This window comes from Qaidamihabitans albus (assembly GCF_016464705.1).
Lineage (GTDB): Bacteria > Actinomycetota > Actinomycetes > Mycobacteriales > Pseudonocardiaceae > Qaidamihabitans > Qaidamihabitans albus.
The window spans coordinates 1-54,307 of record NZ_JAEHOB010000009.1 but is presented as its reverse complement, the minus strand read 5'-3'; the positions used below and the strand labels follow the sequence as shown (position 1 = coordinate 54,307).

Annotated in this window: 62 protein-coding genes and 1 pseudogene (1 of these 63 cut by a window edge); 36 read left to right on the top strand and 27 right to left on the bottom strand. The window is 70.7% G+C overall.

What is annotated here, in order from left to right; translation table 11 throughout:
• From fdh to JAP66_RS18365, 10 genes are all read left to right on the top strand, one after another.
• Positions 1-285, top strand: the 3' portion of a protein-coding gene (gene fdh, locus JAP66_RS18410; RefSeq protein ID WP_199433025.1) for a formate dehydrogenase. The gene continues 3,006 nt to the left of window position 1, outside the view; the window shows 285 of its 3,291 coding nt (coding positions 3,007-3,291); its start codon lies beyond the left edge, outside the window; its stop codon occupies positions 283-285.
• 1 nt (position 286) lies between these two features.
• Positions 287-1,225: a 4Fe-4S dicluster domain-containing protein gene (locus JAP66_RS18405; RefSeq protein WP_199433024.1), complete on the top strand. Its 939-nt coding sequence runs from the start codon at positions 287-289 to the stop codon at positions 1,223-1,225.
• A 2-nt stretch (positions 1,226-1,227) separates the two neighbouring features.
• Positions 1,228-2,244 carry an NrfD/PsrC family molybdoenzyme membrane anchor subunit gene (gene nrfD / locus JAP66_RS18400; protein ID WP_199433023.1) on the top strand — a complete coding sequence of 339 codons (1,017 nt, stop codon included), beginning with the start codon at positions 1,228-1,230 and terminating at the stop codon, positions 2,242-2,244.
• Positions 2,241-2,627 (top strand): phage holin family protein, encoded by a 387-nt coding sequence (locus JAP66_RS18395; RefSeq protein ID WP_199433022.1) that lies wholly within the window; start codon positions 2,241-2,243, stop codon positions 2,625-2,627. The genes nrfD and JAP66_RS18395 overlap by 4 nt, the downstream gene beginning before the upstream one ends.
• Positions 2,628-2,698: 71 nt before the next feature.
• Positions 2,699-3,352, top strand: coding sequence for a cytochrome c oxidase subunit II (locus JAP66_RS18390; protein ID WP_199433021.1), 654 nt, complete (start codon positions 2,699-2,701; stop codon positions 3,350-3,352).
• Entirely contained in the window at positions 3,349-4,980 is a 1,632-nt protein-coding gene (locus JAP66_RS18385) for a cytochrome c oxidase subunit I (RefSeq protein ID WP_199433020.1), read from the top strand. The genes JAP66_RS18390 and JAP66_RS18385 overlap by 4 nt, the downstream gene beginning before the upstream one ends.
• Entirely contained in the window at positions 4,977-5,468 is a 492-nt protein-coding gene (locus tag JAP66_RS18380; protein ID WP_199433019.1) for a hypothetical protein, read from the top strand. Before JAP66_RS18385 ends, JAP66_RS18380 begins: the two co-directional genes overlap by 4 nt.
• On the top strand, positions 5,465-5,932 hold the full coding sequence (locus JAP66_RS18375) for a cytochrome c oxidase assembly protein (protein ID WP_199433018.1): 468 nt from the start codon (positions 5,465-5,467) through the stop codon (positions 5,930-5,932). The genes JAP66_RS18380 and JAP66_RS18375 overlap by 4 nt, the downstream gene beginning before the upstream one ends.
• Positions 5,920-7,452, top strand: coding sequence for a cytochrome bc1 complex cytochrome b subunit (gene qcrB, locus JAP66_RS18370; protein ID WP_199433017.1), 1,533 nt, complete (start codon positions 5,920-5,922; stop codon positions 7,450-7,452). The genes JAP66_RS18375 and qcrB overlap by 13 nt, the downstream gene beginning before the upstream one ends.
• Positions 7,436-7,906 (top strand): NUDIX hydrolase, encoded by a 471-nt coding sequence (locus JAP66_RS18365; RefSeq protein WP_199433016.1) that lies wholly within the window; start codon positions 7,436-7,438, stop codon positions 7,904-7,906. Before qcrB ends, JAP66_RS18365 begins: the two co-directional genes overlap by 17 nt.
• Here the strand turns inward: JAP66_RS18365 and JAP66_RS18360 are convergent.
• Positions 7,854-9,170, bottom strand: coding sequence for an MFS transporter (locus tag JAP66_RS18360; protein ID WP_307849613.1), 1,317 nt, complete (start codon positions 9,168-9,170; stop codon positions 7,854-7,856). The genes JAP66_RS18365 and JAP66_RS18360 overlap by 53 nt on opposite strands.
• Positions 9,171-9,225: 55 nt before the next feature.
• On the opposite strand from JAP66_RS18360, the gene JAP66_RS18355 reads away from it, so the two are divergent.
• Positions 9,226-9,693, top strand: coding sequence for a hypothetical protein (locus JAP66_RS18355; RefSeq protein WP_199433014.1), 468 nt, complete (start codon positions 9,226-9,228; stop codon positions 9,691-9,693).
• 100 nt (positions 9,694-9,793) lie between these two features.
• Here JAP66_RS18355 and JAP66_RS18350 read toward each other — a convergent pair whose 3' ends face one another.
• The 4 genes from JAP66_RS18350 to JAP66_RS18335 form a co-directional block, all read right to left on the bottom strand.
• A complete protein-coding gene (locus JAP66_RS18350; RefSeq protein ID WP_199433013.1) occupies positions 9,794-10,351 on the bottom strand; it encodes a hemerythrin domain-containing protein in 558 nt (185 codons plus the stop codon).
• A gap of 92 nt (positions 10,352-10,443) precedes the next feature.
• Positions 10,444-11,211, bottom strand: a complete 768-nt coding sequence (locus JAP66_RS18345; protein ID WP_199433012.1) for an IclR family transcriptional regulator — start codon at positions 11,209-11,211, stop codon at positions 10,444-10,446.
• Between the two features lie 165 nt (positions 11,212-11,376).
• Complete coding sequence (locus tag JAP66_RS18340) at positions 11,377-12,255, bottom strand: alpha/beta fold hydrolase (RefSeq protein WP_199433011.1); 879 nt, start codon at positions 12,253-12,255, stop codon at positions 11,377-11,379.
• 45 nt (positions 12,256-12,300) lie between these two features.
• On the bottom strand, positions 12,301-12,936 hold the full coding sequence (locus JAP66_RS18335; RefSeq protein ID WP_199433010.1) for an NAD(P)-dependent oxidoreductase: 636 nt from the start codon (positions 12,934-12,936) through the stop codon (positions 12,301-12,303).
• 79 nt (positions 12,937-13,015) lie between these two features.
• Here JAP66_RS18335 and JAP66_RS18330 point away from each other — a divergent pair, with 79 nt between their 5' ends.
• From JAP66_RS18330 to JAP66_RS18315, 4 genes are all read left to right on the top strand, one after another.
• Positions 13,016-13,612 (top strand): TetR/AcrR family transcriptional regulator, encoded by a 597-nt coding sequence (locus JAP66_RS18330; protein WP_199433009.1) that lies wholly within the window; start codon positions 13,016-13,018, stop codon positions 13,610-13,612.
• A 394-nt stretch (positions 13,613-14,006) separates the two neighbouring features.
• Positions 14,007-15,077, top strand: a complete 1,071-nt coding sequence (locus tag JAP66_RS18325; protein WP_307849626.1) for a quaternary amine ABC transporter ATP-binding protein — start codon at positions 14,007-14,009, stop codon at positions 15,075-15,077.
• Positions 15,070-15,924: an ABC transporter permease gene (locus JAP66_RS18320; protein WP_199433007.1), complete on the top strand. Its 855-nt coding sequence runs from the start codon at positions 15,070-15,072 to the stop codon at positions 15,922-15,924. The genes JAP66_RS18325 and JAP66_RS18320 overlap by 8 nt, the downstream gene beginning before the upstream one ends.
• A 71-nt stretch (positions 15,925-15,995) precedes the next feature.
• A complete protein-coding gene (locus JAP66_RS18315; RefSeq protein ID WP_199433006.1) occupies positions 15,996-16,937 on the top strand; it encodes a glycine betaine ABC transporter substrate-binding protein in 942 nt (313 codons plus the stop codon).
• A gap of 64 nt (positions 16,938-17,001) precedes the next feature.
• On the opposite strand, the gene JAP66_RS18310 is transcribed toward JAP66_RS18315, so the two are convergent.
• Positions 17,002-17,706, bottom strand: coding sequence for an IclR family transcriptional regulator (locus JAP66_RS18310; RefSeq protein WP_199433005.1), 705 nt, complete (start codon positions 17,704-17,706; stop codon positions 17,002-17,004).
• 62 nt (positions 17,707-17,768) lie between these two features.
• On the opposite strand from JAP66_RS18310, the gene JAP66_RS18305 reads away from it, so the two are divergent.
• Genes JAP66_RS18305 through JAP66_RS18285 form a run of 5 tightly spaced genes read left to right on the top strand, consistent with a single transcriptional unit; the run spans position 17,769 to position 21,996 of the window.
• The gene (locus tag JAP66_RS18305; RefSeq protein ID WP_199433004.1) at positions 17,769-18,527 is read left to right on the top strand and encodes an alpha/beta fold hydrolase; all 759 of its coding nucleotides are present in this window, start codon (positions 17,769-17,771) and stop codon (positions 18,525-18,527) included.
• The gene (locus JAP66_RS18300; RefSeq protein WP_199433003.1) at positions 18,527-19,783 is read left to right on the top strand and encodes a cytochrome P450; all 1,257 of its coding nucleotides are present in this window, start codon (positions 18,527-18,529) and stop codon (positions 19,781-19,783) included. Before JAP66_RS18305 ends, JAP66_RS18300 begins: the two co-directional genes overlap by 1 nt.
• 59 nt (positions 19,784-19,842) lie before the next feature.
• The gene (locus JAP66_RS32960; RefSeq protein ID WP_199433002.1) at positions 19,843-21,333 is read left to right on the top strand and encodes a helix-turn-helix domain-containing protein; all 1,491 of its coding nucleotides are present in this window, start codon (positions 19,843-19,845) and stop codon (positions 21,331-21,333) included.
• Between the two features lie 13 nt (positions 21,334-21,346).
• Positions 21,347-21,571, top strand: coding sequence for a hypothetical protein (locus tag JAP66_RS18290; RefSeq protein WP_199433001.1), 225 nt, complete (start codon positions 21,347-21,349; stop codon positions 21,569-21,571).
• A gap of 11 nt (positions 21,572-21,582) precedes the next feature.
• Entirely contained in the window at positions 21,583-21,996 is a 414-nt protein-coding gene (locus JAP66_RS18285) for a hypothetical protein (protein ID WP_235999127.1), read from the top strand.
• 20 nt (positions 21,997-22,016) lie between these two features.
• On the opposite strand, the gene JAP66_RS18280 is transcribed toward JAP66_RS18285, so the two are convergent.
• From JAP66_RS18280 to JAP66_RS18265, 4 genes are all read right to left on the bottom strand, one after another.
• Entirely contained in the window at positions 22,017-22,385 is a 369-nt protein-coding gene (locus tag JAP66_RS18280; protein WP_199432999.1) for an STAS domain-containing protein, read from the bottom strand.
• Positions 22,386-22,669: 284 nt separating this feature from the next.
• Positions 22,670-23,083: a DUF6292 family protein gene (locus tag JAP66_RS18275; RefSeq protein WP_199432998.1), complete on the bottom strand. Its 414-nt coding sequence runs from the start codon at positions 23,081-23,083 to the stop codon at positions 22,670-22,672.
• 51 nt (positions 23,084-23,134) lie between these two features.
• Positions 23,135-23,686 (bottom strand): GNAT family N-acetyltransferase, encoded by a 552-nt coding sequence (locus JAP66_RS18270; RefSeq protein ID WP_199432997.1) that lies wholly within the window; start codon positions 23,684-23,686, stop codon positions 23,135-23,137.
• A 38-nt stretch (positions 23,687-23,724) separates the two neighbouring features.
• Positions 23,725-24,693, bottom strand: a complete 969-nt coding sequence (locus JAP66_RS18265; protein ID WP_199432996.1) for a LysR family transcriptional regulator — start codon at positions 24,691-24,693, stop codon at positions 23,725-23,727.
• Positions 24,694-24,823: 130 nt separating this feature from the next.
• Between JAP66_RS18265 and JAP66_RS18260 the strand changes: the two genes are divergently transcribed.
• The 3 genes from JAP66_RS18260 to JAP66_RS18250 are packed head-to-tail and all read left to right on the top strand — an operon-like array spanning position 24,824 to position 27,878.
• A complete protein-coding gene (locus JAP66_RS18260; RefSeq protein WP_199432995.1) occupies positions 24,824-26,209 on the top strand; it encodes a CitMHS family transporter in 1,386 nt (461 codons plus the stop codon).
• Entirely contained in the window at positions 26,206-27,552 is a 1,347-nt protein-coding gene (locus JAP66_RS18255) for an acyclic terpene utilization AtuA family protein (RefSeq protein WP_199432994.1), read from the top strand. Before JAP66_RS18260 ends, JAP66_RS18255 begins: the two co-directional genes overlap by 4 nt.
• On the top strand, positions 27,549-27,878 hold the full coding sequence (locus JAP66_RS18250) for an AtuA-related protein (RefSeq protein ID WP_199432993.1): 330 nt from the start codon (positions 27,549-27,551) through the stop codon (positions 27,876-27,878). Before JAP66_RS18255 ends, JAP66_RS18250 begins: the two co-directional genes overlap by 4 nt.
• Before the next feature lie 18 nt (positions 27,879-27,896).
• Here the strand turns inward: JAP66_RS18250 and JAP66_RS18245 are convergent, their stop codons facing one another.
• The 5 genes from JAP66_RS18245 to JAP66_RS18225 form a co-directional block, all read right to left on the bottom strand.
• Positions 27,897-28,628 carry a class I SAM-dependent methyltransferase gene (locus JAP66_RS18245; protein WP_307849612.1) on the bottom strand — a complete coding sequence of 244 codons (732 nt, stop codon included), beginning with the start codon at positions 28,626-28,628 and terminating at the stop codon, positions 27,897-27,899.
• 243 nt (positions 28,629-28,871) lie between these two features.
• On the bottom strand, positions 28,872-30,563 hold the full coding sequence (locus JAP66_RS18240; RefSeq protein ID WP_199432991.1) for a ribonuclease J: 1,692 nt from the start codon (positions 30,561-30,563) through the stop codon (positions 28,872-28,874).
• 213 nt (positions 30,564-30,776) lie between these two features.
• On the bottom strand, positions 30,777-30,956 hold the full coding sequence (locus JAP66_RS18235; RefSeq protein WP_199432990.1) for a hypothetical protein: 180 nt from the start codon (positions 30,954-30,956) through the stop codon (positions 30,777-30,779).
• 54 nt (positions 30,957-31,010) lie between these two features.
• Positions 31,011-31,232 (bottom strand): DUF3072 domain-containing protein, encoded by a 222-nt coding sequence (locus tag JAP66_RS18230; protein WP_199432989.1) that lies wholly within the window; start codon positions 31,230-31,232, stop codon positions 31,011-31,013.
• 115 nt (positions 31,233-31,347) lie between these two features.
• Positions 31,348-32,949: an ATP-binding cassette domain-containing protein gene (locus tag JAP66_RS18225; RefSeq protein WP_199432988.1), complete on the bottom strand. Its 1,602-nt coding sequence runs from the start codon at positions 32,947-32,949 to the stop codon at positions 31,348-31,350.
• 118 nt (positions 32,950-33,067) lie between these two features.
• Here JAP66_RS18225 and JAP66_RS18220 point away from each other — a divergent pair, with 118 nt between their 5' ends.
• On the top strand, positions 33,068-33,817 hold the full coding sequence (locus tag JAP66_RS18220; RefSeq protein WP_307849611.1) for a TetR/AcrR family transcriptional regulator: 750 nt from the start codon (positions 33,068-33,070) through the stop codon (positions 33,815-33,817).
• Here the strand turns inward: JAP66_RS18220 and JAP66_RS18215 are convergent, their stop codons facing one another.
• Complete coding sequence (locus JAP66_RS18215; protein WP_199432986.1) at positions 33,818-34,213, bottom strand: PPOX class F420-dependent oxidoreductase; 396 nt, start codon at positions 34,211-34,213, stop codon at positions 33,818-33,820. It lies immediately after the preceding gene.
• Between the two features lie 47 nt (positions 34,214-34,260).
• On the opposite strand from JAP66_RS18215, the gene JAP66_RS18210 reads away from it, so the two are divergent.
• Positions 34,261-34,563: a Dabb family protein gene (locus JAP66_RS18210; RefSeq protein ID WP_199432985.1), complete on the top strand. Its 303-nt coding sequence runs from the start codon at positions 34,261-34,263 to the stop codon at positions 34,561-34,563.
• A 91-nt stretch (positions 34,564-34,654) separates the two neighbouring features.
• Here JAP66_RS18210 and JAP66_RS18205 read toward each other — a convergent pair whose 3' ends face one another.
• From JAP66_RS18205 to JAP66_RS18185, 5 genes are all read right to left on the bottom strand, one after another.
• On the bottom strand, positions 34,655-35,401 hold the full coding sequence (locus JAP66_RS18205) for a LytR/AlgR family response regulator transcription factor (protein ID WP_199432984.1): 747 nt from the start codon (positions 35,399-35,401) through the stop codon (positions 34,655-34,657).
• A 5-nt stretch (positions 35,402-35,406) separates the two neighbouring features.
• The gene (locus JAP66_RS18200; RefSeq protein ID WP_199432983.1) at positions 35,407-36,684 is read right to left on the bottom strand and encodes a sensor histidine kinase; all 1,278 of its coding nucleotides are present in this window, start codon (positions 36,682-36,684) and stop codon (positions 35,407-35,409) included.
• Positions 36,681-38,387: a sodium/solute symporter gene (locus tag JAP66_RS18195; RefSeq protein WP_199432982.1), complete on the bottom strand. Its 1,707-nt coding sequence runs from the start codon at positions 38,385-38,387 to the stop codon at positions 36,681-36,683. Before JAP66_RS18195 ends, JAP66_RS18200 begins: the two co-directional genes overlap by 4 nt.
• Entirely contained in the window at positions 38,384-38,698 is a 315-nt protein-coding gene (locus JAP66_RS18190) for a hypothetical protein (RefSeq protein WP_199432981.1), read from the bottom strand. The genes JAP66_RS18195 and JAP66_RS18190 overlap by 4 nt, the downstream gene beginning before the upstream one ends.
• Positions 38,699-38,818: 120 nt before the next feature.
• A complete protein-coding gene (locus JAP66_RS18185; protein WP_235999126.1) occupies positions 38,819-39,238 on the bottom strand; it encodes a hypothetical protein in 420 nt (139 codons plus the stop codon).
• 246 nt (positions 39,239-39,484) lie between these two features.
• Between JAP66_RS18185 and JAP66_RS32955 the strand changes: the two genes are divergently transcribed.
• From JAP66_RS32955 to JAP66_RS18165, 4 genes are all read left to right on the top strand, one after another.
• Positions 39,485-39,796, top strand: a complete 312-nt coding sequence (locus tag JAP66_RS32955) for a DUF4212 domain-containing protein (protein WP_199432980.1) — start codon at positions 39,485-39,487, stop codon at positions 39,794-39,796.
• Complete coding sequence (locus JAP66_RS18175) at positions 39,793-41,496, top strand: sodium:solute symporter family protein (protein ID WP_199432979.1); 1,704 nt, start codon at positions 39,793-39,795, stop codon at positions 41,494-41,496. The genes JAP66_RS32955 and JAP66_RS18175 overlap by 4 nt, the downstream gene beginning before the upstream one ends.
• Positions 41,497-41,622: 126 nt before the next feature.
• Positions 41,623-42,009 (top strand): hypothetical protein, encoded by a 387-nt coding sequence (locus tag JAP66_RS18170; RefSeq protein ID WP_199432978.1) that lies wholly within the window; start codon positions 41,623-41,625, stop codon positions 42,007-42,009.
• 148 nt (positions 42,010-42,157) lie between these two features.
• Positions 42,158-43,015, top strand: a complete 858-nt coding sequence (locus JAP66_RS18165) for a hypothetical protein (RefSeq protein ID WP_199432977.1) — start codon at positions 42,158-42,160, stop codon at positions 43,013-43,015.
• A 98-nt stretch (positions 43,016-43,113) separates the two neighbouring features.
• Here the strand turns inward: JAP66_RS18165 and JAP66_RS33220 are convergent.
• A pseudogene (locus JAP66_RS33220) lies at positions 43,114-43,353 on the bottom strand (putative immunity protein); the annotation flags it as partial.
• Positions 43,350-44,024 carry a TetR/AcrR family transcriptional regulator gene (locus tag JAP66_RS18160; protein WP_235999125.1) on the bottom strand — a complete coding sequence of 225 codons (675 nt, stop codon included), beginning with the start codon at positions 44,022-44,024 and terminating at the stop codon, positions 43,350-43,352. The gene JAP66_RS18160 and the pseudogene JAP66_RS33220, both read right to left, overlap by 4 nt.
• A gap of 78 nt (positions 44,025-44,102) precedes the next feature.
• Between JAP66_RS18160 and JAP66_RS18155 the strand changes: the two genes are divergently transcribed.
• Complete coding sequence (locus JAP66_RS18155) at positions 44,103-44,795, top strand: hypothetical protein (RefSeq protein ID WP_199432974.1); 693 nt, start codon at positions 44,103-44,105, stop codon at positions 44,793-44,795.
• Between the two features lie 70 nt (positions 44,796-44,865).
• Positions 44,866-45,705, top strand: a complete 840-nt coding sequence (locus JAP66_RS18150) for an alpha/beta fold hydrolase (protein WP_199432972.1) — start codon at positions 44,866-44,868, stop codon at positions 45,703-45,705.
• On the opposite strand, the gene JAP66_RS18145 is transcribed toward JAP66_RS18150, so the two are convergent.
• Complete coding sequence (locus JAP66_RS18145) at positions 45,702-47,186, bottom strand: L-lactate permease (protein WP_199432971.1); 1,485 nt, start codon at positions 47,184-47,186, stop codon at positions 45,702-45,704. The two genes, JAP66_RS18150 and JAP66_RS18145, sit on opposite strands and share 4 nt — an antisense overlap.
• Positions 47,187-47,552: 366 nt before the next feature.
• On the opposite strand from JAP66_RS18145, the gene JAP66_RS18140 reads away from it, so the two are divergent.
• Positions 47,553-48,599, top strand: a complete 1,047-nt coding sequence (locus tag JAP66_RS18140; RefSeq protein WP_199432970.1) for a LacI family DNA-binding transcriptional regulator — start codon at positions 47,553-47,555, stop codon at positions 48,597-48,599.
• 207 nt (positions 48,600-48,806) lie between these two features.
• The gene (locus JAP66_RS32720; protein WP_268963260.1) at positions 48,807-48,935 is read left to right on the top strand and encodes a hypothetical protein; all 129 of its coding nucleotides are present in this window, start codon (positions 48,807-48,809) and stop codon (positions 48,933-48,935) included.
• A gap of 30 nt (positions 48,936-48,965) precedes the next feature.
• Here JAP66_RS32720 and JAP66_RS18135 read toward each other — a convergent pair whose 3' ends face one another.
• Positions 48,966-49,931 (bottom strand): M56 family metallopeptidase, encoded by a 966-nt coding sequence (locus tag JAP66_RS18135; RefSeq protein WP_199432969.1) that lies wholly within the window; start codon positions 49,929-49,931, stop codon positions 48,966-48,968.
• The gene (locus tag JAP66_RS18130) at positions 49,928-50,296 is read right to left on the bottom strand and encodes a BlaI/MecI/CopY family transcriptional regulator (protein ID WP_199432968.1); all 369 of its coding nucleotides are present in this window, start codon (positions 50,294-50,296) and stop codon (positions 49,928-49,930) included. The genes JAP66_RS18135 and JAP66_RS18130 overlap by 4 nt, the downstream gene beginning before the upstream one ends.
• A 122-nt stretch (positions 50,297-50,418) precedes the next feature.
• On the opposite strand from JAP66_RS18130, the gene JAP66_RS18125 reads away from it, so the two are divergent.
• Positions 50,419-50,733, top strand: coding sequence for a hypothetical protein (locus JAP66_RS18125; protein WP_199432967.1), 315 nt, complete (start codon positions 50,419-50,421; stop codon positions 50,731-50,733).
• On the opposite strand, the gene JAP66_RS18120 is transcribed toward JAP66_RS18125, so the two are convergent.
• The gene (locus tag JAP66_RS18120; RefSeq protein WP_199432966.1) at positions 50,730-51,326 is read right to left on the bottom strand and encodes a gamma carbonic anhydrase family protein; all 597 of its coding nucleotides are present in this window, start codon (positions 51,324-51,326) and stop codon (positions 50,730-50,732) included. The genes JAP66_RS18125 and JAP66_RS18120 overlap by 4 nt on opposite strands.
• A 503-nt stretch (positions 51,327-51,829) precedes the next feature.
• On the opposite strand from JAP66_RS18120, the gene JAP66_RS18115 reads away from it, so the two are divergent.
• Together JAP66_RS18115 and JAP66_RS18110 are read left to right on the top strand one after the other, a co-directional pair.
• Positions 51,830-53,461: a multicopper oxidase family protein gene (locus JAP66_RS18115; protein WP_199432965.1), complete on the top strand. Its 1,632-nt coding sequence runs from the start codon at positions 51,830-51,832 to the stop codon at positions 53,459-53,461.
• A gap of 86 nt (positions 53,462-53,547) precedes the next feature.
• Positions 53,548-54,306, top strand: coding sequence for a DsbA family protein (locus JAP66_RS18110; RefSeq protein ID WP_199432964.1), 759 nt, complete (start codon positions 53,548-53,550; stop codon positions 54,304-54,306).
• Position 54,307: the final 1 nt, after the last annotated feature.

The window sequence follows — 54,307 nt, the reverse complement described above, 5'->3', positions numbered from 1 at the left end:
AGGGTGCTGGTGACCGACCGGATGACACCGCTGACCGTGCAGGGCAGGCGGCTGCACCAGGTCGGCCTGCCGTACCACTGGGGCCCGAACGGCCTCAGCACCGGCGACGCGGCGAACGAGCTCGCGTCGCTGGCGCTGGACCCGAACACGCACATCCAGGAGGTCAAGGCGCTGACCTGCGACATCAGGCCGGGTCGCCGGCCGCGCGGCCCCGACCGCGTCGAGTTCGTCCGCGACTACCAGCGCAGGGCAGGCATCACCGAAGATACTGGGACCGAGGTGTGAGATGACGACGACGCACGTTCCCGCCACCGATCCGGCGGGGGAGAGCGGCTACGCCGACCACCCACCGAGGATGGGCTTCTTCACCGACACCTCGGTGTGTATCGGCTGCAAGGCCTGCGAGGTCGCCTGCAAGGAATGGAACGCCGTGCCCGCCGACGGGCTCGACCTGACGGGCATGTCCTACGACAACACCGTCGGCCTCGGCGCGGACTCCTGGCGGCACGTCGCGTTCATCGAGCAGCGCAAGCCGATGGCGCAGCAGGACCCGGGGCTGCACCACGACCAGGACGTGCTCGCGATGGCCGAGCACGGTTCGGCGACCCAGCCGCCCGCGGCGGGCATGACGCCGACCACGCCCGGCTCCGGGGACGACTTCCGCTGGCTGATGGCCTCCGACGTGTGCAAGCACTGCACGCACGCGGCCTGCCTCGACGTGTGCCCGACCGGCTCGCTGTTCCGCACCGAGTTCGGCACGGTCGTGGTGCAGGAGGACATCTGCAACGGGTGTGGCTACTGCATTCCGGCCTGCCCGTACGGGGTGATCGACCAGCGCAAGGACGACGGCAGGGCGTGGAAGTGCACCCTGTGCTACGACCGGCTCGGCGACGGCATGGAACCCGCGTGCGCCAAGGCCTGCCCCACCGACTCCATCCAGTTCGGACCGCTCGACGAGCTGCGTGAACGTGCCCAGCAGCGGGTCGAGCAGCTGCACGAGGCAGGGGTGACCGACGCGCGGCTCTACGGCGACGATCCGGGCGACGGCGTCGGCGGCGACGGGGCGTTCTTCCTGCTGTTCGACGAGCCGGAGGTCTACGGCTTCCCGCCCGATCCGGTGGTCACCACCAGGGATCTGCCCCGGATGTGGCGGCACGTCGCGACCGCCGCCGCCACCCTCGCGGCGGGCGCCGCCGCCGCGTTCCTCGGTGGGAAGGGAAGGTGAGTATGTCCGGAAAGGACGCGAACGAGGGGGACCCCGCCTCCCGGCCGGCCCGGGAGGCCATGACCGGCGTCGCCACCGGACGCAAGCGCAAGCGCGGCGAACAGCCGGTGGTGCCGGACACCGAGTTCACCTCCTACTACGGCAAGCCGGTGATCAACGGTCCGGTCTGGAAGTCGCCGGACGTCCCGGGATACCTCTTCCTCGGCGGGCTCGCCGGCGCGTCGTCGCTGCTGGCCGCGGGCTCGCAGCTCACCGGACGGTCGCGGGTTGCCGTGGTGGCCAAGACCGGCGCCTTCGGCGCGGTGACCCTCGCGCTCGTGGCGCTCGTGCACGACCTGGGACGGCCGGCCCGCTTTCTCAACATGCTGCGCGTGTTCAAACCGAGCTCGCCGATGAACATCGGTTCCTGGCTGCTCGCCGGATACGGCCCGCTCGCCGGCGCGGCGGCCGCGTCGGCGGTGACCGGGAAGCTGCCGCGGACCGGTGCGGCCGCCACCGCGGGAGCGGCGCTGACCGGCCCGGCCGTCGCCGCCTACACCGCAGCGCTTGTCAGCGACACCGCCGTGCCGGCCTGGCACGACGGGCACCGCGAGCTGCCCTACGTGTTCGTCGGCTCAGGCGCGGTCGCCGCGGGCGGGCTCGGGCTGCTCGCTGCGCCGGAGCGGGAGGCAGGCCCTGCCCGCAACCTCGCGGCCTTCGGCACGGTGCTGGAGCTCGCCGCGTTCCAGCGCATGGAGCGCCGCATCGGCATGGTCGCCGAGCCCTACCGCAGTGGAAGAGCCGGCGCGATGGTGCGTGCCGGTGAGGCGCTGGCCGTGGCGGGCGTCGCCGGCGCGGTGGCCGGCAGGCGCAGCCGAATCGCCCGCCTGGTATCCGGGGCGGGGCTGATCGCCGCCTCGGCACTGTCCAAGTGGGGCATCTTCGAGGCCGGAAAGGTCTCCGCCGACGATCCGAAGTACACCGTCGTGCCGCAGCGGGAACGCCTGCGGAAACGTGAACGCGAGGGAGGCGCGGCATGACGGACAAGTCCGCCCGCGAAGCGGTGAACGACCTCTCCGAGCAGGTCAGCAGGCTCGTCCGCGACGAGCTGCGGCTGGCGCTCGACGAGACGCGGACGAAGGCCAGGCGTGCGGGGATGAGCGGGGGCCTGCTGGCGGCGGCCGGCATCCTCGCGCTGTACGGAGGCGCCGCGCTGGTCGCCGGCCTGGTGCTCGCGCTCGCCCGGCGGCTGCCCCCGTGGCTCGCGGCGCTGGTCGCCGGAGGCGGGCTCACCGTGGTGGCGGCCGTTCTCGGGGCCTGCGGAGCGCTCGGACTGCGGAACATCACGCCGGTGCCCGAAGAGGCGCTGGCGCAGGCCGAGGAGACCGCGGAGACCGTCCGCCGCTCCACGCGACCGGAGTGACACCGAGTTTGCGCTCGGTACCCAGCGGGTACCGCGAGCCTGGCCGTGGCGACGGGTGAGTGGAGGGCGACGTGGTTTTCCTCGAGGTCTTCGAGCGGATCTTCACGTTCGAGATCGTGGTGGCCGCCGCGGTCTTCGTGATCATCCTGGGCGTGCTGGTCGTGGCGCTGCTGCTGAGCCGGAAACCGTCCGGGGACAAGCGGAAACGAGACAGCCACCCGCTGATCGAAGGCATCTACGCCCTGTTGCTGGCCGGTGTCGCCGGGGTGATCGTGTACGTCACCGCGTCCGCTCACCAGGACGTCCAGGAAGGACCCAACGGCTACCAGGTCGCCAACCAGGCCGGCGCCATACCGGTCGATGTCACGGCGTTCCAGTGGTGCTGGCGGTTCGACTACGCCGACACGGCCAAGTCGGTCACCGGTACGTGCCGGGAGAAGGACGCGGGCCTGCCCACCCTCGTGGTGCCCACCGGCAAGCCGGTGGAGCTGCGGTTGACCTCGAGTGACGTGATCCATTCGCTGTGGATCCCGGACAAAGCCGTCAAGCTGGACGCCTTTCCACATCAGACCAACACCGTCACCATCACCTTCGACGAGGAGGGCAGGTGGCTCGGCCGGTGCGCCGAGTTCTGCGGCCCGTACCACCCGTCGATGCACTTCTACGTCAAGGCGGTCTCGCCACAGGAATACGAGCAGTGGCAGCAGCAGGGAACCCCGGCATGACGACCGATCTGACGGTCGCCGAGGAGCTCCCGGAGCCGAGGGAGCGCCTGTTGCGCTCGTGGTTGGGCACGACCGACCACAAACGGATCGCCTTGCTCACCGCGGGTGTCGCGCTCGTACTGCTGTTCGTGATGGGTGCGCTCGCCCTGACCATGCGCGCACAGCTGGCGCAGCCCGAGCAGAACATCGTGGACAACGAGACCTACAACCAGCTGTTCACGATCCATGGCTCCGGGATGATCTACCTGGTCGTCACACCACTGGCGCTGGCACTGGGGCTCTACCTGGTGCCGTTGCAGGTGGGCGCACCGGCGGTGGCCGCGCCGAGGACGACGATGCTGGGCTTCTGGCTCTACGTCTTCGGTGCGCTCGCGGTGCTCTCGGGCTTCCTCACCTCGGGTGGCGCCGCCAAGGAGGGCTGGACCGCCTACACGCCGCTGTCGACGGCCCGCTTCTCGCCGGGTGCGGGCACGGATCTGTGGCTGCTCGGCACGTTCACGTCGACCGTAGGCATGATCCTGATCGGCGGCACCGTGCTGTGGACGGCGCTGCTGAAGCGGGCGCCGGGCATGACGATGTTGCGGATGCCGGTGCTGAGCTGGTCGGTCGTGGCGACGAACCTCATGGTGATCGCGGCGTTCCCGTCGCTGCTGGCCGCACTGGGGCTGATCGCGCTGGGCCGGATGACGCCGGACCTGTTCGACAGCAACCTCTACAACATCGGATACCAGCACCTCTTCTGGTTCTACGGTCATCCGGTCGTCTATGTGATGTTCTTCCCGTTCGTGGGCGCGGTCGCGGAGGTGCTCGCGACCTTCGCGCAGCGGCGGTTCTTCGGCTACAAGGCCACGGTGCTGTCGCTGCTGGCGTTCGCCGCCCTGTCCATGAGCGTGTGGGGACACCACATGTTCACCACCGGGCAGGCGGCCGACGACTACTACTCGCTGACGTCGATCCTGCTGATCGTGCCCGCGGGGATCGAGTACTTCGCCTTCCTGGGGACGATCCTCGGGGCCCGGCTGCGCTTCCGCCTGCCGATGCTGTTCGCGCTCACCTTCGTGGTGCAGTTCCTGGTCGGCGGGCTGACCGGGATCATGGTCGCCAGTCCCGTGCTGGACTACCAGATGCACGACAGCTACTTCGTGGTCGCGCACTTTCACTACACGCTTTTCGCCGGCAGCCTGTTCGGCCTGTTCGCCGGATTCTACTTCTGGTTCCCGAAGGCCACGGGAATCATGCTCCGCAACCGGCTCGGGCACGCGCACTTCTGGCTGTTGCTGGTGGGAACGAACGTGACCTTCCTGCCGATGTTCTGGCTCGGCCTCGGCGGCATGCCGCGGCGGGTCGCGACCTACCTGCCCACCGACGGCTTCGGCACGTTCAACCTCATCGCCTCGATCGGTGCGGGCATCATCGGACTGGGCATGCTGGCGTTCGCGGCGAACCTCGTGCTCTCGTTCGTGCGGCGCCGGGAGCGCCGGGCGCCGGACAACCCCTGGGAGGCGCACACCCTGGAGTGGGCGACGTCCTCCCCGCCGCCACCGCTGAACTTCGACGAGCGGCACCCGATCCCGCCGATACACAGCTTCACGCCCCTGCTCGACCTGCGGAGGGAGCGGTCGTCGTGAAGCCCGCGTACGTGATGCTCGGCTGGGCGGGACTCAACGCCGTGCTCATGCTGGTCATGCTGGTCTACGGGGAGAATGTCCTGTTCATCGGCATGTACGCGCTCGCGGCGACGACCACGGCGCTGGCCGCCTGCATCGTGTGGCTCGCCCACCGGGCGCGCCGTACGGGGCTGCCGATCCGGATGCCGGTGAACAGCCTGTCGGCGGGGTTCCTCGGTGTCGCGGCAATCCTGGCCGGGGCGAGCGTCGTCTTCGGACAGTGGCTCACCGGTATCGCGGTCTACTTCCTGCTCGCCGCGGTCCTGCACGTGCGCAGGGAACGCCTGCCGGTGCAGGCGCGGCCCGGGCCGACCGCCGTGCCCACCGACCCGGCGGTGCACGAGCAGCGGGGTGCCCTGCCCGCGGCAACGAAGGCCGCCACGGCCGCGGGTTTCGTCGCCAGGGCGGTGGGTTCCCTGCGGCGGTCTCGGAAAGGTGGCCGCCGATGACCGGCGAGATCGTGCGGATGGCGGCGATGGGTCTGCTGACGTCGGTGGTCGCGCCCGCGATCGTGCTACTCGGGGCGGGCCGGGTCCCGTGGCACCGGGTGCCCGCGCCGCCGCTGGTCGTGCTCCCTGCCTTCGTCGTGCTGCACGGGGCGATCACCGTCGCCCACGTCGGGCACCATCTTCCCCCGTCGGGGGACGGTGCCCTGTACGCCGTCCTGCTGGCGGGGGCGGTCGTGTTCTGGCTGCCGGTCATCGGGCCCGGCCACCACACCCCCGACCCCGTCCGCAGCGTGTACCTGTTCCTCGCCGGCCCGTCCCTCGATCTCGCGGCGGTCTACGCGATCATCGCAGGCCACTCGGCCGGGGGGATCGCGATGATCGTCGCGATGCTGCCGGTCGGGCTGGCCGCCATCGGCGTGACGTGGCGATGGATCACGCGGGAGGAGCACGCATGGTCGGCGTAGCGAAGGTGGGGAAGGCCGGGAAGGCTGCGGACGCCCGGTTCGACGTGGCCAAGGGCCTGCGGCCGAGGGCCAACAAGGTCTTCCCGGAGCACTTCTCGTTCCTCTTCGGCGAGATCGCCCTCTACAGCCTGCTCGTGCTGGTGCTGTCCGGCGTCTACCTCGCGCTGTTCTTCGACCCGTCGATGGCCGAGGTCACCTACCGCGGCGGATACGTGAACATGCAGCAGATCGAGATGTCGCGGGCCTACGAGACCGCGCTGAACCTCTCGTTCGAGGTGCGCGGCGGCCTGCTCGTGCGGCAGATCCACCACTGGGCCGCACTCGTCTTCGTGGCCGCGATCCTCACCCACATGCTGCGGATCTTCTTCACCGGGGCGTTCCGGAAGCCCCGCGAGCTGAACTGGGTGATCGGGATCTTCCTGCTGATCCTGGCGCTCATCGAGGGATTCATCGGCTACTCCATGCCGGACGACCTGCTCTCCGGCGCGGGCGTGCGGATCATGTCCGGGATGATCCTGTCGATCCCGGTGGTCGGCACGTGGCTGCACTGGATGGTGTTCGGTGGCGAGTTCCCCGGTGACATCATCATCTCCCGGTTCTTCACGATGCACGTGTTCGTGATCCCCGGGATCATCCTCGCGCTCGTGGCGGTGCACCTGGCGGCCGTGTGGTACCAGGAGCACACCCAGTACGCGGGACGGCGCAGGAGCGAGAGCAACGTGGTCGGCACGCGCACGGTGCCCGCGTTCGCGATGAAGAGCACCGGCCTGGCCACCGGCGTCACCGCGGTGCTGATCCTCATGGGCGGGCTCCTGCAGATCAACCCGGTGTTCAACTACGGCCCGTTCAACGCCGCGCAGAGCTCGATCAACTCTCAGCCGGACTGGTACCTGCTGTTCGTCGAGGGAGCGATCCGGTTGTTCCCGTCCTGGGAGATCGTCCTGTTCGGGCAGTACCGGATCCCGGACGCTTTCTGGCCCGCCGTGGTACTGCCGGTGGCGCTGTTCGGATTCCTGATCCTCTATCCGTTCATCGAGCGACGTCTCACGAAGGACTGGTCCCGGCACAACCTGCTGCAACGGCCACGCGACGTGCCCGCGCGCACCAGCCTCGGAACGATGCTGCTGACCTTCTACGTCCTTCTCGTGCTGGCCGGTGTCGACGACGTGGCGGCGTTCATCTTCGAGATCCCGGTCGAGACCCTGGTATGGATCCTGCGGATCGGCGTCCTCGTGCTGCCGCCGCTGGCCTACCTGGTTACCTACCGCGTCTGCCTGCGCCTGCAGCGGGCCGATCGGGACGTGCTGCTCCGGGGCGTGCGCACCGGTGTCCTCGAGGAGCGGCCCGGCGGGTACTACGTCGAGGCAAGGCAGGAACTGCACGCCGAAGACGACCCGGGTACGCGTCCGCGATACGCGGGTGCCCGGCTGCCGTCGCTGCCGCGCGAGCTGACGGAGGAGCCCGCGGACGAGCGTGGCGTGCCGTCCGGGCACAATCAGCGCCGTGGCAGCGAAACGTAGCGCCGGCATCCTGCTGTACCGCGTGCTCCATGGCGCGGCACCCGAGGTACTCCTCGGACACATGGGTGGCCCGTTCTGGGCGCGCCGGGACGCGGGCGCATGGTCGGTGCCGAAGGGTGAGTACACGGCGGACGAGGAGCCGGGCGCGGCGGCCCGGCGCGAGTTCACCGAGGAGCTCGGCGTGCCGGTACCGCAGGGAGAGCTGACCCCGCTCGGCGAGGTCCGGCAGTCCGGGGGCAAGGTGGTGACGGTGTGGGCGCTGGCGGGCGACCTCGACCCCGGCTCGATCGTGCCCGGCACGTTCGAGCTGGAGTGGCCGAGGGGATCCGGCCGGCTTCAGGAGTTCCCCGAGCTGGACCGGGTCGAGTGGTTCGAACTGGAGCGCGCCCGGGAGAAGATCGTCAAGGGCCAGCGCGTTTTCCTCGACCGGCTCGCGGCGTGGCTGCGCGGATGAGTGCGGCCGAGTACAGCGCGACGCCGATCATCAGCACGGCCGTGCCGAAGGCCAGCCAGCCGTAGGAGGAGACGGCGACGACCACCCCGGCCAGCGAGCCGCCGATGGCGGCGCTGCCGTTCATCACCAGGTCGGACACGCCCTGCGCGGACGTCCGGTCCGCCGTGGGCACCGACTCCGACAGCAGCGTGGAGCCCGCCACCAGCCCGCATGACCAGCCGAGGCCCAGCAGGAACAGCCCGATGCCGAGAAGGACCGCGTCGTGGCCAGGGGCTGATCCGCTCACCAGCGCGGCGAGTGCGCAGAGCAGCGCGCCGCCGACCACGACGGGCACCCGCCCGGCGCGGTCCGCCAGCCAGCCGGTCAGCGGCGAGAGGCCGTACATGCCGAGGATGTGGACGCTGACCACGAGCCCGATCAGGGAGAGCGCCACGCCGTCGTGGTGCATGTGCACGGGCGTCATGACCATCACCGAGACCATCGCGACGTGCGCCGCGACGATCGCGACCAGCCCTACCAGGGCGCGTGGACGGGCTGCGATCACCGTGAGGGTGGCCCACAGCCCGGCCGGACGTGGGCGCGCGCCGCCCGCCGTGGCCCGCTCCGGGTCGGCCAGCCACAGCGGATCCGGCCGCAGCAGCGCGAACAGCACGGCGGCCGCACAGCTGAAGCCCACCAGCGACACGAAGTAGGGCCCGGTCAGCGGAGGGAGGCCGACGGCGCCGGCCAGCCTGCCCGCGGGCTCGGCGAGGTTGGGCCCCAGCACCGCACCCACGGTGGTGGCCCACACCACGGTCGCGAGGGCGCGCGCCGTCCGGCGTGGCTCGGCGAGGTCGGTCGCGCCGTAGCGGGCCTGCAGCCCGGCCGCGGTCGCCGCGCCGAACAGCGACAGGCCGGCGAACAGCAGCGGCAGCGCCCGCAGCGCCGTGGCGGCGACCACCACAGCGGCACCGAGTGCGCCGATCAGCAGCCCCGTGGTCAGGCCGGCCCGCCTGCCGTGGCGCCGGGTGAGGCGAGCGAGAGGAACGGCGGCCGCCGCGGCGCCGAGCACGCCGCAGGTCTGGGCGAGGCCGGCGACCCCCTCGGTGCCCGCGACCTCGGCGGCGAGCAGGCCGCCCACCGAGAGCCCGATCGCGACGCCGAGACCGCCGAGCACCTGGGCGGCGGACAGCACCGCCACTGTGCGGCGCTGGACGGCGGCGCGGTAGCGGTCCGCCGAAGGATGGTCGGCGTCGGTGCGGGGAGTGCCGGAAGCGTGGCTCACCCGAGCAGTCTCACCCACGGGGGGCGAATTTTCCGAGCCTTTTCCGGCACAGTGCATGAGCCATGAGGGCGCCGGGTATGCGCGTGCCGTGCAGCCACCCGATTTCGAGTTCGGCATCCCGGTCCTGCTGGGCGCGGGACCGGTGCGGATCGTCGGCGGCCGGACGCCCCGGATCCTGTCCGGCGGGGAGCGGCCCGTGCGTATCCTCGCCACCTACCCGGTGCGCGCTGGGGTGGGGCTCTACAGCCTCGCCACGCCGGTGGAGCTGTCGTGTGCGGAGTGTGCGCGTTCCCACGAGGTGACGATCGTGGCCGTCCGCGACGACCGGCCGGTGTGTCCCGGCTGCTACGCCGATCTCGACGATCGCGCTGGCCGGAAGCCGTACCACCATCGCTGGTACCCGCGTGTGGACCGGGCGTCCGCGCCGGCCGGGCTGCGGCTGGCCAGGCACCGGGTGGTGGAGCTGGCCGCCCGGGCGCCGGCCGCCCTGCCCTCTCCGCGTGGCGACGCACCACCGTCGTGAGCCGGGGTCTTTCGGCCCCGCCGTGGCCGGCGCCCGGCCACGGCCAACGGTGCGGGCAGCCGACTCAGGATCCCGGCCGCCGGCACCGAAATGATGGGCTTCAGCGGCCGAGTGCGCCGCGAATCGCGTCCCGCGCCCGGTCCATGATCGCTGCCGGTGGGCCGAGCAGCATGTTGGCCTCCCTGCTCTCCACGCCGGGGTGCGGACGCGTCGGCGCGATCGCCTCGGCCGCGCGAGCGGAGGCCGCCATGTCCAGCAGGCGATGCTCGTCGCAGTTGCTCGCCAGCAGCGGGAACTCCTCGCGCTCCTCGTGGTCGGCATGGGCGAGCACGTCCTCGCGCAGCTGGCCGAGCAGCGTGTCGAAGCCTTCCGCCTCCGGCCCCATCTCCTGCAGCGTGGACAGCAGCTCCTTGGCGCTGTTCTCCTCCTTGAGGCGGGCCTCGACCACGGTCCTGCCTGCCGTCAGCTCCTGGACCTGCGGGTGCACGATCTCCTCCTCGGCGGTCTCGTGCACCGACAGCAGCTGCACCAGGCGGTGGAAGGTCTCGCGGCGGGCATCACCGGTCTCGCGGGTCAGCCGCTCGAACAGCTCGCGGATCTCGTCGTGCTGGCGCCGGAGCAGGGTGATGACGTCCTCGCGGTCGCGCTCGTCCGACACGGGAACCTCCTCTTCGTGGTGGGCTCGCTGGCACGGTCCCTCGAAAAGGAGATACCCGCCGATCGGACGGCCAACCCTCGGCCACCGCGGGCTCAGCTGAGCCGGCCGCCGAGCCTGCGGGAGAGCTCGGCGGCACCGTCGCGGACCAGCTGCTCCCAGCGGGGCCACGCGTCGTCGGAATGGCGTGAGGTCGGGATGGAGATGCTCATCCCCGCCACCCAGTGGCCCATCGCGTCGACCACCGGCGCGGCGACACAGCCGGCGTCCGGATTCGACTCCGAGCGTTCGTGCGCGACGCCGGTGCGCCGGACCTCCGCCAGCTGGTCGCGCAGCGCGCTGCGCGAGGTGACGCTGTGCTCGGTGAGCGGAGCGAGCTTGCGGCCGCGCAGCCGGTTGGTGAGCTCGGCGTCGGGCAACCCGGCGAGGAGCACCTTGCCCACCGCGGTGCAGTGCGCGGGCAGCCTGCTGCCGACCTCGGAGATGAGCCGGACCGAGTGGGTGGAGTCGATCTTGGAGATGTAGACGACGTCGAGTTCGTCGAGCGTCCCGACGTGGACGGTCTCCTGGCACTGGGCGGCGACCTGGCGGGCGACCTTGTCCGCCTCGGTGGCGAACTCGAGTCGCTGTTGGTAGCGGGAGCCGAGTTCGAGCAGCCGCGGCCCGAGCCGGTAGGTCGTCTCCTCGCCGGTCCGGCGATCGAGATAGTGGCGTTCGACGAGGGTGGTCAGCAGTTCGTGCGTCGTCGAGCGGGGAAGCCCCAGGCGTTCGATGATCTCCGCCGCGGTGAGTGCGGCCTGTGGGCCGAGGAAGAGCTCCAGGACGTCCGCGGCCCGCTGGACCGCGGGCACCAGCCGCGCCATGCCCGTCTCCTCTCGCCGCCGTCGTTGTCGATCGCCGTCCAAGATACCCGACCTGGGTCCGATACTTCGGACACGCTAGCCGTATAATGACCTATACGGCGGCGATCTGGCCGCCCCAATGTGGCGTCGGTTGCGTTGAACGCGACGGCTGCCACATTGGGGAGATCAGCTCGGGAGCAGGACCTCCAGCCCGCGCGCCACCGCGGCGGGGTCCTCCAGTTGCGGGTAGTGGCCGAGCTCGGGCAGGGCGACGACGGCGGCGTCGGGGCGCAGCTCGCGCAGCCCGTCGAGCACGTCGGCCGTGGCGACCGGGTCGCGCAGGCCCCACAGGAAGCCGACCTGGCCGGGCCAGTCCCGGACGGCGCCGTGCCAGCGCGGGGCATACCGGACCCGCTCACGGAGGTACGCGGTGAGCCGGTGCAACCTGCGGTGCCCATTGTGGACGGTCAGCAGTTCCCAGTGCCGGTCGGCCTCCGCCGTGGTGAGCGGGTGTCCGGTGGAGAACACCGCGCCGAGCTGCCGGTGGAACATGCGCCGGTTGCTCAGCGCCGACACCAGCGGGCCGGCCGGTGAGCGCAGCAGCTTCTGGACGGGACGCAGCCGTGCCCGGTCGAGCAGCACGCTGCCGTTGGACAGGATCACCCGTTGGAGTGGAAAGCTCAGTGCCTGCTCGGTGTCGCGGGCCATCAGCTCGGTGGCCACCGAGGTCCCCATGTCGTGCCCGAACACGATGACGGGTCCGGTGGTGAGCGCGCCGACCACATGCTCCGCGATCTTCGCCTGTTCGATCAGGCTGTAGCGGTGGCGGCGCGGCTTGGCGGACAGGCCGAAGCCGAGGAAGTCCAGTGTCAGCAGTGGACGGTCGCCGAGCAGCGGAAGCAGGGCATGCCAGTCGTAGGAGCTGGTGGGGTAGCCGTGCAGGAGTAGCAGGGTGGGGCCGCTGCCCTCGTTGTGCCGGGTGAACACGTTGCCCCACGGCGTCGTCAGCTCGACGCCCCCGGCATGCCACGCGCGCAGCGCGTCGTCCCGCAGCCCGGTCTCCATGGTCGACGGATGCTAGTCGGTGCCGGGTGCGGCCCGCGCGGGTGCTCACGCACGGGCGACGGAGACCGCCACGCCGGCCAGTGACTCGTCCCCGGCTGCGCGGAGGAGGAAGTCGGCCAGATCGGCGCGGGATATCCGGAACGAACCCCGGACGTTGGCGTCGATCCGGCTGCGGACAGCGCCGGTACGCGGGCCGTCGGTGAGCTGTGGCGGCCGGACGATGGTCCAGCGCAGCCCGCTCTCGCGGAGAAGTTCCTCCATCCGCGCCATGTCGGCGAAGGGATGGCGCAGCAGCCGCTTCAGCAGGGGCTTCACGACGGCCCGCGGCACGATGCCGTCACCCGCCGTGTGGAACCCGCTCGCGCTGACCACGAGCAGCCGCCCGCCGCCGGTCGCCGTCATCGCCGCGATCGTGGAGCGCGCTCCGTCCGTGCACACCGTCGTGGGCCCGCGGTCCCGGCTGCCGAGCGCGGAGATCACCGCATCCCTGTCCTTCACCAGCGGCTCGATCGCCGCGACATCGGCGAGGTCGGCGGCCACGACGTCGAGCCCGTCGTGCGGTGAAACGTCCAGCCGGGCGGGATCGCGCACCACGGCGGTCACCTGATGGCCCGACTCGAGTGCCTGGCGCACCACCTGCGTGCCCGTCCCGCCGCTGGCCCCCAGAACCGTGAGTCGCATCGTGCCCTCCTTGGTAAGTGTTTGCTCACCACTATAGTGAGTGAGCACTTACCCACGTCAAGGGAGCAGAGGAGCAGCGATGGGCACGCGCGAGGACATCGTCGCCGCCGCCGCGAAGATCATGCGTGCCGAGGGCTACGCGCACGCGACCACCAAGCAGATCGCCCGCGCGGCGGGCTACTCGGAGGCCGCGCTGTACAAGCACTTCGAGGACAAGACCGAGATCTTCCTCAACGTCCTCGACGAGCGGCTGCCGGAGCTGGGCAGGTTGCTCGACGAGCTGCCGGGGCGGGCGGGCCGGCGAACCGTGCGTGCGAACCTGGTGGAGGTGGCGCGCACCGCGATCGCCTTCTACTCCGAGGGTTTCCCCATCTCCGCGTCGGTCTTCTCCTCCCGGCGGCTACTCACCGCGCACCGCGACCGCCTGCGCGAACTCGGTTCCGCCGGTCCACGGGGGCCGGTCGACGGGCTCGCCGGGTACCTGCGGGCGGAGCAGCGGCTCGGCCGGGTCGGCCGCGCGGTGGACGTCGACGCGGCCGCCACCCTGCTCTGCGGAGCGTGCTTCCAGCAGGCGTTCCTGCTCAACTTCACCGGCGAGCGCCCGGCGGAGGAGGAGCTGCGGAAACTGGCCACCCGGCTGGTGAAGACCCTGATCGCCGGAATCCTGCCCTCGTGAATGCGCACGTGAGTTAGAACTCATGTGCGCACTCACGAGGCTTGGTGCCCCTGGTGCCTGTTCGGCCACGGTGCGTCACCGATGCGGTCCGCATACCGGGACTCAGCGTTGAACGATGTTGCGGAGTGTCACGAGCAGGTCTCGATTGATCCATTCGAGCGCGTCGATTGGACGTTGCGTGTCGAAATGTCGGGCACCGAGCGAGTAGGTTGCAATTCGAACGACGAGAGGGCGGGTCTGCACAGTCGCGACCACCGTGCTGCGCGTGGTGGCGCCCGGCGTCGCGAATCGAGCCGTGCCGGGACGCCGGTACGACCCGGAGTGCCCTGCGCAGTGCACCGGTTACGCGGCGTACGCGCGAGCGGACCCGTCCCGCGCTGTCCCCGAGCGAAAGGTGATCGTGGCTGCGATACGGACGGAAGGGCTCTACAAGGTCTTCGGCCGGCGAGCCGATGAGGCGGTACGCCGGCTACAGGAGGGTGCGAGCCGTGAGGACGTGATCCCGCTCGGAGCCACTCCCGCCGTGATCGACGTGACCTTCGACGTCAAGCCCGGCGAGATCTTCGTGGTGATGGGACTGTCCGGTTCGGGAAAGTCGACACTCATCCGGACGCTGAACGGGCTGCTGATACCGACGGCCGGGCACGTCTACGTCGGCGGGGACGACATCGCCGCACTGAACCCCGCCGCGCTGCGCACGCTGCGCCGAGACCAGATGAGCATGGTTTTCCAGCACTTCGCGCTGCTGCCGCACCGGACAGTGCTGGAGAACGCCGCCTACCCGCTGAAGGTGCGCGGGCTGAAGAAGGACGAGCGAGCCGCCAAGGCCAGGGACGCGCTGGCGATGGTCGGCCTGGACGGCTGGGAGGACAAGCTGCCTCAGCAGCTCTCCGGCGGGATGCGGCAGCGGGTCGGCCTTGCCCGCGCGCTCGCCGCCGAGACCGACATCATGCTCATGGACGAGGCGTTCTCCGCGCTTGACCCGCTGATCCGCAGGGAGATGCAGGACCAGCTCCTGGAACTGCAGCAGCGGCTGGCCAAGACGATCGTGTTCATCACGCACGACCTCAACGAGGCGATGCGCCTCGGTGACCGGATCGCGATGATGCGGGCAGGCCGGATCGTGCAGATCGACACGGCGGAGGCGATCCTGCGTAAGCCGGCGAACGACTACGTCGCCCAGTTCGTGCAGGACGTCGATCGCACGCGCGTGCTGACGGCGGCCACCGTGATGGAGCCCGTCGGCGACGGCGCCCTCGAGCGCGGTCAGCCGACGGTGTCGCCGGGCACCATGCTCGCCGATGTCTTCAGCCTCTCGGCGCAGAGCCCGCTGCCGGTGGCGGTCGTCGACGACGACCGGCGGCTGGTCGGCGTCATCCGCCGTGAAACGCTGCTGAGCTCGATGGCCGCCGGCGACGTCGCCCCGACGGAGCTGACGGCGGAAGGGGAGGTCACCCATGGATGAGTGGCGCATCCCGATCGGTGTCTGGGTCGAGGACGCCATCGACTGGGTCCAGGACACGTTCCAGCCGGTCTTCGCGTTCATCCGCGACGTCCTGATCGCCGCCTACGAACAGTTGTCCAGCCTGCTCGAGCTCTCGCCGTTCTGGGTGATGGTCCTGCTGCTCGGTGTGCTCGGCTGGCTGGTGCGTGGCTGGCGGTTCGGTGTCGTCGGCGCGGCCGCCCTGCTGCTGATCCAGTTCGTAGACCAGTGGGAGAACGCGATGCAGACGCTCGCGCTGGTGACCATCGCCGTCGTGGTCGCGACGATCGTGGCGATCCCGATCGGGATCGTGGCGGCGCGCTCGCGCATCGTCAGCAACGCGGTGCGGCCCGTGCTGGACTTCATGCAGACGATGCCGCCGTTGGTCTACCTCATTCCCGCCGTGGTCCTGTTCCGGGTCGGCGTGGTGCCGGGAATGATCGCCACGGTCATCTTCGCGGTACCCCCGGGTATCCGCCTCACCGAGCTCGGGATCAGGCAGGTGGACGCCGAGGTGGTGGAGGCGGGCCACGCCTTCGGCAGCACCCCGGGCAGCATCCTGCGCAACATCCAGCTGCCGCTCGCGCTGGTGACGATCATGGCGGGCATCAACCAGGTCATCATGCTGTCGTTGTCGATGGTCGTGCTCGCCGGTTTCGTCGGCGCGCCCGGACTGGGTCAGCAGGTTCTTTCAGCAATTTCCCGATTGGACGTCGGTCTCGGTGTCGAGGCCGGCCTGTCCGTGGTGATCCTCGCGATCTACCTGGACAGGGTGACCGCGGCCCTCGGGGCCCGGTCGGCGGTCGCGCGTCTGGAACAGACGGCGTGAGCCGCCATTACCGCAGAGTCACAACGTGGGTGTCGCGCAGACCTAGGTCGGATGCCCGAGGAGAGAATGACATGCACAGAAGCAAGTTCGGAAAGTCAGCGCGACTGATCGCCGGAGCCGCCGCCACCGCTCTGGTCCTCGCGGCCTGTGGCGGCGGGGACGACGGAGGCGGCGAAGCCGGCGACCAGGGCCAAGCTGGTGGCAACGGCTCGCTGCAGGGCAAGGACGTCACGATCGGCGTATTCAGCGGCTGGGAAGAGGGAATCGCGGCCTCGCACCTGTGGGGACACATCCTCGAGGAGGAGGGTGCGAACGTCAGCTACGAGACCGCCGACCCCGGCCCCATCTACGCGGGTGTGGCGCAGGGCCAGTTCGACGTGTCGTTCGACGCGTGGCTGCCCTCCACGCACGAGGACTACTGGAACGAGCACAAGGACAACATCGAGGACCTCGGTGTCTGGTACGACAACGCGCCGCTGACCATCGCGGTCAACGAGGACGCTCCGATCCAGTCTCTCGAGGAGCTCGCCGGTGCCGCGGACCAGTTCGGCAACCAGATCGTCGGCATCGAGCCCGGCGCGGGCCTCACCCGGATCACCAAGGAAGAGGTGATCCCGCAGTACGGTCTGCAGGACATGGAGCTCGTCGAGTCCTCGACCCCGGCGATGCTCGCCGAGCTCGAGGGTGCGATCGACCGCGGCGACAACGTGGTCGTGACGCTGTGGCGGCCGCACTGGGCCTACGACGCGTTCCCCATCCGGGACCTCGAGGACCCGAAGAACGCGCTGGGCGACCCGGAGGAGATCCACGCCTTCGCGCGGAGCGGCTTCTCCGAGGACTTCGGCCAGGCCGCGGAGTGGATCAGCAACTTCAAGCTCACCGACGAGCAGCTGAGCTCGCTCGAGAAGATCATGTTCTTCGAGAACAACGGTGAGAAGAACGACGAGTCCGTCGACCAGTGGTTGCAGGACAACCCCGACTACATTCAGTCGCTCAAGGCCGGAAACCTGTAACCGGCCTTTCCGCCCGCCGCCCCCGCAGCTCCGGCAGCGGGGGCGGCGGCATGCCGGGCCCGGGTCACGACATCAGTTGCGCGGCGATCGCCCGCGCCGTCGCCCGGACGGCACCGGCCACCTCTTCGGCATCCAGTTCGGTGAGCGCCACCACGCCGATACTGGCCTCCGCTTCGCCGTCCCGTACGGGAAGCGCGACGGCCAGCCCCCATGCGCCAGGTTCCAGCTCGCCCGCGGTGACCGCGTAGCCACGTTCACGGGCGCGGGCGATCGCTGCGCGTTCACCCGCGGCGGGCGGCCGGGCGGCGAGGATCGCGATACCGGCGGCGCTCACGGTGAGCGGATGCCGCACGCCCACCCGGTAGCCGACGTGCAACTGTGCCCGGCGCGGTTCGACGGAGCAGGCGTTGACCGCCTCGTCGCCCTCGGCGAGCGTGAGGAACGCCGTCGCGGCCACCTCGTCCGCCAGCACGGCGAGCCGCGGCTCGGCCAGCACTCTGAGATCGGCGCGCACGCCGCCCGCGAGCCCGAGCAGGCCCGCGCCGAGCCGGAACCGCCCATCGGCCTCCTGCGCCACGAGTCCATGTGCCCGCAGCGTGCCGAGCAGCCGGTAGACGACCGTGCGGTGCGTGCCGAGTGCCGTCGCCATCCCGTTCACGCCGAGCCCGCCGGGGTTCTCGCGCAGGATCTCGAGCACGCGCAGCCCCCGGCCCAGTGTCTGCGAGTAGGCGGACGGCGGACGGTTGACACCGTGTGTGGTGTGTTTCACCATTCACCTCGCAAGGTGCGAAAGCGGCACCAGAGGAGCGAATATAGCACTCGGAGGATACGGTGGCCAGTGAAGTCCAGCGTGTCGGCGACGGTGCGCACGCCGTCATCGCACTGCACGGATGGTTCGGTTCCGCGGCCGCGTGGCGGCCGGTGCAGCCCTATCTGGACGGAGAGCGGTTCAGCTATCTCTTCCCGGACTACCGCGGGTACGGAGCGCGCAGATCTGAGCAGGGGGAGCATTCGATCGCCGAGGCCGCGGCCGACGTCATCGGCCTCGCGGACGAGCAGGGGCTGGACCGGTTCTCGCTTGTCGGTCACTCGATGGGCGGCAGCGTGATGCAGCGGGTGCTGGCCGATGCGCCCGAGCGGGTGCGGGCGCTCGTCGGCATCTCACCGGTGCCCGCCTGCGGTGTGCCCTTCGACGAGCAGAGCTGGGAGCTGTTCTCCGGCGCGGCCGAGAACCCGGGCAACCGGCGCGCGATCATCGACTTCACCACCGGCAACCGCCTCACCGGGACCTGGCTGGACGCGATGGTCCGGCACTCGCTGGAGCATTCGGACCCGCGGGCCGTCGCCGAGTATCTCCAGGCGTGGGCACGCACCGACTTCCACGGCGAGATCGAGGGCCGCGACGTGCCCGTCCGGGTCATCGTGGGGGAGCACGACCCCGCGCTCGACGCGGAAACCATGGGCGCGACGTTCGAGAAGTGGTACCCGAACTGCGAGCTCGTGGTCTTCGGCAACGCTGGCCACTACGCGATCGACGAGACACCGGTGGCCCTGGCCACCGCGATCGAGGACTTTCTGGGAGCACGGTGATGACGGCGGCCGCCGGCCTGCCGGACGTGTTCGACCCGCGGGTCTTCGCCGCCGGGGTGCCACACGAGGCGTTCCGGCACCTGCGCGACACGGCGCCGGTGGCCTGGCAGGACGAGCACGAGGTGCTCGGCTGGCCCGCCGGGCCCGGGTACTGGGCGATCACCCGCTACGACGACGTCAGGCACGTGCTCCGCACGCCGGAGGTGTTCTCGTCGTGGCTCGGCGCGACACAGATCCGCGATCCGGAACCCGACGACCTGGCCTTCATCCGCAGGATGATCCTCAACATGGACCCGCCCGAGCACCTGCGGCTGCGCAGGCTGGTGTCGGCCGTCTTCACGCGCCGCAGGCTCGAACGCTCCGCCTCCACGATCGCCGAACGTGCCCGCGCGTTGCTCGATCGGGTGGCCCCGCGCGGCGAGTGTGATCTTCCGGTCGACGTCACCGACGACTTTCCGCTGGCGAACCTGGCCGACCTGATCGGTGTCCCGATCGAGGACCGGGAACTGCTGCTGCACTGGACGAACCGGGTGATTGGTTATCAGGACCCCGAGCATGCCGAGGTGGTGCGCGGGCCCGACGGGAAGCCGGTCAACCCGCGCTCCCCCGCGATGCTGCGGGACATGTTCGACTACGCCCACCGGCTCGCGGAGCACAAACGGGCGCGGCCCGGGGACGACCTGATGACCGCGCTGGTGCGGGCGGAGGTGGACGGCCGCTCGCTGGACGACGCCGAACTGGAGATGTTCTTCTTCCTCATGGTGATCGCCGGCAACGACACCGTGCGCAGCGCGCTGCCGGGCGGTGTGCTGGCGCTCGCGGAGCACCCGGGGGAGTACCGGCGGCTGCGGGCGGACCGCACGCTGCTGCCCGGCGCGGTCGAGGAGATGCTGCGGTGGCATCCGCCCGTGCTCAGCTTCCGCCGCACCGCCACCGAGGACGTGCGGCTGCGGGGCCGGCGCATCCGGCGCGGCGACAAGGTGGTCGTCTACCACGTGTCCGCGCATTTCGACGAGCGCGCTTTCCCCGACCCGCACCGCTTCGACATCACCCGCGAACCCAACGACCATCTCGCGTTCGGACAGGGACCGCATGTGTGCCTCGGCGCCCAGTTCGCGAGGTTACAGCTGCGGATCTTCTTCACCGAACTGCTGAGGCGGCTACCCGAGGTACAGCTCGCCGGTCCGCCGACGCGGCTCACCTCGAACTTCATCAATGGTCTGACGCACCTCCCGTTGCGCTGGCCCGTTTCGTGAGCTGACCCGGCGTCACTATCCTGACGATTCGGACTTCTACCGAAGGGACGCTTCGTCGAGTGGCCGGTCAGAGCGGTGCCGCGCATACCGCGCACGACTCGTGGCAGTACGCCGAGCAACTGCAGCGGATGCACGGCGACGCGGCCCGGACCGACGGCCTGCGCCTGGTCCTGCGCAGGCTGGCTCGCGCGGTGGACGGCCGGGCGGCGTTGCTGGACGAGACGGGACGGCTGGAGTACGCCTTTCCCGGGGTACCGGCCGGCCTGCTCGCAGCCGCCGAGGGTGACCTCGCGCGGCTGCGGGAAGGCCGGGCGAGGTCGGCGTCCGTGCGGCACGGCACGCTGACGGTCTCCGCGATGGCGATCGGGGACGGCAGGGGAGCGCCGGTGCTCCTCGTCGCGGCCGACGAGCCGCGGCTGCGGGAGGCGAACCGGCTTGTCGCCGACGCCGGCCGGCTGCTGTGGCTGTGCTGGCAGGTCGAGACGGCCCGACGCGGGCGGCAGCGGGTCGACAGCGCCGACAGCGCGATCCGTGAAGCCGTGCTCCATCTCCTGATGCTCGGCGAGCAGGACGCTGCCAGGCGGGTGGCCGCCGCCCTCGGCCCCCGTCTTCCTGCCGCCATGCGCGTGTACGTCGTGGAGTCCGGCGGGCCGCGGCGGGACGCGGTCGCCGCCCGCCTCGCCGAGGTCACCGGCGGCCGGGCCTGGATCGTGCGTTGCCCGGTGTACACCGGGCACGTGATCGTCCTGGCACCGGACTCGGGGGAGGACGGTGCGGTCCGGGACCGGCTGCGGGAGCTCGCCGGGGAGCCCGGCGGGCCGCGGGCCGGGGCCAGCCTGCCGGTGGCGCTGCGGAACGCCCGCACCGCCTACGAGCAGGCGTTCCATGCGCTGGCCCGTGCCCGCGCCGGTCCCACGCACTTCGCGGTGTTCAGTGCGAGGTACGACCTCGCGGCGGTGCTGGGAGCGGCCGGGACCCGGTGGGCCGCGCGGCTGCTGGCCCCGCTGCACGACCACGTGCCCGCCCGGCCGCAGGATCCCGGCGCGGCCGAGCTGGTGAGCACGCTCGACTCGTGGCTGAGCTTCCATCGCCGGGCCGCCGCGCAGCTGAAAATCCACCGCAACACGCTCTCGGCGCGGCTGGCCCGCATCGAGGAGATTCTCGGCTGCGACGTGCACGACGTCGGCACGCAGGCGAGGCTGCACCTGGCGTTGCGGCTGCTGGAGGGCGCGGCGCCGCGGCGGCCCGAACCGGCCGACGACGAGCTCGACACCCTGATCATCCCGGCGGTGGCCGGGGGCTGGGCGGAGAACCAGCTCGCTCCCTTGCTTGACGGCGATGCGCGGCTCGCCGACACCGTGCGTGCCTGGCTCGGGAACAACGCCCGCCTGGACGCGACCGCCACGGCGCTGGGTGTCTCCACCGCGGCGGTGCGCAAGCGGCTGACGCGGGCCGAGGCGCTGCTCGAACGCGCGTTGTTGTACGGCCCGTCGGCGCGCTACGACCTGTACCTGGCGCTGCGTGTGCACGATGCGGCGACCGCGCCGTGATCACCTCGCCGCCGTGCCCGGTCCGGCGGCGAACATGCTCACCCCCAAGACCAGCACGTGCACGGTGTCGGCCGGGCAGGACGGCGTGGATTTCCTCGCTGTCACTCTGGCAGGTGAATCGGGGCGTTCCAAGTTCCGTTTCGCACAGCGTGCCCGGCCCGTCGGTACCGATTCGCTGCGCCTCCAGGAATCGGCGGTGTTGCCTGAGGGCGCGGACGGGACGATCCTGGTGCGGTAGAGGTGATGGTGATGCGGCACCGAGTGTTGCTGGTCCGGCAGTGGGATGTGCAGATGGGCGGTTCCGGCTGTTGCGGCAGGCTGGGCAGCGATGCGGTGTGCACGCTGAACGACGCGACCGACGACCCCTACGGACACGCACGGCCCGACATGGAACGGGCCGGTGCCGTGTACCGGGCGCTGCGAGAGCGCTACCCGGAGGACGAGCTGGAGCTGACCGTCGTCGACCCGCGCAACACGGCGTGGGTGTTGCCCGCGGTGTGGCGCGACGCGCGGCGGCGCGGACTGTCCGTCCGGTCCGCGCTGAGGCAGGTCAACGCCGCCACGGCCGCGTGCGCGGTGGTCTGCGACGGTGTGGTGCTCACCCGCGGCGCCGAGCCGGCCGCGGCTCTGGCCGCGGTCGAGGCGGATCTCGCCGCCCGCTGACCGCCGGCGGGCGGTACGGGTTACCGCACCGGATCCTCGTTGCCCGGTACGAAGGCACCGTCCGCCGCGGGAACGATGTCGAGGACCCGGTCGAGTCCGGTGAGTTGCAGCGGACGCAGCACGGTGCGCCCGTCCGCGACAACCCGCAGGTCGAGGCCATGCTGGCGGCACCGTTCGTGGCCCTCGATCAGCAGGCTCATGCCGACCGAGCCGAAGAAGGAGACTGCGGTCAGGTCGATGATCATCGTGTTCGCGGTACCGGCCTCGTCGCACGCCGCGACCAGGGCGGCCTCGAAGCGGGGTGCGGTGGTCAGGTCCACGTCGCCGGACACGGCGACGACCACGGCGGCGCCGGTGGTGTTTCGGGTGATGCACAGAGCGTCGGACACGGTTTCTCCCACCGTCCAGGTTGCGGCAAAGGCGTCGAGGACGAGTGGTGACAGCCATAACGCCGTCAGCTCGCGGGATAGCGGAACGTCGATCGATGGACCACAGATCTCGCCTCGACCGGCTGACGGCTCAACCGTGCTTCCGATCGTACTGATTCGTGTGCGTGGTCCGCTACAGGGGGCGAGGTTCGTTTCCGGTGGTCTTTCACCCGCAGGCGATCGGTAGATGTATAACGACCTATACCGCTCGGCGTTCGACACGCTCCACGGCCCACCAACTCTCGTCAGGTCGCGTAACGGCCCAACCGCCTGGACAGCTCACCGCGGTTCTCCGCGGCCGGGAACTCCGGGCGGGCCCGCTCGCTCCAGCGCCCCGCCACCACGTCGGCGACGAACCGGGCGACGACCTGCGGGTCGGGCACCGGATCGGTGCCGCCCAGGTGCGCGAGCACGACCGGCTGCTCGGCCGGGTCGGTCTCCACGGCGACGGACCAGCCGTGCCGTTCGTTCCACACCAGCATCAGGTCGTGCCCGGGGTGCTCGGCCCAGCGTCCGGCGAGTCCCAGATAGGCCGTGGCCGTGTCGCTGATCTCGAAGCCCGTACCGTCGTGCGGGATGTCCGCCGCGACTGCCACTGCCCGGACGTATCCGGCCAGGCCCAGCCGCAATGCCCAGCTGACATCGGGTTGGGTGTCCATAGCACGCCACGTTACGCGGTGAGAACGCTCCCTCTCGTGGCCGGGTTCGGATCAGTCGGCGGCGGCGGCCGGGCGGTCGAGGTCGGCCGGGCGCAGGCGGAAGACTTGCAGCGTGAGGCCGAAGTACTTGTCGGTCTCACCGACCCACTCCATGCCGTTGCGGCGGACGGTGGCGGCGGCCCTGGTGTTGCCGGGGCGGACGACGGCGAACAACTCGTCGATGTCGTGCCGGAAGGCCCAGTCGGCCAGTGCGTGGGTGGCCTCACTGGCGTAGCCGTGGCCCCAGCAGTCCGGGTGGAGCTGCCAGCCGATCTCGAGGTCCTCGTTGCGCGGCGGAAGGGGGAGCAGTATCGCGCCGCCGATGACGCGCCCGTCGCCCTTGCGCTCGATCGCCCAGCGGCCGGCCGGCGGGATCGTCCTCGCATCCTCGGCGATCCACTGCTGCAGCACCAACCGCATCGCGGGAAGATCGGCCACCTGGTCCAGGGCAGGGCTGAGCCAGCGCGAGACCGCGCGGTCGCCGTACACGTCGAGTGCCGCGGGGGCGTCCTCGACGCTCCAGGGCCGCAGGATGAGCCGTTCGGTGACCAGCGATGCCGTCATGCGGGCCTTCCTGTCCTTCAGGAGCGCAGCATACGCCCTCACGGCGCCGAACGGGACCGGTCAGGACGGCTCGGGCCGCCCGCCCACCTGGCGCCGCTCGGCAGCGTCAGTCCCTGCGCACCCGCCTGCCCGAGAGTCGTCATCAGTCCCTGCGCGGTGCGGGACCGGGGACGCCGCGGGTCGTGGACCAGGCAGACGTCCCGCTCCACGACGGGGTCCGTCGCGGTGCGCCGGCGGAGCCCGGCGAACCGCATCATCGGCAGCACCAGCGCCGGCACCATCGACACCCCGAGCCCCGCGGCGGCCAGGCCCGCGACGGCGCCGATGTTGCGGGCTTCGGTGACCGGTCCCAGCTCGATGTCCTGGTCGCCGAGCACCTGGTCCACATAGGAGCGGATGCTTGTGCTGTGGTCGAACGCGACGAACGGCTCGCCTCGGAGGTCCTGCCACGCCACCCGGTCGAGCCGGCCGAACCGGTGGCCGGGCGGGAACACGCAGACGAAGCGGTCCACCGCGATCCGCTCGGCGTGCAAGGACGGTGGGACGGTGGGAGCCACGGTCACGGCCATGTCGACCGACCCGGCGACCACATGGTCGAGTACCTCACGGGAGAGTCCGTCGTGGATGGTGACGGCGACCTGCGGCCGGTCCTCGCGGAACGCGGACAGTACGGGCGGCAGTACGGTCGCGGCGAGGGAGGGCAGTGCCGCGATCGCGATCGACCCCCGGGTGCCGTCCAGGTAGCCCTGAAAATGGTTGAGGGCCGCGTCGAACTCCGCGAGCAGCCTGCGGGCGATGGCCAGGAAGTGTTCTCCGTCGGGCGTCGGCCGGACGTGTCTCGTCGTGCGTTCGAACAGCGGGACGCCCAGCCTGCGTTCCGCTTCCAGCACGGTCCGGCTCAACGAGGACTGCGCGGTGTGCAGCGTGTGCGCGGCGGCCGTGTAGCCGCCCGCGTCGGCCACGGCGACGATCACGCGGAGGTGCCGCACGGCCAGATCAATGCTCATACAGCATCAATCTATGTCCGATCAATGTTGGACGCCAGGTGCGGCCCGCCGCACACTTTGGCCGGGCTGACCGCCGGTGCCGGCGCTCGGCGTTACCCGCTTTCTGTCGTCTCGTGAGAGGGCCCGGACAATGCTGTCTTCACTGGGGTTCCTGACCGTCGGTGCGATCCTGGCGCTGCTGCTGACCAACCGGGTCGCGGCGGTCGTGGCACTCGCGGGTGTTCCGGTCGTGACCGGCCTCGTCGCCGGGTTCGGTCCCGCGGAGGTAGGGGAGTTCGCCGCGTCCGGCCTCGGGGACGTGGTCGGGGTTACCACGATGTTCGTCTTCGCGATCGTCTACTTCGGAGTGATGCGGGATGCCGGCATGTTCGATCCGGTCATCTCCCGGATCGTCGCCTTCGCCGGGAACGCACCGGTCACCGTCTGCCTGGCGACGACGGCGCTGGCCTGCGCGGCGCACCTCGACGGCGCTGGGGCGACGACGTTCCTGATCACCATCCCCGCCATGCTGCCCATCTTCGACCGGCTCGGGATGCGCAGGCTGGTGCTCGCCACCTGTGTCGGTCTGGGTGCCGGGGTGATGAACCTGTTGCCGTGGGGCGGGCCAACGGCGCGCGCGGCGACGACGACCGGTGTGCCGGTCAACGACCTGTGGGTCCCGCTGATCCCCGCCCAGATCGCCGGGGTCGCCACGGTCCTGGGCATCGCGTGGTTCCTCGGCAGGCGCGAGGCGCGCAGGCTCGCCGTGGACCGGCCGGGCGTGGTCCAGGACGGTGTTGCCGTGGCAGCGGGCGGCGTGCCTGCGAGCGGTTCGGCCGGTTCTCCGGGGCTCCCTGGGGACAGCGATCCGGCAGCGGCCGGGCACGATCCGGCCGGTGACCTGCGCAGGCCCAGGTTGCTCTGGTTCAACGTCGCCCTCACGATCGCCGTGATCGGCTGCCTCATCGCCGCGGTGGCTCCGGCGGAGCTGCTGTTCCTCGTCGCCGTCGTCATCGCCCTGGTCGTGAACTACCCGGGCCTGAAACGGCAGACCGACAGGATCGAGGCACACGCGCGGGGCGCCATGCTGATGGCGACGACCTTGCTGGCCGCGGGGGTGTTCCTGGGAGTGCTGGACGGTACGGGCATGATCGACGCGATGGCCGCCACCGCGGCGGAGGCGATCCCCGGGGCGGCGGCCCCCGCGCTGCCGCTGATCGTGGGGATCCTCGGCGTGCCGCTGAGCCTGCTTTTCGGCCCGGACGCCTACTACTTCGGAGTTCTTCCCGTGCTGATCGGCGTCGGGGAGCAGTTCGGGGTCAGCGGGGCCGCCATCGCGCAGGCCTCGCTGCTCGGTGAGGAGACGGTCGGGTTCCCCATCAGCCCGCTCACCGGCGCCTTTTACCTGCTCGTCGGGCTCAGCGGAGTGGAGATCGGCAGGCACATCCGGCATCTGCTCGGCTGGGCCTGGCTGGTCGGCCTCGTCATGCTGGCCGTCGCCATGGCCACCGGAGCCGTCCCGCTGTGGTCCGCATGACCCCGCATACCGTGCGGCTGGGGGCGGGTGCCGGTTTCGCCGGCGACCGGATCGACCCGGCGGTGGATCTGGCCCGCCGCGGAAGCCTGAACTATCTGATCTTCGAGTGCCTGGGCGAGCGCACCGTCGCGGCCGGCCACGCACGGCGGCTGCGGGACCCGGACGACGGCTACGACCCGCTGCTCGGGGCCCGACTGAGGGCCGTGCTGCCGGCGTGCCGGTCGTCGGGGACCGCGGTGGTGACCAACTCGGGCGCGGCCAACCCCGCGGCGGCCGGTGCGCGGGCGGCCGAGGTGGTGCGGGAGCTCGGCCTGCCGCCGCCGCGGATCGGGATCGTCACCGGTGACGACGTCCTCGACACGGTGCGACGCCTCGACCCGGTGGTCTGGGAGACCGGCGAGCGGCTGTCCGGCTGTGCCGACGAGCTCATCTCGGCCAACGCCTACCTGGGCGCGGAACCCGTCGCCGAGGCGCTGGACGGGGGAGCGGACCTGGTCATCACGGGACGGCTCGCCGACCCGGCGCTCTACGTCGGGCCGCTGATGCACGAGTTCGGCTGGGGCGCCGGCGAGCACGATCTGCTCGCCAGGGGCACGATGGTCGGCCACCTGCTGGAGTGCGCCGGACAGCTGACCGGCGGCTACTTCGCGGATCCCGGCACCAAGCCGGTACCCGGCATGGCCCGGCTCGGTTTTCCCTACGCGGACGTCGACCGGAACGGAATGGCCGTGCTGGGCAAGCTCGCCGGATCCGGTGGCCGCCTCGATCCGAGGACCTGTGGTGAGCAGCTCCTCTACGAGGTGGACGATCCCGCCGCCTACGTGACTCCCGATGTGGTCGCGGACTTCACCGGGGTCACCTTCGGGCAGTCCGCCCGGGACGAGGTCCGGGCGCGGGGAGCAACCGGGCGCCCGCGCCCGGAGGAGCTGAAGGTGACGCTCGGCTTCCGCGGCGGCTGGCTGGGGGAGGGGCAGATCAGCTACGCCGGTCCGCGCTGCCTCGACCGCGCCCGGTTGGCGGCGGATATCGTCCGCGAGCGCCTGGTGTCCGTGCACGGCCTGGCCGCAGGCGCGATCGAGACCGAGTTCATCGGTGCGGCCGCCGCTTTCCGTGGCCTGCTCGCCGTGCCCGAGCCCGCGGAGGTGCGGCTCCGGGTGTCGGCCCGGGTGCCCACCGCGGAGCTCGCCGGTGCCGTGGGTTGGGAAGTGGAGTCCCTGTACACCAATGGTCCGGCCGGGGGTGGCGGCGCGCGGCAGGACCGCCGTGAGGTCGTCGTGGTGCGGTCGTGCCTGATCAGCCGTGCGCAGGTGGCCGCGGCGGTGCGGTTCCTGGAGCCCCGATGAGCCGGATCAGCCTGGACGAACTGGCGGACGTCCGCGCGGGGGACAAGGGCGACACCCTGATGCTCGCCGTCCTTCCCCGTGACGCGGCGGCGTTCCGGCTACTGGACCGCGAGCTCACCGCGGCGGTGGTGCGGGAGCACTTCGGTCCGGTGGTCACGGGGCAGGTGCGGCGACACGTCGTACCCGGCCTGCCTGCGTTCGTGTTCCGCCTGCCGGGCGTGCTCGCCGGTGGCGTCACGGGATCGACGATCCTCGACGGCCACGGCAAGACGCTCGGTTTCTACCTGCTGACCCTGCGGCTCCCACTACCGGATCAGCCGGGCTGAGCGGGCGTGAACGACCCGTCACGCACCGTCCGGCTTACGGGCCACGCACAGCACGGACTGGCCGAACGGCACCCTCACCACCTTCTCGACGGCCTTGGTCACCGGTACGACGAGCCGGTCGTAGATGGCGACCAGCTTGCGGTTCGGTGCCCCGGCGCCCCCCTTGCGCACCGCGGCCCACCACGCGAAGGCGCCGAGGAAGTTGACGGGACGGGCCAGCCGCACGGACAGGCCGGCGGCCTCGGCCGCCTCGGTCACGGTGCCGGGTGTGTACCGGCGGAAGTGACCGACCTTGCGGTCGAACTCGCCGTAGAGCTGCTGGTAGCCGGGGACGAAGAGGACGATGTTCCCGCCAGGGCGGATCGAGTCGGAGAGCCGGCGCAGAGCGTCGGTGTCGTCCTCGATGTGCTCCAGCACGTTGATCGCGATCAGCGTGTCCACCGGTTCGGCGAGCGTCGACTGGCCGTCGATGTCGAACTGCTGCACCTCGATCTCGTGACGGTCGGCGAAGCGCTCCTTCATGCTCTGTACCGCGCCGGGGTCCACGTCGGTCGCGACGTAGCGGTCGGCACCGGTGAAGCCGTCGGCGAACTCGCCGAGCCCGGCCCCGACCTCAAGCACACTGCGCCCGCAGTGCGGCCGGATGAGCTCTCGCTGGTACTTGAGGTACCGCGGCTTTCCGTGGTCGCTCTCCAGCCCCCGGCCGGTCGCCGCGTTGAACGCGCCAAGGCCCTGTCCGTCGTCAGTCACACGATCTCCTCCCGTCGAATGTCCACGCGATCGACGGAGCGGAAAACTGACGCAACGTGGTGGCATCAGCTGAACCGACCGCAGACGGTGGGGAGCTCAGGCGGTTTACCCGGTTGCGCCCGAGGCTAGTTCATTGCGAATCCCGGCCCTGAGCGGGGCCGTTGCCGATCCGTTACCCGTACGGCGGCCATGTCCGGCATATCCGTTCCGGCCGGACTGCGCCGGCATGAGAGCTCCCCTCGATCAAGCCTCGATGACGACAGGGATGACCACGGGCTGCCTGCGGTAGGTCTTGCGGGCCCATTTCTCGGTTTCCCTGGCGATGAGCTGTTCGAGCTTGGGAATCGTGGTGACGCTGTGCTCGGCGGCGCCGGCGAGCGCCTTGTCGATGGCGGTGGTGAGCGTCGGGAGTGCGGAGGTGTCGTGCTCGAATCCACGGGTGATGATGTCGGGGTCCTCGGCCAGGCGGCCGGTATCGGTGTCGATGAGCGTGATCACCGTGAGGATGCCTTCCTCACCGAGCTGGCGGCGCTGGGCGAGCGTGGTTTCGGTGACACCGCCGACAGTCTGCCCGTCGACGTAGACGTTGTGCACGTCCACCTTGCCGGTGATGCCGGCGCGACCGTGCTCCAGGTCGATGACGTGGCCGTTGTCGGCGATGAGGACGCGGTCGCGGGCGACGCCGGTGCTGACGGCGAGTTCGGCGTTGGCGCGCAGGTGGCGGGCCTCGCCGTGCACGGCGAGCACGTTGGAGGGTTGCACGATGTTGTAGCAGTAGACCAGCTCGCCGGCGCTGGCGTGCCCGGATACGTGGACCTTCGCGTTGCCCTTGTGCACCACGTTCGCGCCGAGGCTGGTGAGCGCGTTGATGACGCGGTAGATGGCGTTCTCGTTGCCCGGGATCAGGGAGCTGGCCAGCAGCACGGTGTCGCCGTCGCCGACGCTGATCGAGTGGGTGCCTGCGGCCATCCTGGACAGCGCGGCGAGCGGCTCGCCCTGCGAGCCGGTGCAGATCAGGGTCACCTTGTTCGCGGGCAGCCGGTCCATCGTCTTGGCGTCGACGACGAGCCCGTCCGGCACGTGGAGATAGCCGAGTTCGGTGGCCAGCCCCATGTTGCGGAGCATGGAACGGCCGACGAAGGCGACCTTGCGGCCGTGCGCGTGGGCAGCGTCGAGAACCTGCTGGATGCGATGCACATGGCTGGCGAAGCTGGACACGATCACCCGGCGCGGGGTGTCGCGGAACACCGTCTCGATGGCCGGGGTGAGCTCGCGTTCGGCGGTGGTGAACCCGGGCACGTCGGCGTTGGTCGAGTCGGTCAGGAACAGATCGACGCCCTCCTCGCCGAGCCGGGCGAAGCCGCGCAGGTCGGTGATCCGGCGGTCCAGCGGGAACTGGTCCATCTTGAAGTCGCCGGTGTGCAGCACCAGCCCCGCGGCGGTGCGGATGGCGATGGCCAGGCCGTCCGGGATCGAGTGGTTGACCGCGAGGAACTCGAGGTCGAACGGACCGGTGCTGAGCGTGCCGCCCTCGCTGACCTCGGTGAGCACCGGCCGGATCCGATGCTCGGCCAGCTTCGCGGCGATGAAGCTCAGCGTCAGCCGCGAGCCGATCAGCGGGATGTCCGGGCGCTCGCGCAGCAGGTACGGGACGCCGCCGATGTGGTCCTCGTGGCCGTGGGTCAGCACGACGGCCACCACGTCGGCGAGGCGGTCGCGGATCACCGACCAGTCCGGCAGGATCACGTCCACGCCGGGCTGGTGCTCCTCGGGAAAGAGCACCCCGCAGTCCACGATGAGCAGCTTGCCCGCATGCTCGAACACCGTCATGTTCCGGCCGATCTCCCCGAGCCCACCCAGCGCGATGACGCGCAGAGCGTCCGGGGCCGGCGAAGCAGGTGGACGGGAAACCGAGGACCGGTCTGGAGAAGTCACACCTTCACGTTACGTGAGGGTCCTCGGCGCTTGAACGGCGACCGTGCCTCTGCTCGCTCAGCTCAGCGACGAGACCGGCTCCCGCCAGGCAGGGACCCGAAATGATGTGGCGATGCCAACAGGCGGTACTGCCAACGCGCGCACGCATGCCCCAATGTGGCATCAGGTGCGTTCAACGCACCTGACGCCACATTGGGGGGCGCGCGGCGCCGCTCACTCGTCGGCGTCCGGCTCCGTGGGGTCCGGTTGTTGCGTTGGGTCGTCCTCCGGCTCGTCGCCTTCGACCGGGCCGAAACCGGGCGCCGGTTCCGGTGCGCCCCGGCCCGGGTCGGCTGCGGGGATGACATCGCGGTCGGGGTCGAGGTTCGGTTCGAACGGAGAAGAAGTCGTCATCGCCCTCGGATACCCACGGCGCCCGGCGACGATGCCCGCCGGGCGCCGCGTCCGTCAGGTCCCGCGACCGGTGCGTTGCTTGAGCTCGTCGATCAGCTCGGACGCGCGGGCCTTGCTCATGTCGTCGGGCACCTCTTCGCCCGCCTCCTGCGCCAGCGTGTGCAGGTAGGAACGCTGCGGGCCGGTCATCGGCTCGTCACCGGTGACCCACTCCTCGCGGTCCTTCTCCGGTGTCGGCGACGCCGGCTCCGGCGCCCCCTGCCGTTGCTCGTTCATCACGCCTCCTCGTCGGTCACCGTGTTCCCCCACCGGCCCTGGTATTGCCCGAAGGTGAGGAGGTTATGCGGGTGTTTCGAGCGGCGCCGCCGGTTGCCGGTGCGGCAGGCCGACGTCAGGTCCACACGGGTTCGTCCGTCTCGCGGACGCGACCGTCCCCGCCGAACACCAGGTAGCGGTCGAAGCCGGCGGTGAACCAGCGATCGTGCGTGACGGCGAGAACGGTGCCGCTGAACCTCCCCAGTCCGTGCTGCAGCGCGTCGGCGCTGGCCAGATCGAGGTTGTCGGTGGGTTCGTCGAGCAGGAGCATGGTCGCCCCGGTGAGTTCGAGCAGCAGGATCTGCAGTCGCGCCTGCTGTCCGCCGGACAGGGACTCGAACGGCTGGTTCCAGGCCGGCGCGATCTCGTACCGGGCGAGTGCCGACATGGCGTCGTTGCGCTCCATCCGGCAGTCGGCCATCACGATGTCCGCGGGTCTGCGTCCGTGCAGGTCCGGCCGGATATGGGTCTGCGCGAAGTGTCCGGGTAGCACGCGAGCGCCGAGGGAAACGTTCCCGTTGTGCCGAATCGAGGGCTGCTCGACCGGTGGGCTCTGCGCGAGCAGGCTCAGGAACCGCGACTTGCCCGAACCGTTGGAGCCCAGGATCGCGATGCGCTCGCCGAACCACACCTCCAGGTCGAAGGGAGCCACCAGCCCGGGGAGCTCCAGCCGATCGCAGATCAGCGCACGTTTGCCCGTGCGGCCACCGCGAAGGCGAACCCTGATGTTCTGCTCCCTGGGCGGACGCTGCGGCGGTCCGGCGTCCTCGAAGCGAGCCAACCGGGTCCGGGCGGCGCGGTAGGCCGAGCCAACGGAGTCGTTGCGCGCGGCGGTCTGGCGCAGTGTGCGGACCAGCGTGGTGAGCCTGCGGTGCTCGTCGTTCCACCGGCGGCGGCGCTCGTCCAGCCGGTCGATGCGGTGCCGGCGGGCCTGCGCGTAGGTCGCGAATCCCTCGCCGTGGACCCAGACGTCGCGGTCCTCGACCGTGACGATGCGATCAGCGGCATTGGCGAGCAGCTGGCGGTCGTGGGACACCAGCAGGATGGTCTTCGTGCTGGCCCGTAGCCGGTGTTCGAGCCACTGCTTGCCGCGGATGTCGAGGTAGTTGTCGGGTTCGTCGAGCAGCAGCAGCTCGTCCGGGCCGCGGAGCAGCGCCTCCAACGCCAGCCGCTTCTGTTCGCCACCGGAGAGCGTGGTCACCTCGCGGTCGGCCGCCTGGTCAAACGACATTCCGAGGGCGGCGGTGGTGCAGGCGTTCCAGGTGGCCTCGATCTCGTAGCCACCCGCGTCGATGTGCTCGCTCAGTGCCGTGGCGTACCTGAGCTGGCTCGGCTCATCACCGAGATCGGCGAGTGCCGTCTCCGCGGCGGCCAGAGCGGCCGTGCTGGCGCGGACGCGGGCCGGCGCCACGGACAGCAGCAGGTCCCGGACAGTGCTGCGATCTCGTAGGTCCCCGATGAACTGCCGCATGACTCCGAGCCCGCCACTGCTGGCGAGCTCCCCGCTACTGGGCCGGACGTCCCCGGCGATCAACCGGAGCAGGGTCGTCTTCCCCGCTCCGTTCGGTCCGACGACACCCGCGGTGACGCCGCTGCCGACCCGGAAGGACACGCGATCGAGCAGCATCCTGCCGTCCGGCAGGGCATAGCTGAGGTCGGTGGCCGCCACATGCGCCATCGCTACCGCCCCCCGGGGCTCGTCAGGTGCACCGACGCGAACGCGATCGGTGTCTCGTACATCGTTCCTCTTCTCGAACGTTGGTCTAGAGATCGAGCGAGATACTAGGATGGGCGCCGTGAATGAGTCAAAGCCGTTTCGTGGCGGAGGCCGTGACGGGCGCAGCAACGGTGTGCCGGGCAGCGTGTGGCTGCGGGAGAGCCGCGCGTACCGTGATGCGCCGCTGACTCGGGACCGCATCGTCGAAGCCGCGGTGGCACTGCTGGACGCGGAAGGCGCCGGCCGGCTGACGATGCGCCGGCTCGCCGAGCATCTCGGTGCCGGACCGACGACGTTGTACTGGCACGTCCGCACCAAGGACGACGTCGTCGACCTGGCCCTGGACGCGATCTTCGCCGAGGTGGAGATGCCCACCGCCGAGGCGGGGCAGGGGCAGTGGTGGGCCGAGATCCGCGCCCTGATCACCGGATGGCGCGAGGCGATGTTGCGGCATCCCTGGTCGGCCGCCCTGATCGGGCGCCCGATGCTCGGGCCCAACGTGCTCAGGCGGACCGAGTTCCTGCACGCCGCGCTGACCCGGGCCGGGTTCACCGGAACCGACCTGGTCGCGGCGGCGCATGCGCTCGCCAACTATGTCGTCGGCTCGGCGCTGACCGAGGCCAGCTGGCGGCAGATCGGCGCACCCGGCGCTCGCGACGCCGCCGACGAGCACATCCGCGAGCGTGCCGGGGACTATCCGACCCTCGCGGCGAACCTCGGACCCGAGGATGAGGACGCGACGTTCGCGCGCGGACTGGACCTGCTCATGACCGGCCTGGAGGCGACCCGCGGCAGCGCCGGCAGCACACCGCCGCGGGCCGGTTACTGATCACACCGAGAAGGTGGACACCTTCTCCGGTCGCACGCGGACGATCAGCCGCGTCACGTCATCTGGCTCCGCGGGCGGGTCCTCACCCAGATACCTGTGCGCGAGCTCGGTGGGCAGTGTCTTGTCCCTGTCCTCCACCAGTTCGGCGGTGCCGCGGATCGCCACCGAATGGTAAGGGTTCTCGATATCGAAGACGGCCACGCTGATCCGCGGATCCCTGCGCAGATTGCGGGCCTTTCGCTTGTCGCTGGTGACGGAGAACAGGATGGTGTCACCGTCCCGCCGGTACCACACGACCGACGACTGTGGCCCGCCGTCCGGATCCACGGTTGAGACCGTGGCGAAGTTCCGTCCGTCCAGAAGGTTGCGGGTGTCTTCGCCGAAAGTGATCGTCATACGGCCATTGTGCCCGGGGAAGGGCTCGCCGACGCTAAGGTGACGTCATGATCCGCCACACCGTCGCATTCCGGCTCCGGCACGCTCCCGGCTCGGAGCAGGAGCGGGAGTTCCTGCGCGCCGCCCTCGCGCTCGCCGAGATCCCCGGGGTCGAGCGCTTCGAGCAACTGCGGCAGACCAGCGGCAAGAACGCCTTCCACTTCGGCTTCTCCATGGAGTTCGCGGACGAGGCGGCCTACACGCGCTACAACGCGCACCCCACGCACACCGGTTTCGTGGCCGAACGCTGGGTGCCCGAGGTTGAGGACTTCCTCGAACTCGACTACCAGCCCCTCACCGGTCGTGAGTGAGTAACCGTGTTCTAACCCGGCTGCACACTCCCGAGAGGTGACCAGGCGCAATGCCGCGCCTTCCTGGTTCCAGTCCTACGGCTGGGCCCGCCTACAGTCCGAGCAGGCGCCGGAGCTCGCGGGCATGCCTGCGGGAGACCTCCACCCGGCTCCGCCGGTGGTCGTCGAGCACCAGCACGAGCGCGCCGTTGAAGTCGGGCCGGAGCTCGCGCACGTGGTGCAGGTTGACCAGATAGGACCGGTGGGTCCGGAAGAAATGGCCGCTCAGCCTGCGTTCCAGCTCATTCAGCGAGAAGCTCACCAGTACCCGTTCACCGGACAGCTGAAGGTAGGAGTATCCCCGCGCGGCGCTGGCGTAGAGGATCGACGACTCGTCGACGAGCACGGTTCGCTCGCCCTGCTGGACCGGGATGCGCCCCAGCGGATCCGGCGCCGTGTTCCGCGGAGGCGGTTGCGGCTCGCCGTCCTCGGCCGCGCTGCCCGACAGCGCCCGGTCGAGTGCCCTGCCGAGCCGCTCCTCGTCGAACGGCTTGATCAGGTAGTCGACGGCTTCCACGTCGAAGGCGGCCACCGCGTAGTCCGGGTAGGCGGTGGTGAAGATGACCTTCGGCGCGTTCGGCGCCTTGCGCACCGCGGCGGCCACATCGAGGCCGGTGCCGCCCGGCATTTTGATGTCCAGCAAGACCACGTCGTACGCCAGTGAACGCAGGAGCACCAGCGCTTCCTCCGCGTTGGTCGCCTCACCAACCACCTGGACGTGCTCGAACGTGCTCAGCAGGTAGCGTAGCTCGGCTCGCGCGGGCGCCTCGTCATCGACGATCAGGCAACGGGCGCGCATGCCGATCACCCCAACGGAATCCGCAGGTCGATAATGGTGCCGTCACCGTAGTGCGACTGGATGTCGAGACGATAACGCTCGCCGTAGAGGGTCTCCAGCCGCTCCGAGATGTTGCGCAGCCCCACTCCGCCGTTCGCCGCACCGGCGCCGGAGGTCAGCCGCTCCAGCACGTCGGGATCCATGCCCACACCGTCGTCGGACACCCGGATCGAGGTGGTCCTGGTCAGCGGATCGACCCGGGCCTTCAGCGTCACCGTACCCCCGTCCAGCTTGTCGGCGAGGCCGTGCTTGACCGCGTTCTCCACCAGCGGCTGGATCGTGAGCACCGGGACGTGCGCCGTGAGCACTTGCGGCTCGACGTCGTAACGCACCCGCAGGCGCTCGCCGTAGCGGGCCTGCTCCAGCGAGAGGTAGGTCCGGACGAAGAAGTACTCCTGGCCGAACTCGACGAGATGGCGGTCCTGGCGCACGGCGTAGCGGAAGAAGTCGGACAGCCGCAGCAGCAGCCTGCGCGCCTCCTCCGGGTCGGTCCGGGCCTTCGAAGAGATGGTGTTCAGCGTGTTGAACAGGAAGTGCGGGTTGATCTGGGCGCGCAGCGCGTTGAGCTTGGCGTCGACCGCGAGCTTGCGCTCATGGTCCAGTTCGGCCAGTTCGAGATGCAGCGACAGGATTCCGGCCAGCCCCTCCACCACGCCACGGGGCGGTGGGATGTCGTCCAACCGGTAGACCTTCAACGTCCCCATCACGCGCTTGCCGATCGCGAGCGGAGCGATCACCGCACTCTGCAGCGGACAGTCCGGGTGCGGGCAGCCGAGCTTCGCCTTGCTCCGCACCACCGTCGTCCGGCCGCGGGCGAGCACCTTCGCCGAGGAGTCCGTCTGCGGCGCGTCGCCTATCGTGTGGTGGTCCGAGCCAGGGCCGAGGAAGGCGAGTACCCGTTCCCGGTCCGTGATCGCCACGGAGTCGCCGCCGAGAACCGGATGCAGGAGCTGGACCGCGCGGCGGGCCGCCTCCGTGGTCAGGCCCGAGCGCAGTGGCATCGACCGGCCGACGGCGGCGAGCGGCCCGCCGTGCCGTCCGGCGGGCCGCCGGACGGGCCGGGCGCTGCGTGGCCCGCGCAACGCCGACGGGTAACCGATCGTCAGCACGACGGTGATGCCGACGCCGACCAGGACGGTGGTGGCGACGCCGAGCGGGGGATCGGCGAGCACCTGGGTGAAGACGTAGACAACTCCCCAGGCGAGCGCGACCGCGGCCGCCAGCGGAAAGCTGCCGTTTCTCATCGCTTCTTCTCCGAGTCTTTCCCGCCGTCCGGGCCGTTGATCCCGGTAACGGTCAGCCGGGCCAGCCGTACCGCACGACGATCGGCCGCGGTCCCGTGCAGCTTCGCCCACAACCGGTCCAGCTCTGCAGGGGGATGGGTGCGGCGCGAGACCACCACCGTCACCGCCGCGGCCAGCGGGGCCGCGATCACAGTCGGCGTCAGCAGCAGTTCGCCGATGCTCCGGTCACCGATCACGGTAGCCGCCGCTACCATGCCCACCGCCGTCACCGCGCCGACGGTCATGCCCGCGACCGCGCCCCGCGCGGTGGTGCCGCGCCACCAGATCGCCAGGATGAAGACGGGCGCCAGCGCCGACCCGGCCAGGGCGAAGGCCCAGGTCACCATCGTCGCGACGATCGAGGGAAAGAGCGCCGTCAGCGAGTAGGGCCGCAGACCCAGCGCGAGCGCGGCGGACAGCACGGCCACGACCACCACTGCCGCGCGGCCCGCCCACACGGCCTGCCGCTGGGTGGCGTTCGGGTTGATGTGGCGCTCGTATACGTCGTGCCCCCACGAGGCCGCCGACGCGAGGAGCAGCCCCGCGATCGTGGACAGCACGGCGACCAGTGCCCCGACCGCCACGACGGCGAGCCCGGCCTCACCCCCGTAGAGACGCCCGAGCACGAGCGGTGCGTGCTCTGGCACCCGCAGCACCCCGTCGACGGTGAGCTCCGCCAGCCACGGCTGATCCGGCGCGGCACCCGGGATCAGCGACCGTGCCGCCGTGCCGAGCAGCACGGCGAGGGCGTAGAACAGCCCGGCGAGACCGAGCACCCACACCGTCGTCATCCGGGCCGCGGTGCCGGTCGGACTGGTGAAGTACCGGTTCATCACGTGCGGCAGCCCGGCCGTGCCCAGCATGAGCGTGATGATCAGGGTGATCTGACCGAGCGGCCCGTAGCGCCCGCCCGGATGCCCGAAGTACGCGAGCTCCCCCTCCTCGAGCCGGTTCGACTCGGCCTCCAGCCGCCACTGTCCGTCCACCTCGGCCGGATTCGCCAGCGGGTCGGTGGTGAGCTCGGCGACGGACCGCGGATAGTCGAAGCCGGAGGCGATCACGACGATGACCAGCCAGATGAAAGCGGAAAGCAGCAAGAGGAACTGCACCGCCTGCGTCCAGGTGGTGCCGCGCATGCCGCCGACTATCACCAGCGCGGTGATGGCCACGGTGGACACCACGACCCCGGTGGCGTACGGCGTGAGGCCGGCGATGCCGTCCCCGACGAGCAGCTCCCAGGTGATGCCGCTGCCGACGGCCTGCGGAACCAGGTAGGAGAGGATCACGAGCTGCACGACGACGACCGCGACCAACCGGACCCGGTCCGAGCCGAGCCTACGGCCGAGGAAGTCCGGGATGGAGAACTCGCCGAACCGGCGCAGCGGTGCGGCGACGAAGAGCAGCACCGGCACGAAGCCCGCGGCGAAACCGGTCGCGTACCAGACACCGTCGAGACCCGAGGCGTAGACCGCGGCGGCGACGCCGAGGAAGGACGCCGCGGAGAAGTAGTCGCCGCAGATCGCGCAGGCGTTGGTCATCACGCCGACCCGCCTGCCCGCGAGGTAGAACTCGAGAGTGGAGGCACGCCGGGGGCGCAGCACCAGCCCGAGCACGATCACGGCGCCGAGCAGTACGGCGAGCACCAGCAGGCTTGCCACGTTCATGGCGAGTCACCGCGCTGCTCGGCGTGCGTCGTCGGACCCCCGTCCGGGGGCTCGGGATCACCGAGCATGCGGTCCTCGACGGCGTTCGACAGGGTCGATGCGGCGATCGCGAGGAGGAAGAAGAAGACGTAGAGCCCGACCGCCGCCATCACGAAGCTCGGCGTCATCCCGCCGATCAGCCTGCCCTCGGACCACCAGTCGACGGTCAGCGTGAGGACGGGCACCGCGACGACCACGCCGAGGAACACCATGAAGTGTCCGACGGCGACCCGCCGCAGGGTGCGAAAGGCCGCGTCGACGTCAGTGGGCATGTCGTACTCGTCTCCGAGATCGGAAACCCACTGACCCCCTTCGTCGGGGTCGGCCCACGGCGAATGTCCACCGGAGGAGGCCACGGGCGAACCCTACTGCGTGTTTCGGGCCGGCGAGAACTACCCGGCGGAACGAATTCGCAGGGCCGTGCGCAGCAGGATGACCGCGGCGCCGCCGACCAGAACGAGTCCGATACCGGGCAGCAGCTTGCCCCAGCTGTCCGTGCTCGCGCTGAGCTGCATGAGCCGGGCGAGCTGCCAGAGCACCAGTACGGCAGCGGCGGCGCCGGGCAGCAGCGCGTGGGCGAAGGCCACCCGCTGGTACGGCATCAGCGCACCCGCGATGGCGATCGTGCCTGCGCAGAGGGTCCACAGGCCGGCGCCCGCGGCTCCGGAGAGGTGTCCCACCGGCGTCGACACCCACGGCATGAGCGAGCCGACCAGCAGCAGCAGTCCGCCCAGGATCATGCCGGGGCTGCCGGCATGCATGATGCGGCGCCGGCCCGGCGTGGCCGTGGCGGCGCGGGTGAGCGGTGACATGGCCGGAAGTGTAGGGCGGCGGATGGCGACGTTCCCAGCGATCGGTTGCCGAGAGGTCGCGGCGTGCGACCGGGCGGCCGGATTCCCCTGCCGAGTGGCCACGAACGCCGTGCGACCGGCGCCGGCGGAGCCGTCGTGACCGTTCGGGAGCCGCTGCCGCGCGCCCACGGACGAATCCTTGCCCGGCCTCGGCCGGCCCCTCGATCCTGCCGTAACTCGCGAGGTCGAGACCGAAGGGAGCCTGCTGTGGCTCGAACAGAGGACGAAGGGCAAGCGCCGTCCGAAGGGGACTGGCGGCGGGAGTACTGGCGCCGGAATCTCCGGCTGATGCTCACTCTGCTGTGTGTCTGGTTCATCGTGCCGTTCGGAGGCGGCGTGCTGTTCGTCGAGCAGCTGAACCAGGTCAGCTTCGGCGGATACCCGCTCGGGTTCTGGATCGCCCAGCAGGGGTCGATCTACACGTTCCTCGTGCTGATCCTCATCTATGCCGTGCGGATGGACCGCCTCGACGACAAGTTCGGCGTGAGCGAGCGGGATGAGGAGGGACAGCGGCGATGAGCAACATCCAGGTCTGGACTCTTGTCTTCATCATCCTGTCCTTCGGAACCTACATCTTCATCGCGTGGCGCAGCCGGGTCGCCGAGACCGAGGGCTTCTACGTCGCGGGGCACGGCATTCCCACGGTCGCCAACGGCGCGGCGATCGCCGCGGACTGGATGTCGGCCGCCTCGTTCATCTCGATGGCCGGCCTCATCGCGTTCCTCGGCTCGGACGGGTCCGTCTACCTCATGGGGTGGACCGGCGGCTACGTCCTGCTGGCGATGCTGATCGCGCCCTACCTGCGTAAGTGGGGCAAGTTCACGGTGCCGGAGTTCGTCGGTGACCGCTACTCCGAGTTCGTGCGCACGGTCGCGGCGGGTGCCGCGATCATCATCTCGTTCACCTATGTGGTCGGGCAGATGAACGGCGGCGGCATCGTCTTCAGCCGCTTCCTCAACATCAACATCACCGGCGGCGTCATCATCGCCGCGGGGATCATCTTCACCTACGCCGTGCTGGGCGGCATGAAAGGCATCACCTGGACCCAGGTGGCCCAGTACACCGTGCTGATCGTCGCCTACCTCATTCCGGCAGTGGCGGTCGCGCAGCTGGTCACCGGAATTCCGATCCCGCAGGTGTCGTTCGGCCAGATCCTCGACGAGCTGAACGCGCTGAGCGCCGAGTTCGGGCTGGATCGCTACACTGAGGCGTTCACCGCGCGTCCGATGATCGACATCTTCCTGGTGACGCTGACACTGATGATCGGCACCGCCGGGCTGCCGCACGTGATCATCCGCTTCTACACGACGAAAACCGTACGTGGCTCGCGCTACTCCGCGTTCTGGGCGCTGCTGTTCATCGCGCTGCTCTACACGACCGCTCCCGCGGTGGGCGCGTTCACCAAGTTCAACCTGCTGGAAGGTGTGCAGGGCAAGTCGGTGGACGCCCTTCCACAATGGATCGAGAACTGGTCGGGCACCGGGCTGGTGACGATCGCGCCGGATGCCACGACCATCGAGTCGGTGAGCAACAGCGCCGACGCGGGCGCCGATCTCACGATCAACAACGACATCCTGGTTCTGGCCTCACCGGAGATCGCCGGGTTGCCCGCACCGATCGTCGGGCTCGTCGCGGCCGGCGGTATGGCGGCAGCGATGTCGACGGCGGCGGGCCTGCTGCTGGTGATCTCGTCGTCGGTGTCGCACGACTTCTACTTCCGCCGGTTCCGCAAGACGGCCGACGACCGCGAGCGACTGCTCGTCGGCCGGGTCGCGATGGGCGGCGCGGTGGTCGTCGCGGTGATCGCGGGCATCAACCCGCCCGCGTTCGTGGCTCAGGTGGTGGCGTTCGCGTTCGGCTTGGCCGCGTGCAGCTTCTTCCCGGCGATCGTGCTCGGCGTCTTCTGGAAACGGTGCAACGACAAGGGCGCCGCGGCGGGCATGCTCGCGGGCCTCGTCGTGACGATCAGTTACATGATCTACACGCTCGAGGTGTTCGGCACCGCGGAGAACGAGCACATCCTCAGCATCAGCCCTGAGGCGATCGGTGCGATCGGCGCCGCGGTCAACTTCATCGTCGCGATCATCGTGTCGAAGGCGACAACGCCGCCGCCGAAGCACCTCGAGGAGATGGTGGAGAGCCTGCGCTACCCGGCCGCCCGGCGGACGCCGGCCACCGGGACGACGAGCGAGCCGCCACCGGAGCAGGACGTGTCGTAGCGCGTCCGCCTGTGGGTGCGGGTCACCGTGGCCGTGTTCCGGCTCGCCACGGTGACCCGCACCGGCACGGCCGGGACCCGCGGTCGGCGCCAAGCGGCAGAAGCCTCCCCGTGGGACACTCGGACGATGACCGGTCCGGAGCCTGACGAACCCGTCGAACGGGAGGAAGTCGTCGAGCGCGTCAGCGGCCGTACGCGTGCGGTACGCGTGGTGACCGCGCTGATCAGCGTGGTCACCGGACTGTTCGCCGCGGTGCTGGTACTGCACATCGTGCTCGTTCTCGGCAACGCCAATCCGGCCAACGCGTTCGCGCAGTTCGTCAACGACTGGGCGGCCGGGGTGTCGCTCGGCCTGCGCGACCTGTTCACGCCGGCCAACGAGAACCTGCGTGTGGCGCTCAACAACGGTATCGCGGCCGCGGTGTGGCTGATCATCGGCGCCGTGCTCAACACGCTGATCTCCCGGATCGCGCTGCCTTCCGGAGAGCGGCGGGTCTGGTACCGGCGGCGGTGAGCCGGCGCCGCCCTCCCGACGGCGGTCAGTCTATTACTCACAGTGTGCGAGCTCTTGGCTTTTTCCTACGAACGGGTACTATCTGGCCCCCTGGAGCCAGACAGACCGTAGTGGCGTTCGCAACGTCGAACGAACGAGAGAGCCGAAGGTGTCGACGAACGTGGTGGACGACCGGCAGAACGATGACCGGCAGAGGTCGGCGCGCCGATACACGGTCGCCGAGCTGTTGGCACGCGAGCGGGCGACGGCGACGGCGATTCCGCCGGCGATCGGTGGCATCGACACCAACGACGCGCCCCGTGAGTACCTTCCCGTCGCTCACCTGCTGCGCAGGGAGGGTGTCGAGTTCGCAGGGGACAGCGCCCCCACCGATCGCTTCCCGGCCGCCGTGGCGTCCGCGCCCGCCAGGCAGGCGACGAAGGAAGGCCCACTCGCTCGCACACTCACCGTGAGCCGGACTGTCGCGCTGTTCGGTCTGACCGTCGCCGGGTTCATCGCGCTGAAGCCCGCCGTCGCATCCTCGCCGGTCGCCGACGCTCCGCGGGATTCCGGCCGGGTGCTCGCCGCGCCGCAGGGCGCGCAGCCCGGTTCGTCCGCCGAGACCACGCGAACCGGCGGCGGAGCGACCCCGACCACGACCGCGGCCGGGGCTTCACTCGACGCCGCGGCGGACGCGGCCCCGCCCACGCGCGAGTCCGGTGGCACGGCGCCTCCGAGCACGGCCAGCGATGCGGGTGCCCGCAACAGCGGTGCGACCGCCACCTCGGCGCCCGCGGCGCCACCGCCGTCGTCGTCCAGCCTGCCCGCCGCCCGGTCGGAACCGGCTGTTCAGCAGCCGGAGACCACCAGGCCCGGCGGCAGCGACACAGGCGACAGCGACACAGGCGACGGCGGTGACCAGGGCGGTGACGACCAGGGCGGCAGCGTGCTCGACCCCGTTCTCGACCCGGTCACCGGCACGATCAGCGGCGTGCTGGAGGTCGGTGGCGGTCTGCTGGGGCGCTGACCGCCCGGGCGGACGTGCGGTATCGGCGGGGCCGATCCGATCACGGACCGGGCTTTCGCTGGGGAGCCGGGCAGAGCACCGGGTGCAGGTGCGTGGGTGGCGACGTGCGCGGTCGCCGCGGCATGCCCCGCCGCACGTTCCGCGGCGTGGGCGGTGAACGCGGCCTCGCGAGCGGCGGTCACCGCCAGCTCACCGCGCACCCATGCGCGTGCGTCCTCGATCGCGTCCCGCGGGCGCGTGTCGTCCGGATGCCGTTCTTCGAAGTACACGAGAACGTGCTCCGCGCAGTCGGCCGCCCAGAGCGCCAGCGGCCGGTGCTGCCTCTCGTCGAACGTCATGTCTCGGTACTTGGCATACCCGACGGGCGCCGGAACACCGCGCGCGTGAACGTCTCCACGTGCCGGTGGACCTCCGCGCGGGCCGCGGCGCGCTCCTGCTCGCCAGCATCCGCGTGCAGGTGCAGTACCCGGATCAGGCCGATGGGGCCGGTGAAGGACAAGGCGAGATCCGGCGGCGAGCCGATGTCGGCCGGTACGTGGCCGGCGGCGATCCAGCGGTCGAACAGGTGGGCCACGGCGGCTCTGGTGTGCGCGAGCGCGTCCTGGAGCGCGGGGGTGTGCAGAAGGCCGTCCCTGGTCATCAGGCTGATCAGGAGCCGGGCGTCGTGACCGTCCCAGTCGTCGAGGAAGGCGTGTACGAGTTCCCGGAGGTACCGTGGCGGGTCGGTGTCGGCGAGATCGGGATCGATCCGCCCGGCCACGTCGACGGGGCGCCGCGGGCCGAGTCGCGCGAGAACGGCGTCGAAGATGGCCTGCTTGCTCTCGAAGTGGGCGTAGAGCACGCTCTCGCTGAGGCCGACCTCGCCGGCGATCGCCCGGATCGAGGTTCCGGCATAGCCGTTGCGCGCGAACAGTGCCAGGGCGGCCCGTTCGAGCGCCTCCTTGGTGTCACCCGCATCGGCTTTTCGCGGCCGTCCGGGCCGTCGCTTCCTCGTGGCGCTTCCGCTCATGGTCGTCATCCGATCACACTCGCCGCGTTCAGATACTCGCCGTTGCAATATAATCGATCGATCGATTATTTTATCCCCATGACAGCTGCCGAACCGCACCCGAAGTTTCCGATGGCCACGTTCACCGAACCGTCCCCGCGGGGTTTCCTGTATCTCGGCCTCGAAGTCGTCGCACCCGGACCCGGGCCGTTCGTGCGGCGCAGTGCCGAGCGCGACACGGAGGTGGCGGGTCTCACCGAACTCGCCGAGGCGCTGGAGAAGGTGCCGGAGGTCGCCGCCGTGCACGTCTACCGCGCCGTGATGATCCCGCCGATCCGGGGCGGCCCGCGTTTCGATCTGGCCGTACTCGTCGAGACGACGTCGCCGGAGGACATCTCCGCGGTGCGGTCGACCTCGCACTACCGGGATATCGGCGCCACCTTCGCCATGCCGGCGCGGAACGTCGAACGCATCGGTCGTACCGACGCGAGCAGGCCGGGCACGATGCTGTTCAACCACTTCACCGCACCGGACCCGGACCGGGCGGTGGCCGTCTGGCAGACCCTCACCGGCTGGTACACGGACAAGACCGGTATCGACAACTCCACCGCTCTCGTGCCGCTCGAAGAGGCACCGTACGCGCTGGTGAACTACGCCCGCCTGCCCGACGGCCCCGGCCGGTTCCTGTTCCAGCAGCTTCTCCGGCCGAGCTTCCACAGGTTCGTCAGGGCCCGGCTCGCCGCGCACGACATGAAGGCCATGCCGGTCCTCTGCGAACCCGTGCGCCCCTGAACCTTCGCGACGACAAGCCCCAGCGTGCGGGCTTATCGTGGTGAAAGCGTCCGGGAAGGGAGGTTTTCACGTGCAGGAGCGGACCGCGGTCGTCGGCACGATCCCGATGCGATGGCTGGACGAGGGGGAGGGCACGCCGGTGGTGTTCGTCCACGGTGTGCCGACCTCGCCGGAGCTGTGGCGGCACGTGGTCCCCCGGGTCACCGGCGCGCGGCGGCTGGCGTGGGAGATGGTCGGCTTCGGCGGGAGCATCGCGGCGGGCCGCGACCGGGACATCTCGGTGGCCCGGCAGGCCGGGTATCTCGCGGCGTGGCTGCGGCATGTCGGTCTGAGCCGTGCGGTGCTCGCCGGTCACGACCTCGGTGGCGGGGTCGCACAGATCCTCGCGGCCCGGGAGCCGGAGCGCGTCGCCGGGCTCGTGCTCACCAACTCGATCGGCTACGACTCGTGGCCCATTCCCAGTGTGCGGGCGATGCGGAGGTTCGCGGGCGGCCTGCGCCTGCTGCCGGACGTGGCGGTGTATCCGGCGTTCGTCAACCTGCTGCGCCGCGGCCACGACGATCCCGCCCGCGCGGCCGAGTCCATCGGAACGCATTGGCGGCATTACGTCACCCATGGTGCCGCGCGCAGCCTGGCCCGCCAGGTGAGCGCGCTGGACGTGCGTGACACGCTCGCCGTGGCCGACCGGCTGCCTGCTCTGGACCTGCCTGCGCGGGTGGTGTGGGGTGCGGCGGACCAGTTTCAGCAGGTGTCCTACGGCGAGCGGCTGGCCCGCGACCTCGGTACCGAGCTGGACCGGATCGCGGGCGGGCGGCACTTCACTCCCGAGGACCATCCGGACCGGATCGCCACCGCCGTCGGCGATGTGCTGCGGGCGGTCGAACAGCCGTCCGCGGGCGGGCGGGCCTAGAGAACCACCATCGCGATGACGCCGAGTACGGCGAGCACGCACAGGTCCACCGCCAGCACGGGCGGTAGCACGCGGCCGGGAGCGATCGGGGCTGTGTGCTCCGCGTCCCGGCCCGCCTGACCGGCGTTCGGCGGTGTGCGCAGGGGCTCCGGCACGCTGTCCTGGGCGACACCGGTGGCGAGCGCGACCCGGGGAATCGAGGCCATCGTGGCCAGCGAGGCCGAGACGTTCTGCACCGCGACCAAGCCGGCGGTGCTCACGCCGATAGCCTGCGCGGTGGCCGCCTGGCCCGACGCGAACATGGCGTTGGCTCCGGCATTGGAACCGGTCAGGAAGCCGCCGAGGGCTCCGACGAACGGAGCGAGCAAAAGGTAGCCGGTGCCGAGGCCGGCCGCCGCCGCGGCCAGTGTGTCGCTCATGCGGGTGACGGTCAGCAGCACACCGAGCGCGATGAACGCCACCGTCGCCACGGCGACCGGCCACCACCGGCGCACGGCCGCGGCGAAGGCGGTGCGGGCTGACGGTGCGGTCATCGCGAACATTCTCGGGACGAGCGCGCAGGTGAACAGGAGCCACAGCGCGGGACTGGTGGCCACCGCGGCCCATGGCCCGGCAGGGCCGGGCACTGCCGCGACGACCATCTGCGCCCCGAGGAGACAGCCGAGCAGGACCAGATAGGGGGCGAGCGCGTGCCGGACATCGGGCCCCGCAGGTGGACGGCGTCCTTCGCGCAACGCCGCGAGCAGCAGGTTGACCAGCACGGTGACGAAGCTGCCGAGCGCACCGGCGAGCGGAACCCCGATCGTCGCGTTGACCGCCCACACGGTGACACCGAGGGTGGTCGCGGCGGTGAGCAGTTCGGGCAGCGCCGACAACGCGGGCCGCAGGCCGACCGCGATACCCAGCGCGGCGGCGCCGACCAGCAGAAACACCGGCAGGGAGAACAGCGCGGACAGCACTCCCAGCTGCTGGAAGCCGACTCCGGTGAGCTGGGCGGCCACCAGGGTCCCCGGTCCCAGCGCACCCCAGGGGACGGTGACCAGGCCGAGCAACCCGACCACGGCGGCGCACAGCGGCGGCAGCCCGAGGCGGCGCAGCAGCGGCACGGCGACCACCACCCCGATGCCGAAACCCGTGACGGACTCGGCGAACGGTGTCACGCCGAGGACCACCAGCACGACGGCTCGTGGTTGCGAGCGGCACGCGCCTGCGAGCCAGTCCGCGAGTCGCTGGTTCGCGCCCGCCGCGCTCATCAGCTGGTTCAGCAGGACACCGCCGAGCAGGATCAGCGCGACCTCGGCACAGGTCGGCAGCGCGCGCCATTCGGCGGCGGCGATCGTGGGCAGGGGAGTGGGGAACGCGAGCGCGGTGACGAGGGCGGCGCTGACCAGGGACAGCAGGGCCGCCCACATCGCCGGCACTCTGGCGAGCAGCAGTGCCAGCGCCACCGCCGGCGGCACCGCGGCCAGGGCAGCGTCCACGTCTCCTCCGGTGCGGTCCCCTGTCGTCCTCGCCTGGTGCCCGGCCTTCTCCGGCCGGAGCATAACGGCCGGCGAGGCGAGGACTCCATCCGGAATCGCTGCCGGGACAAGGCACGGCGGCGGCCGGGGACAGTCCATGGTGGACCGGACCGGGCCTCACGATCCTGCGTAACGTGGCCTCACGCCCGCTCGCAGACGGGCACCGGTGCGCGATGTTGCCCGAGGTTGCCGGCCCGGTCGCCGGTGGCGATGCGCTGCGCCCGAAGAGCGCGATACGGGATGGAATGATTCGTCATAACCTGCCCGCGCTGCCCGCGCGGCCGAGATAGGCTTCGCACGGATCTGTTCGCCAGCGCTGGAGACAACGTGACGGCTCAACGCGGGCAGGGCAGCCGGCCGAGGCTGGACCATGTCGCCGCTCGCGCCGGCGTGTCCCGGTCGACCGCATCGCGCGCGTTGAACGACGACGGCTACGTCAGCCCAGGCGCCCGGGAGGCCGTGCTCGCCGCGGCCGAGGAACTCGGCTACTCGCCCAACCAGGCCGCCCGCTCACTCGTCACCCGCCGCACCGGCGCCGTGGCGTTGGTCCTGTCCGAGCCCGAGGCCAAGGTGCTCGACGACCCGTACTTCGCCGTCGTCATGCGCGCGGCCTTCCACGAGCTCGCCGCGGTGGGTGACCAGTTGCTCGTGATGTTCGTGGACAGCAGGGAGGACGTGCGGAGCACGGTGCGGTTCCTCGACGGCGGCCACGTCGACGGTGCGCTGGTGTTCGCCCCGCACAAGGGTGATCGGTTGCCGGCCGCGTTGCGAGACCTCCGGCTGCCCGTGGTGTTCGGCGGCCGCACCGGCAGCGGCGACCGTGGCCTCTACACCGTCGACTTCGACAACGAGGCCGGCGCCAGGCTGGCCGTTGACCATCTGTTCGAACTCGGCCGGCGGCGGATCGCGACGGTGGCCGGTCCCAGCGACCATCCCGCCGCGGTGGCCCGGCTGACCGGCTGGCGCGATGGGCTCGCCGCCCACCATCTCGACGGCGACGGCATCCAGGAGGAAGGGGACTTCACGCTCGGCGGTGGCGAGCGGGCGATGACGTTGCTGCTCGATCGCTGCCCCGATCTGGACGCGGTGTTCGCCGCGAGCGACCCGATGGCGGCCGGAGCGCTGCGGGCGTTGCGCGCCGCCGGGCGACGGGTGCCGGACGACGTGGCCGTCGTCGGGTTCGACGATCATCCCACGCTCGCGCCCGCGCTGAACCCACCGCTCACCTCGGTGCACCAGGACCCGCGCGAGCAAGTCCGGGAGATGGTCGCGATGCTGACGCGGCTGCTCGGTGGTCGGCCGGTGCGCGCCCGCCACCGGGTTCTCCCGGTGTCCCTCGTCCGGCGGGAGTCCACCGACGGCCGCACCCGGTGACCCGTGCGGGTGTCCCCGGTGCGGCGGTGGCACCGCCACGCGGGCGAAGACCGCAGCGGGACACCATCGTCGTCTCCTACGTTCTCGGAGTCGGCGTCAACCGGGCAAGGGTGGCGAGGACAACGGTGCCCAGGTGAAGGAGCTGCGGGCCGAGGTCGACCAGCTCAAGGACGAGCGGGTCGCGCAGCGCGCGGATGGGGCCAGGTGATGTCCACGCTGGTCGCCGCGCTCGTCGCGGCCGGTGTCATCGCTGCGGCGCCGCCGGCCCGGGCGGCAACGACGGGCAATCGTGACGCCGAAGGTCGCGTGCTGCCGGACAGAGCGCCGCAACCGTGACGCAGCCTCCCGCGCCGGGTAGCCGTTTGCTCAGCCGATCAGGAGCAGCGGGTCGCAGAAGGCGAGGCCGGTCGCGGCGAGCAGCCCCGTGAGGAGGGGGCCGACCGCCAGGAGGGTCACCATCGCGGTGAGGAGCATGCGCGCGTGCCACCGTTGTGGACGGGTGGCCGGTTCGGCGAGGCGCTCGGCGCGCGCCACGACGCCGACGCCCGTGGCGCCGAGCGCGCCGGTGGGTAGTGAGACCGCGCCGGAGAGGGCAAGCAGTGCGCCGAGCACGGTGCGGGCGCCATGGGTCCGTGCGGCGTGGTCGTCGGCGCACATCTCCAGGAGGCGGGCGATCTCGGTGGCGCCGAGCGGGAAGAGGGACACCTTGGGCAGTGCCGTGGCCAGGCCGCGGGTGGTCGCGAGCAGGAGGTGGTGCCTGCCGGCGAGGTGGGCGCGTTCGTGGGCCAGGACGGCGGCGAGGTGGGGCTCGTCGAGTGCGTTCAGGGCGCCGCGGGTGACGACGATGGTGTTCGGCCTGCCGGCCACGCAGTAGGCGACGCGTTCGGGGGCGTCGAGGACGACGGCCTCGGACCCCGGCAGGTGGCGGCCGGCCATGCGGGCCATGCGGGCGTGGTCGTGGGTGCGGGACCGGGCACCGAGCAGGGACCGGCCCAGCCGTGCTGCCAGCACCGTCGCGGCGGCCAGTGCCGGCGCGGTGAGCGCGAGCAGTCCGAGTTGGATGGCGATGCCGGCGCCACCTGCGGCTACGGCCTGCAGTACGGCGAGGCAGCTGGTGAGGATCTGGCCGGGCCGTTCCCAGTCGCGGGCCAGCTCGATCGCCAGGAAGCCCGCCGCCGCGGCCCAGGAGGCCGGCACGCTGACGATCGCGACCAGCCATGCCGTGACGCCGAGCCGGGGTGCGATCCCGGTACGCGTCCACCGGGTCAGCAGGCGTGGACCGAGCAAGGTCACCACCAGGCTGTAGAGCAGCAGACAGGCGGCGATGCTCAATCGGTCTCCTTGCTCGCCCACCGCTGGAAGACGCCGCGCAGCCGGTGGGACTCGTCGTCGGTCATCTGCTCGAGGAATCGGGTGAGCACGACTCCGGGATCGCCGCCGGTGTCCAGCGCGTCCCGCATCAGGCGGGCGCTGTACTCCTCACGAGTGAGTGTGGGCCAGTACAGGAACGCCTTGCCCTTCCGCTCACGGGCGAGCCAGCCCTTGCGGTGCAGGTTGTCCATCGTGGACATCACGGTGGTGTAGGCGATGTCCCGGGTCGTCTTCAGTGCCTCGAAGACCTCGCGCACCGTGATCGTCTCCGGGCTGTCCCACACCCGGTCCATGACGACCGCTTCGAGTTCACCGAATCCGCGCATCCACCCTCCCGTGTCACAGTGGCCGCATCCAGCCTACGTGGCCCTACGTACGTAGGCAGTAGACAGGCCGTGGTTCTGGAGGGATCGTGATGGCGCAAGGGCGTCGGCGAGAGGTCTCCGGCGTGGGTGAGCTGCTGTTCGGCACGACGTTGCTGGTTTCGTTTTTCGGGGGCATGGTGGCGTGGCTGGCACCGTGTTGCCTGTCGGTGATGTTGCCGATCGGTCTGGGGGCGACGGTGTTGAGCCGGCTGCTGGTCGAGCAGCACGTGTGGCGTAGGCACCGCGAGTCCCTCGTTCCCGCTCGCGAGTCCTGCGTACAGGACCGCGAGTTCCGCGTTCGGAGCACCTGGACGTCACCGCCGCGCGCGCCATCTGTTTCCGGAGCAACGACGATTGACACAGCACCAGTTGGCGAGACGAGCCACGTGGAGTGCTAGTCGAGCCGCCGATCACGGCGGTGCTGCCCGAACATTTCGGCGTAGCGGGCGGTGACGCGCTCCATCGAGGCTTCCTCACGGGGGAGGCCGAAGACGGTGCTAGGGAAGTCCGACCGGCGCTGGATTTCCCACAGCTGGTCATGCTGTTCGGGGGAGAACACGCGTGCTGGATCGCCGACCGCGATCCAGCCGATCGGGACCGTCGTCTCCGCGGGGAGCGCGGCGTTGACGTGGACGACTCCGTTGATCCGTACTTCGCTTGCCCGGCCGACGCGCGCACCGGGAAATACCGCGACGCCGGTGGCCAGGAAGACCTCGTCGTCAAGACGCCCTCCGTTGACGTGCGAGTGCGGGCCGACGAGCACGTTGTCGCCGATGTGTGCCGGAGCGGCAGCACGTCCCCGGACGAGCGCCTGTTCCATGACGATCGAGCTCGTACCGACCTCGACCGAGCCACCCTCGGCGGTCAGCACAGCACCGAACAAGATCCGTGCGTCCTCGCCTACTGTCACATCGCCGCAGACCACCGCGTTGGGCGCGACGTAGGCTGAGGATGCGATGCGCGGCCGTTTGCCTTCATGTTCGTAAATCATGACGCCATTTTCCGCCGTGCGGCCGAGGCCATCCCTCCGCAGTCATCCGGGGTGCCGGGGTGATCGGCTCGGATCTTCACCGCCGCGACGCCGATCGTCGGGTATGGCGAGCCCTCCTCTTCGCGCAGGACCTGCGTTGGCTTGGCCAGCTCGATCAGGGCTCGACCATGCTCTCGGTCGTCCTCGCGGCGCGCTGCACGTGCTGTGCGGATCGCGCGGCGCCGCGCTCGCGACGAAGTCAACCGATGCCCAAATGAACAGCACGGCCGCGCGGCTGCGGACGTGGGTGACTGCGCTGACACGGGGGCGCCTTCCTGCTTGGACAGCCTGGAACCTGTCGAGGACGCGGCCTTTGCCGGGCACCTCGCCCGCTGCTCCGCATGCCAGGCGGAGGCCGGCTACCTGGCACCCGTGGTCGGCCCGCTCGGCGCCGTCCGAGGCAGGTAGGCACTCGCCTACTACCGTTGCCCGTAGAACACCCGCCCCGCCTGTGAGGGAGAAGGATGTCGGAGCTTCCGGTATCGCGCCGGAGCGTGCTGCTGGGCGCGGCCGGTCTGGCCGGAGCGGTAGCGACCGGCGGGACGTGGTGGGCGTTGCGCGCCGAGGAGGGCGCGGGCGACGGGAGGGTGCCGGCGTCCTCGGATGCCGTCGCGCGGACCGAGCGGGCCCGGCAGGGCGGCGGTACCGGGCGCACGGCTCGGACGGCGCTGACGGCCGAGCCGGCCGAGATCGACCTGGGCGGGCGGGTGGTGCGCACCTGGGCCTACAACGGGCAGCTACCCGGGCCGGTCGTCCGGTGCACCGCGGGTGACGAGTTGACGGTCGAGGTGGCCAACCGGCTACCGGAGCCGACCACCGTGCACTGGCACGGACTACGGCTGCGCAACGACATGGACGGCGTGCCGCACCTCACCCAGGAGCCGGTCGCACCGGATGAGCACATGCGGTATGAGTTCGTCGCGCCGGACGCGGGAACGTACTGGCTGCATCCGCACGTGGGCGTGCAGCGCGAACGGGGCCTGTACTGCCCGCTGATCATCGACGATCCGCGGGAGCCGGGGGACTACGACGTCGAGTTCGTCGTGGTGCTCGACGACTGGATCGACGGCGCCGGAGCGACTCCCGACGACGTGCTGGACGTGCTCCGGACCCGGGGCGCGAAGGGGCGCTACACCACGCCGGTCCGGGCCGGCAAGATCGCGGACGCCTCGGCATCGTGGGAGTACCACGTGCCCGCGGGGCTGGCGAACCCGCCGAAGGGGATCGAGCCGGAACCACCGGCTTCGCGGATGGCCAGCAGCGTCGAGTTCCCGTTCTACCTACTGGGCGGGCGGCTGCCCACCGCACCGCGGGCATTCCGGGCCAAGCCGGGTCAGCGGGCACGGATTCGGGTGATCAATGCGGGCGGCGCGTCGGTGTTCCGGTTGGCTCTCGGCGGTCACCGGCTCACGGTGACGCACACCGACGGCTTCCCCGTCGAACCGGTCACCGTCGACACCCTGCAGGTCGCCTCCGGCGAGCGTTACGACCTCCTGGTCACCCTCGCCGACGGCGTGTTCCCGCTCGTGGCGGTGGCCGAGGGCAAGGGCGCTCAAGCACTCGGCGTCGTACGTACCGCGAGCGGCCCGGCCCCGCCGCCCACTGCTGCGCCCAGCGAACTGGCCGGCAGGCTGCTCGGCCTGTCCGACCTGCGCGCGACACCTGCAGTGCACCTCGACGAGTCGCCCGAGCGGACCCACACCTTGTATCTCACCGGGGACATGAACCGGTTCGCGTGGCGCATCAACGCCGAGACCTACCACCACCAGCAGCCCTTCGAGGGCATTACGCCGATGCCGGTCCGGGAGGTGCAGCGGGTACGGCTGGAGATGATCAACCAGACGCCGATGTATCACCCGATGCACCTGCACGGCCATACGTTCGCCGTCCGCGCGATCGGTGACACCGCGCGTCGCGAGACCACGAAACTGCCGCGCGGGACGCGCAAGGACACCGTGATGGTGGGTCCGGGTGAGCGCGTCGTGGCCGACCTTGTCGCCGACAATCCGGGCCAGTGGCTCGTGCACTGCCACAACGCGTATCACATGGCCAGCGGCATGGCCACGGTCGTGTCGTACCGGGCGGATGGTGGCTGAAGCCCAGGACCGACCGACCTCACCACGAACCTACGTAGTCGTCTAGTAGAATTGTCCGCGAGATCGTCTCCGGCCCTGGGAATCCGATGCCGAACACCAAGAACCCGTTGACGCGCAAGGGCGTGTCGAGCAACACCGTGCTGACCCTGGTCGTCATGCTCGTGGCGGTCGTCGTGATCGGCGGCGTCCTGCTTTTCAACCGCAGCGACGCGCAGGGCAACGCCCCGCAGGGCGGCGCAGCACAGGGCGCGAACACCGTGGCCGCCGACGTGCTGCGCAAGCCGGACAGCAACACGCTGCTGGAGGCCCCCGGTGACAAGGTCACCGTGGTGGAGTTCCTCGACTACCAGTGCCCCGCCTGCGCCGGCTACTACATGAACATCACGAAGAAGCTGGAGAAGGACTACGCGGGGCGCATCACCTTCGTCACGCGGAACTTCCCCCTGGAGATGCACCCGCTGGCCGAGCCTGCCGCGCGGGCGGCCGAGGCCGCCGCCCTGCAGGGCAGCTACCGCGAGATGTACCACGCGCTGTACGACAACTACGAGTCCTGGGCCCGCACAGCCGACGGCAGCGAGGCGAGCGCGGACCTGGAGCGAGCCCGGGCGCGCTTCGACGACTTCGCCCGGCAGATCGGACTCGACCTCGACCGGTTCCACCGCGACATGAGTTCCGAGCAGGTGACGCAGCGCGTCGAACGGGACAAGGCCGACGGCGCCAAGGCAGGCGTCACGAGCACTCCGACCTTCTTCGTCAACGGGGAGGAATTCACCCCGGCAGGTGAGACCTTCGCCGAGGTGGACGCCCAGTTGCGGGCGCGGCTGGATGAGGCGCTGACGGCGTGAG

What these genes read in the sequence shown, in the direction of transcription:
- JAP66_RS18405 (WP_199433024.1), top strand. Translation starts at nt 287, where the DNA reads ATGACGACGACGCACGTTCCCGCCACCGATCCGGCGGGGGAGAGCGGC.
- nrfD (WP_199433023.1), top strand. Translation starts at nt 1,228, where the DNA reads ATGTCCGGAAAGGACGCGAACGAGGGGGACCCCGCCTCCCGGCCGGCC.
- JAP66_RS18395 (WP_199433022.1), top strand. Translation starts at nt 2,241, where the DNA reads ATGACGGACAAGTCCGCCCGCGAAGCGGTGAACGACCTCTCCGAGCAG.
- JAP66_RS18385 (WP_199433020.1), top strand. Translation starts at nt 3,349, where the DNA reads ATGACGACCGATCTGACGGTCGCCGAGGAGCTCCCGGAGCCGAGGGAG.
- JAP66_RS18375 (WP_199433018.1), top strand. Translation starts at nt 5,465, where the DNA reads ATGACCGGCGAGATCGTGCGGATGGCGGCGATGGGTCTGCTGACGTCG.
- qcrB (WP_199433017.1), top strand. Translation starts at nt 5,920, where the DNA reads ATGGTCGGCGTAGCGAAGGTGGGGAAGGCCGGGAAGGCTGCGGACGCC.
- JAP66_RS18355 (WP_199433014.1), top strand. Translation starts at nt 9,226, where the DNA reads ATGAGCCATGAGGGCGCCGGGTATGCGCGTGCCGTGCAGCCACCCGAT.
- JAP66_RS18345 (WP_199433012.1), bottom strand. Translation starts at nt 11,211, where the DNA reads ATGGCGCGGCTGGTGCCCGCGGTCCAGCGGGCCGCGGACGTCCTGGAG.
- JAP66_RS18340 (WP_199433011.1), bottom strand. Translation starts at nt 12,255, where the DNA reads ATGGAGACCGGGCTGCGGGACGACGCGCTGCGCGCGTGGCATGCCGGG.
- JAP66_RS18335 (WP_199433010.1), bottom strand. Translation starts at nt 12,936, where the DNA reads ATGCGACTCACGGTTCTGGGGGCCAGCGGCGGGACGGGCACGCAGGTG.
- JAP66_RS18330 (WP_199433009.1), top strand. Translation starts at nt 13,016, where the DNA reads ATGGGCACGCGCGAGGACATCGTCGCCGCCGCCGCGAAGATCATGCGT.
- JAP66_RS18320 (WP_199433007.1), top strand. Translation starts at nt 15,070, where the DNA reads ATGGATGAGTGGCGCATCCCGATCGGTGTCTGGGTCGAGGACGCCATC.
- JAP66_RS18315 (WP_199433006.1), top strand. Translation starts at nt 15,996, where the DNA reads ATGCACAGAAGCAAGTTCGGAAAGTCAGCGCGACTGATCGCCGGAGCC.
- JAP66_RS18300 (WP_199433003.1), top strand. Translation starts at nt 18,527, where the DNA reads ATGACGGCGGCCGCCGGCCTGCCGGACGTGTTCGACCCGCGGGTCTTC.
- JAP66_RS18285 (WP_235999127.1), top strand. Translation starts at nt 21,583, where the DNA reads ATGCGGCACCGAGTGTTGCTGGTCCGGCAGTGGGATGTGCAGATGGGC.
- JAP66_RS18275 (WP_199432998.1), bottom strand. Translation starts at nt 23,083, where the DNA reads ATGGACACCCAACCCGATGTCAGCTGGGCATTGCGGCTGGGCCTGGCC.
- JAP66_RS18270 (WP_199432997.1), bottom strand. Translation starts at nt 23,686, where the DNA reads ATGACGGCATCGCTGGTCACCGAACGGCTCATCCTGCGGCCCTGGAGC.
- JAP66_RS18265 (WP_199432996.1), bottom strand. Translation starts at nt 24,693, where the DNA reads ATGAGCATTGATCTGGCCGTGCGGCACCTCCGCGTGATCGTCGCCGTG.
- JAP66_RS18260 (WP_199432995.1), top strand. Translation starts at nt 24,824, where the DNA reads ATGCTGTCTTCACTGGGGTTCCTGACCGTCGGTGCGATCCTGGCGCTG.
- JAP66_RS18255 (WP_199432994.1), top strand. Translation starts at nt 26,206, where the DNA reads ATGACCCCGCATACCGTGCGGCTGGGGGCGGGTGCCGGTTTCGCCGGC.
- JAP66_RS18250 (WP_199432993.1), top strand. Translation starts at nt 27,549, where the DNA reads ATGAGCCGGATCAGCCTGGACGAACTGGCGGACGTCCGCGCGGGGGAC.
- JAP66_RS18235 (WP_199432990.1), bottom strand. Translation starts at nt 30,956, where the DNA reads ATGACGACTTCTTCTCCGTTCGAACCGAACCTCGACCCCGACCGCGAT.
- JAP66_RS18230 (WP_199432989.1), bottom strand. Translation starts at nt 31,232, where the DNA reads ATGAACGAGCAACGGCAGGGGGCGCCGGAGCCGGCGTCGCCGACACCG.
- JAP66_RS18225 (WP_199432988.1), bottom strand. Translation starts at nt 32,949, where the DNA reads ATGGCGCATGTGGCGGCCACCGACCTCAGCTATGCCCTGCCGGACGGC.
- JAP66_RS18215 (WP_199432986.1), bottom strand. Translation starts at nt 34,213, where the DNA reads ATGACGATCACTTTCGGCGAAGACACCCGCAACCTTCTGGACGGACGG.
- JAP66_RS18210 (WP_199432985.1), top strand. Translation starts at nt 34,261, where the DNA reads ATGATCCGCCACACCGTCGCATTCCGGCTCCGGCACGCTCCCGGCTCG.
- JAP66_RS18205 (WP_199432984.1), bottom strand. Translation starts at nt 35,401, where the DNA reads ATGCGCGCCCGTTGCCTGATCGTCGATGACGAGGCGCCCGCGCGAGCC.
- JAP66_RS18200 (WP_199432983.1), bottom strand. Translation starts at nt 36,684, where the DNA reads ATGAGAAACGGCAGCTTTCCGCTGGCGGCCGCGGTCGCGCTCGCCTGG.
- JAP66_RS18195 (WP_199432982.1), bottom strand. Translation starts at nt 38,387, where the DNA reads ATGAACGTGGCAAGCCTGCTGGTGCTCGCCGTACTGCTCGGCGCCGTG.
- JAP66_RS18190 (WP_199432981.1), bottom strand. Translation starts at nt 38,698, where the DNA reads ATGCCCACTGACGTCGACGCGGCCTTTCGCACCCTGCGGCGGGTCGCC.
- JAP66_RS18185 (WP_235999126.1), bottom strand. Translation starts at nt 39,238, where the DNA reads ATGTCACCGCTCACCCGCGCCGCCACGGCCACGCCGGGCCGGCGCCGC.
- JAP66_RS18175 (WP_199432979.1), top strand. Translation starts at nt 39,793, where the DNA reads ATGAGCAACATCCAGGTCTGGACTCTTGTCTTCATCATCCTGTCCTTC.
- JAP66_RS18170 (WP_199432978.1), top strand. Translation starts at nt 41,623, where the DNA reads ATGACCGGTCCGGAGCCTGACGAACCCGTCGAACGGGAGGAAGTCGTC.
- JAP66_RS18160 (WP_235999125.1), bottom strand. Translation starts at nt 44,024, where the DNA reads ATGAGCGGAAGCGCCACGAGGAAGCGACGGCCCGGACGGCCGCGAAAA.
- JAP66_RS18155 (WP_199432974.1), top strand. Translation starts at nt 44,103, where the DNA reads ATGACAGCTGCCGAACCGCACCCGAAGTTTCCGATGGCCACGTTCACC.
- JAP66_RS32720 (WP_268963260.1), top strand. Translation starts at nt 48,807, where the DNA reads ATGTCCACGCTGGTCGCCGCGCTCGTCGCGGCCGGTGTCATCGCTGCG.
- JAP66_RS18130 (WP_199432968.1), bottom strand. Translation starts at nt 50,296, where the DNA reads ATGCGCGGATTCGGTGAACTCGAAGCGGTCGTCATGGACCGGGTGTGG.
- JAP66_RS18120 (WP_199432966.1), bottom strand. Translation starts at nt 51,326, where the DNA reads ATGATTTACGAACATGAAGGCAAACGGCCGCGCATCGCATCCTCAGCC.
- JAP66_RS18115 (WP_199432965.1), top strand. Translation starts at nt 51,830, where the DNA reads ATGTCGGAGCTTCCGGTATCGCGCCGGAGCGTGCTGCTGGGCGCGGCC.
- JAP66_RS18110 (WP_199432964.1), top strand. Translation starts at nt 53,548, where the DNA reads ATGCCGAACACCAAGAACCCGTTGACGCGCAAGGGCGTGTCGAGCAAC.